Annotated in this window: 48 protein-coding genes and 2 riboswitches (2 of these 50 only partly in view); of the genes, 25 read left to right on the forward strand and 23 right to left on the reverse strand. The window is 60.5% G+C overall.

What is annotated here, in order from left to right; genetic code table 11:
• Positions 1-1,146, reverse strand: the 5' portion of a protein-coding gene (locus tag HU754_RS12945; RefSeq protein WP_099756469.1) for an APC family permease. It extends 480 nt beyond the left edge of the window; the window shows 1,146 of its 1,626 coding nt (coding positions 1-1,146); its start codon is at positions 1,144-1,146; its stop codon lies beyond the left edge, outside the window.
• 231 nt (positions 1,147-1,377) lie between these two features.
• Between HU754_RS12945 and HU754_RS12950 the strand changes: the two genes are divergently transcribed.
• The 12 genes from HU754_RS12950 to HU754_RS13005 all read left to right on the forward strand — a co-directional run bounded on the left by HU754_RS12950 (position 1,378) and on the right by HU754_RS13005 (position 16,209).
• The gene (locus HU754_RS12950; RefSeq protein WP_093430807.1) at positions 1,378-2,148 is read left to right on the forward strand and encodes an AraC family transcriptional regulator; all 771 of its coding nucleotides are present in this window, start codon (positions 1,378-1,380) and stop codon (positions 2,146-2,148) included.
• 108 nt (positions 2,149-2,256) lie between these two features.
• The gene (lexA, locus tag HU754_RS12955) at positions 2,257-2,874 is read left to right on the forward strand and encodes a transcriptional repressor LexA (protein ID WP_116254867.1); all 618 of its coding nucleotides are present in this window, start codon (positions 2,257-2,259) and stop codon (positions 2,872-2,874) included.
• Positions 2,874-3,491 carry a translesion DNA synthesis-associated protein ImuA gene (gene imuA / locus HU754_RS12960; RefSeq protein ID WP_093430813.1) on the forward strand — a complete coding sequence of 206 codons (618 nt, stop codon included), beginning with the start codon at positions 2,874-2,876 and terminating at the stop codon, positions 3,489-3,491. Before lexA ends, imuA begins: the two co-directional genes overlap by 1 nt.
• Before the next feature lie 7 nt (positions 3,492-3,498).
• Positions 3,499-4,914: a Y-family DNA polymerase gene (locus tag HU754_RS12965; RefSeq protein ID WP_186624526.1), complete on the forward strand. Its 1,416-nt coding sequence runs from the start codon at positions 3,499-3,501 to the stop codon at positions 4,912-4,914.
• A complete protein-coding gene (locus tag HU754_RS12970; RefSeq protein ID WP_217827619.1) occupies positions 4,890-7,988 on the forward strand; it encodes an error-prone DNA polymerase in 3,099 nt (1,032 codons plus the stop codon). Before HU754_RS12965 ends, HU754_RS12970 begins: the two co-directional genes overlap by 25 nt.
• Positions 7,989-8,244: 256 nt before the next feature.
• The gene (locus HU754_RS12975) at positions 8,245-8,931 is read left to right on the forward strand and encodes a CsgG/HfaB family protein (protein WP_161986630.1); all 687 of its coding nucleotides are present in this window, start codon (positions 8,245-8,247) and stop codon (positions 8,929-8,931) included.
• Positions 8,932-8,959: 28 nt separating this feature from the next.
• On the forward strand, positions 8,960-9,331 hold the full coding sequence (locus HU754_RS12980; RefSeq protein WP_093430820.1) for a DUF4810 domain-containing protein: 372 nt from the start codon (positions 8,960-8,962) through the stop codon (positions 9,329-9,331).
• Positions 9,328-9,987: a DUF799 domain-containing protein gene (locus tag HU754_RS12985; protein WP_186624527.1), complete on the forward strand. Its 660-nt coding sequence runs from the start codon at positions 9,328-9,330 to the stop codon at positions 9,985-9,987. Before HU754_RS12980 ends, HU754_RS12985 begins: the two co-directional genes overlap by 4 nt.
• A gap of 230 nt (positions 9,988-10,217) precedes the next feature.
• On the forward strand, positions 10,218-10,907 hold the full coding sequence (locus HU754_RS12990) for a GntR family transcriptional regulator (protein WP_095047854.1): 690 nt from the start codon (positions 10,218-10,220) through the stop codon (positions 10,905-10,907).
• 134 nt (positions 10,908-11,041) lie between these two features.
• Positions 11,042-13,153, forward strand: a complete 2,112-nt coding sequence (locus HU754_RS12995; RefSeq protein WP_186624528.1) for a hybrid sensor histidine kinase/response regulator — start codon at positions 11,042-11,044, stop codon at positions 13,151-13,153.
• A gap of 31 nt (positions 13,154-13,184) precedes the next feature.
• Entirely contained in the window at positions 13,185-15,818 is a 2,634-nt protein-coding gene (locus HU754_RS13000; RefSeq protein ID WP_186624529.1) for an excinuclease ABC subunit UvrA, read from the forward strand.
• Between the two features lie 124 nt (positions 15,819-15,942).
• A complete protein-coding gene (locus HU754_RS13005) occupies positions 15,943-16,209 on the forward strand; it encodes a hypothetical protein (protein ID WP_186624530.1) in 267 nt (88 codons plus the stop codon).
• Positions 16,210-16,593: 384 nt separating this feature from the next.
• Here the strand turns inward: HU754_RS13005 and HU754_RS13010 are convergent, their stop codons facing one another.
• Both HU754_RS13010 and HU754_RS13015 read right to left on the reverse strand, forming a co-directional pair.
• Entirely contained in the window at positions 16,594-17,115 is a 522-nt protein-coding gene (locus HU754_RS13010) for a DUF4142 domain-containing protein (protein WP_186624531.1), read from the reverse strand.
• Positions 17,116-17,145: 30 nt separating this feature from the next.
• Positions 17,146-17,322: a hypothetical protein gene (locus HU754_RS13015; protein ID WP_186624532.1), complete on the reverse strand. Its 177-nt coding sequence runs from the start codon at positions 17,320-17,322 to the stop codon at positions 17,146-17,148.
• Here HU754_RS13015 and HU754_RS13020 point away from each other — a divergent pair.
• Positions 17,321-17,563 (forward strand): DUF465 domain-containing protein, encoded by a 243-nt coding sequence (locus HU754_RS13020; protein ID WP_186624533.1) that lies wholly within the window; start codon positions 17,321-17,323, stop codon positions 17,561-17,563. The two genes, HU754_RS13015 and HU754_RS13020, sit on opposite strands and share 2 nt — an antisense overlap.
• A gap of 107 nt (positions 17,564-17,670) precedes the next feature.
• A complete protein-coding gene (locus tag HU754_RS13025) occupies positions 17,671-17,835 on the forward strand; it encodes a hypothetical protein (protein ID WP_007912545.1) in 165 nt (54 codons plus the stop codon).
• A 161-nt stretch (positions 17,836-17,996) separates the two neighbouring features.
• On the opposite strand, the gene HU754_RS13030 is transcribed toward HU754_RS13025, so the two are convergent.
• The 4 genes from HU754_RS13030 to HU754_RS13045 all read right to left on the reverse strand — a co-directional run bounded on the left by HU754_RS13030 (position 17,997) and on the right by HU754_RS13045 (position 23,161).
• On the reverse strand, positions 17,997-19,073 hold the full coding sequence (locus HU754_RS13030; protein ID WP_186624534.1) for an SMP-30/gluconolactonase/LRE family protein: 1,077 nt from the start codon (positions 19,071-19,073) through the stop codon (positions 17,997-17,999).
• Complete coding sequence (locus HU754_RS13035; protein ID WP_186624535.1) at positions 19,070-20,215, reverse strand: sterol desaturase/SRPBCC family protein; 1,146 nt, start codon at positions 20,213-20,215, stop codon at positions 19,070-19,072. The genes HU754_RS13030 and HU754_RS13035 overlap by 4 nt, the downstream gene beginning before the upstream one ends.
• Positions 20,216-20,325: 110 nt before the next feature.
• A complete protein-coding gene (locus tag HU754_RS13040) occupies positions 20,326-21,189 on the reverse strand; it encodes a LysR family transcriptional regulator (protein WP_007912548.1) in 864 nt (287 codons plus the stop codon).
• Between the two features lie 253 nt (positions 21,190-21,442).
• Entirely contained in the window at positions 21,443-23,161 is a 1,719-nt protein-coding gene (locus HU754_RS13045; RefSeq protein WP_186624536.1) for a hydrogenase maturation protein, read from the reverse strand.
• A gap of 556 nt (positions 23,162-23,717) precedes the next feature.
• Between HU754_RS13045 and HU754_RS13050 the strand changes: the two genes are divergently transcribed.
• From HU754_RS13050 to HU754_RS29620, 3 genes are read left to right on the forward strand one after another with little or no spacing between them, the layout of a single operon-like run.
• The gene (locus HU754_RS13050) at positions 23,718-24,194 is read left to right on the forward strand and encodes an MbcA/ParS/Xre antitoxin family protein (protein ID WP_186624537.1); all 477 of its coding nucleotides are present in this window, start codon (positions 23,718-23,720) and stop codon (positions 24,192-24,194) included.
• Positions 24,191-24,694, forward strand: coding sequence for an RES family NAD+ phosphorylase (locus HU754_RS13055; protein ID WP_093430855.1), 504 nt, complete (start codon positions 24,191-24,193; stop codon positions 24,692-24,694). The genes HU754_RS13050 and HU754_RS13055 overlap by 4 nt, the downstream gene beginning before the upstream one ends.
• A gap of 18 nt (positions 24,695-24,712) precedes the next feature.
• On the forward strand, positions 24,713-24,835 hold the full coding sequence (locus HU754_RS29620; protein WP_264082806.1) for a hypothetical protein: 123 nt from the start codon (positions 24,713-24,715) through the stop codon (positions 24,833-24,835).
• A 66-nt stretch (positions 24,836-24,901) separates the two neighbouring features.
• Here the strand turns inward: HU754_RS29620 and HU754_RS13060 are convergent, their stop codons facing one another.
• Together HU754_RS13060 and HU754_RS13065 are read right to left on the reverse strand one after the other, a co-directional pair.
• Positions 24,902-25,219: an SCP2 sterol-binding domain-containing protein gene (locus HU754_RS13060; protein WP_007912567.1), complete on the reverse strand. Its 318-nt coding sequence runs from the start codon at positions 25,217-25,219 to the stop codon at positions 24,902-24,904.
• A gap of 49 nt (positions 25,220-25,268) precedes the next feature.
• A complete protein-coding gene (locus HU754_RS13065) occupies positions 25,269-25,979 on the reverse strand; it encodes a histidine phosphatase family protein (protein WP_186624538.1) in 711 nt (236 codons plus the stop codon).
• 204 nt (positions 25,980-26,183) lie between these two features.
• Here HU754_RS13065 and sohB point away from each other — a divergent pair, with 204 nt between their 5' ends.
• Entirely contained in the window at positions 26,184-27,215 is a 1,032-nt protein-coding gene (gene sohB, locus HU754_RS13070) for a protease SohB (RefSeq protein ID WP_093430860.1), read from the forward strand.
• A 61-nt stretch (positions 27,216-27,276) separates the two neighbouring features.
• Here sohB and HU754_RS13075 read toward each other — a convergent pair whose 3' ends face one another.
• A complete protein-coding gene (locus HU754_RS13075; protein WP_186624539.1) occupies positions 27,277-27,771 on the reverse strand; it encodes a DUF934 domain-containing protein in 495 nt (164 codons plus the stop codon).
• Positions 27,755-29,413, reverse strand: a complete 1,659-nt coding sequence (locus HU754_RS13080) for a nitrite/sulfite reductase (protein WP_095126375.1) — start codon at positions 29,411-29,413, stop codon at positions 27,755-27,757. The genes HU754_RS13075 and HU754_RS13080 overlap by 17 nt, the downstream gene beginning before the upstream one ends.
• Before the next feature lie 525 nt (positions 29,414-29,938).
• On the opposite strand from HU754_RS13080, the gene HU754_RS13085 reads away from it, so the two are divergent.
• Positions 29,939-31,012: an ABC transporter substrate-binding protein gene (locus tag HU754_RS13085; protein WP_186624540.1), complete on the forward strand. Its 1,074-nt coding sequence runs from the start codon at positions 29,939-29,941 to the stop codon at positions 31,010-31,012.
• A gap of 5 nt (positions 31,013-31,017) precedes the next feature.
• Here HU754_RS13085 and HU754_RS13090 read toward each other — a convergent pair whose 3' ends face one another.
• The gene (locus HU754_RS13090) at positions 31,018-31,236 is read right to left on the reverse strand and encodes a DUF2970 domain-containing protein (protein WP_016983294.1); all 219 of its coding nucleotides are present in this window, start codon (positions 31,234-31,236) and stop codon (positions 31,018-31,020) included.
• 168 nt (positions 31,237-31,404) lie between these two features.
• Here HU754_RS13090 and HU754_RS13095 point away from each other — a divergent pair, with 168 nt between their 5' ends.
• On the forward strand, positions 31,405-38,625 hold the full coding sequence (locus tag HU754_RS13095; RefSeq protein WP_186624541.1) for a dermonecrotic toxin domain-containing protein: 7,221 nt from the start codon (positions 31,405-31,407) through the stop codon (positions 38,623-38,625).
• 46 nt (positions 38,626-38,671) lie between these two features.
• Here the strand turns inward: HU754_RS13095 and metH are convergent, their stop codons facing one another.
• Positions 38,672-42,382: a methionine synthase gene (gene metH, locus HU754_RS13100; protein WP_186624542.1), complete on the reverse strand. Its 3,711-nt coding sequence runs from the start codon at positions 42,380-42,382 to the stop codon at positions 38,672-38,674.
• A gap of 155 nt (positions 42,383-42,537) precedes the next feature.
• Between metH and HU754_RS13105 the strand changes: the two genes are divergently transcribed.
• From HU754_RS13105 to nfuA, 3 genes are all read left to right on the forward strand, one after another.
• Positions 42,538-44,820 carry a fatty acid cis/trans isomerase gene (locus HU754_RS13105; protein ID WP_186624543.1) on the forward strand — a complete coding sequence of 761 codons (2,283 nt, stop codon included), beginning with the start codon at positions 42,538-42,540 and terminating at the stop codon, positions 44,818-44,820.
• A 184-nt stretch (positions 44,821-45,004) separates the two neighbouring features.
• Positions 45,005-46,027: an acyltransferase family protein gene (locus tag HU754_RS13110; RefSeq protein ID WP_186624544.1), complete on the forward strand. Its 1,023-nt coding sequence runs from the start codon at positions 45,005-45,007 to the stop codon at positions 46,025-46,027.
• Between the two features lie 57 nt (positions 46,028-46,084).
• Positions 46,085-46,669: a Fe-S biogenesis protein NfuA gene (nfuA, locus tag HU754_RS13115; protein ID WP_007912592.1), complete on the forward strand. Its 585-nt coding sequence runs from the start codon at positions 46,085-46,087 to the stop codon at positions 46,667-46,669.
• Between the two features lie 144 nt (positions 46,670-46,813).
• On the opposite strand, the gene cobM is transcribed toward nfuA, so the two are convergent.
• From cobM to HU754_RS13165, 10 genes are all read right to left on the reverse strand, one after another.
• Positions 46,814-47,560 (reverse strand): precorrin-4 C(11)-methyltransferase, encoded by a 747-nt coding sequence (cobM, locus tag HU754_RS13120; protein ID WP_093430883.1) that lies wholly within the window; start codon positions 47,558-47,560, stop codon positions 46,814-46,816.
• 81 nt (positions 47,561-47,641) lie between these two features.
• Positions 47,642-48,055 carry a cobalamin biosynthesis protein gene (locus tag HU754_RS13125; protein ID WP_003225490.1) on the reverse strand — a complete coding sequence of 138 codons (414 nt, stop codon included), beginning with the start codon at positions 48,053-48,055 and terminating at the stop codon, positions 47,642-47,644.
• Positions 48,052-48,750: a CbtA family protein gene (locus tag HU754_RS13130; protein WP_186624545.1), complete on the reverse strand. Its 699-nt coding sequence runs from the start codon at positions 48,748-48,750 to the stop codon at positions 48,052-48,054. Before HU754_RS13130 ends, HU754_RS13125 begins: the two co-directional genes overlap by 4 nt.
• Positions 48,751-48,761: 11 nt before the next feature.
• Positions 48,762-48,959 (reverse strand): CbtB domain-containing protein, encoded by a 198-nt coding sequence (locus HU754_RS13135; RefSeq protein WP_093430890.1) that lies wholly within the window; start codon positions 48,957-48,959, stop codon positions 48,762-48,764.
• Positions 48,960-49,082: 123 nt separating this feature from the next.
• Positions 49,083-49,304, reverse strand: a riboswitch (cobalamin riboswitch).
• A gap of 34 nt (positions 49,305-49,338) precedes the next feature.
• Complete coding sequence (locus tag HU754_RS13140; RefSeq protein ID WP_093430893.1) at positions 49,339-49,665, reverse strand: hypothetical protein; 327 nt, start codon at positions 49,663-49,665, stop codon at positions 49,339-49,341.
• Positions 49,658-50,350: an AzlC family ABC transporter permease gene (locus HU754_RS13145; RefSeq protein WP_186624546.1), complete on the reverse strand. Its 693-nt coding sequence runs from the start codon at positions 50,348-50,350 to the stop codon at positions 49,658-49,660. Before HU754_RS13145 ends, HU754_RS13140 begins: the two co-directional genes overlap by 8 nt.
• Positions 50,340-51,257 (reverse strand): sugar phosphate isomerase/epimerase family protein, encoded by a 918-nt coding sequence (locus HU754_RS13150; RefSeq protein WP_186624547.1) that lies wholly within the window; start codon positions 51,255-51,257, stop codon positions 50,340-50,342. The genes HU754_RS13145 and HU754_RS13150 overlap by 11 nt, the downstream gene beginning before the upstream one ends.
• Complete coding sequence (locus HU754_RS13155) at positions 51,254-53,674, reverse strand: ATP-grasp domain-containing protein (RefSeq protein ID WP_186624548.1); 2,421 nt, start codon at positions 53,672-53,674, stop codon at positions 51,254-51,256. The genes HU754_RS13150 and HU754_RS13155 overlap by 4 nt, the downstream gene beginning before the upstream one ends.
• Positions 53,674-54,951 (reverse strand): hypothetical protein, encoded by a 1,278-nt coding sequence (locus tag HU754_RS13160; RefSeq protein ID WP_099756447.1) that lies wholly within the window; start codon positions 54,949-54,951, stop codon positions 53,674-53,676. Before HU754_RS13160 ends, HU754_RS13155 begins: the two co-directional genes overlap by 1 nt.
• The gene (locus HU754_RS13165; RefSeq protein WP_186624549.1) at positions 54,951-55,703 is read right to left on the reverse strand and encodes a 2OG-Fe dioxygenase family protein; all 753 of its coding nucleotides are present in this window, start codon (positions 55,701-55,703) and stop codon (positions 54,951-54,953) included. The genes HU754_RS13160 and HU754_RS13165 overlap by 1 nt, the downstream gene beginning before the upstream one ends.
• 350 nt (positions 55,704-56,053) lie before the next feature.
• Positions 56,054-56,265, forward strand: a riboswitch (cobalamin riboswitch).
• Positions 56,266-56,364: 99 nt separating this feature from the next.
• On the opposite strand from HU754_RS13165, the gene cobW reads away from it, so the two are divergent.
• A complete protein-coding gene (cobW, locus tag HU754_RS13170; protein WP_225919979.1) occupies positions 56,365-57,438 on the forward strand; it encodes a cobalamin biosynthesis protein CobW in 1,074 nt (357 codons plus the stop codon).
• Positions 57,439-57,441: 3 nt separating this feature from the next.
• A protein-coding gene (gene cobN, locus HU754_RS13175) for a cobaltochelatase subunit CobN (protein ID WP_186624551.1) crosses the window boundary here: on the forward strand, positions 57,442-57,671 show its start. 3,619 nt of this gene lie beyond the right edge of the window; 230 of the gene's 3,849 nt are visible here — the first part of the coding sequence; the start codon lies at positions 57,442-57,444; its stop codon lies off the right edge, out of view.

Genomic DNA, 57,671 nt, shown 5'->3' on the forward strand with positions numbered 1-57,671 from the left:
CGACACCGGCGCCACGGCGTAGCTCAACACCAGCGCAGCGGAGACCACGTTGATCAGCGCCTCCCACGACGGGAACGGCAACGTCCAGAACACCGACAGGGCGAAGGTCAGCCACAGCGCCGGGCGCGGGATGCCGGACTTTTCATCGATGTGGGTGAAGACCTTGAAGAAGGTCCCGGTCTGCGCCCAGCCATAGATCACTCGCGGGGTCGCGTTCATGTAGATGTTGCCGCAGCCGCTCGGCGAGATCACCGCATCGGCGACCACCAGATACGCCAGCCAGCCCACGCCCAGCGCCAGCGCAATGTCGCGGTACGGTAGGGCAAATTCCTTGCTGATTCCGGCCCAGCCGTTGGCGAGCATTTCCGTCGGGATGCTGCCGAGAAAGGCCATTTGCAGCAGCACGTAAATCAGTGTCGACAGCAGCACCGAGAGGATCAACGCAATGGGAATGGTGCGCTGCGGATTCTTCACTTCACTGGCCACCGAGATGATCGGCGTCAGGCCCAGATACGCGAAAATGATGCCACCCGCCGACACGGCCATCTCGACGCCGGACAGGCCAAACGGGGCAAAGCCTTGCACCTCGAAGTTGGCCGGTTTGAAGAAGGTGAACAGCACCCCGATCACCAGCAACGGCACGATGAATTTGAACACGCTGACCAGATTGTTGGCCTTGGCGAAGGTTTTCACGCTGCGGTAGTTGAGCAGGAAGAACACGCACAACAGCCCGAACTGCACCAGCCAGCCGAGAATCGTCGGATCGCCGGTGCCAGCTTTGGACAGGCCGGGAAACCACGCCGCTGCGTATTGGCGCGAAGCGACCACTTCGATGGCGACCAGACTGGAAAACGCAATCAGGGTGATGAAGCCCATCAAGTAGCCGAGCAGCGGCCCGTGGGAGTAAACCGGATAACGCACCACGCCGCCGGCACGCGGCAGTGCAGCGCCGAGTTCGCAATAGACGATGCCCAGCAACAACACGGCGAAGCCGCCCAGCAGCCAGGAAAAAATCCCCGCCGGGCCGGCAATGGCGGACACATGACTGGCCGCGAACAACCAGCCGGAACCGAAGATCGCCCCCAGCCCGATAAATGTGAGGTCGATCAGTGAAAGCTGTTTTTTGAACTTGCCTTGGCCTGACATGGCATCGCCTTCTTGTGAGTTATTGGATAGGCAGTTGTGTCACTGGGACGGCCAGACTTTGAACTCATCGACCTCGCGGCGATTGATGTTTTTTGCTGGCTTCGATGACGAAATCAGCACAATGACGCCGATAAAACATGGCCCTCGACACGCCGCGAACGATGCTGCAATCTGCGGGCGAACGGCGCATGGCGGGCATTTGGTCTGTCCACGTTACGAGGGGAATCTTTGATGCAGCAGGCGTTTTCGATCCTGGCTCAAGGCATGAATGGCCAGCGTCCGCAGACACTGGAGGAACTCTTGGCCGGCGCGGCGCTGTTGTTGCCGATGCTTGATGTGATCCCCAATGCGGCGATTTTCATCAAGGATGTGCAGGCCCGATACGTGCTTGCCAACCGCACGCTGGTGCAGCGCTGTGGCTTGAAGGATTTGCGTCCGTTACTGGGCAAGACCAGCGCGCAGGTGTTTCCGGCGCAACTCGGGCCGGGCTACACCGAGCAGGATCGCAAGGTGCTGGAGGAGGGTTTTGTGCTGGAGGATCAGCTCGAACTGCATCTGTACGGCAGCCGCGAACCGGGGTGGTGCCTGACGCACAAGCAGCCACTGTATAACCGTGACGGGGTGATTATCGGTCTGGCGGGGATTTCGGTGGACCTGCAATCGGCCAGTGAAACCCACCCGGCATTCGAGCGGCTGGCGGCTGTCGATGAGCATATTCGCGCGAATTTCAATCGCCGCGTGACCCTCGGTGAACTGACCCGCATCGCCGGTATTTCCGTGGCGCAACTGGAGCGTTACTGCAAACGGGTATTCCACCTGACGCCACGGCAGATGATCCAGAAAGTACGCCTGGAGCATGCGCATCGATTGCTGCACACCGACCTGCCGATAACGGACGTGGCGCTGCAATGCGGCTACACCGATCACAGCGCGTTCACGCGCCAGTTCAAGGCGTCGACCGGGTTTACGCCACGCGAGTATCGGCAGGCCACTTCACCCTGATCAAGTGACCATTGAAGATCAATGCAGGCGCTGCCGAACCTTCGGCAACTCCTGCGTCGGCCTGGGCCGACCTGCGGTGCTTGTCAGGAAAATCCTACAGGAGTACAAATGTACTCCATGACGAACCTGACTCCCCGCCGTACTGCCATTCTGACTTTTATCCGCGATCGAATCGCCGAACACGGTCAGCCCCCAAGCCTCGCTGAAATCAGCGAGGCTTTTGGTTTTGCCTCGCGCAGCGTGGCGCGTAAGCATGTACTCGCGCTCACCGAAGCCGGTTTTATCGAGGTCAATCCGCATCAGGCCCGGGGTATTCGCCTGCTCGGGCAGCCGGCGCGCCCGGAATTGCTCGACATTCCCGTGCTCGGCCGCGTCGCTGCCGGTGCGCCGATTGGCGCCGATGCCGACATCCATAGCCGCTTGCTGCTCGACCCGGTGCTGTTCTCCCGTACGCCCGATTACATGCTGCGGGTGCAGGGCGATTCGATGATCGAGGACGGCATTCTCGACGGCGATCTGGTCGGCGTGAAGCGCAATCCCGAGGCGCTCAACGGCCAGATCGTCGTAGCGCGCCTCGACGGTGAAGTCACCATCAAACGTTTCGAACGGCTGGGCGATGCCGTGCGGCTGTTGCCGCGCAACCCGGCGTATCAGCCGATTGTCGTGCGTGACGATCAGGATCTGGCCATCGAAGGGGTGTTTTGCGGTCTGGTGAGGCAAGGCTGATGGGCGCCGTCGTTGCGTTGGATACGCTGTTCAATGGCGGCCAGGTCTGGAAAGGCCGGCCTGCGCCACCGGCCGCCAGCCCGCAGCCGACCGGCCACGCCGCGCTGGACGCGGCACTGCCCAGCGGTGGCTGGCCGGAAGCGGCGTTGAGCGAAATCCTCCTGGCCGGTCCCGGTGTCGGCGAACTGCAGCTGGTCTGGCCGACGCTGGCGCGGTTGTCGGCGGCGGGCGAGCGCATCGTGCTGGTGGCGCCGCCGTTCGTGCCGTACCCGCAGGCGTGGGCAAGCGCCGGGGTCGATCTGCGCCAGTTGTCGGTGATCCAGGCCACCGAGCGCGATGCCTTGTGGGCGGCGGAACAATGTTTACGTTCGGGCAGTTGCGGCGCGGTGCTGTGCTGGCCGCACAAGGCTGATGATCGCGCGTTGCGCCGTTTGCAGGTGGCGGCGGAAACCGGTCAGACCCTGGCGTTTGCCTGGCGGCCGTTGAGCGAAGCGATCAATCCGTCACCGGCGGCGTTACGCATTGCCATCGACGCCAGACCTGCACAGTTGCGCGTGCTCAAGTGCCGTGGCGGGCTGGCGCGTACGGCACCGATTGCCTTTGCTGTGGGGCACTGAGGTCACCATGCGCTGGGTGTGTATCCTGTTTCCGCAATTGGCTCTGGACGCCGTGCTGCGTCAGCGTCCCGATCCCGATGAACCGTTGGTGCTGCTTAACGGCCCGGCCCAGCGCCGGGTGTTGCAAGCGGTCAACCCGGCGGCGCGCAAGCTTGGTTTGCGCGCAGGCCAGTCGATGACCGCTGCGCAGGCGATGAGCAAAGGCTTTGCCACGGCTGATTACGAGGCCGCCGAGGTCGAACACTGGCAGCAGTTTCTCGCCGCGTGGGCCTACCGTTTCAGCTCGCAGGTCAGCGTGCATTACCCGCGTACCGTGGTGTTCGAGATCGAATCCAGCCTGGGTCTGTTCGGTTCGTGGGCGCAGTTCGAAGCACGACTGCGCCGGGAACTGACCGACCTGGGCTTCCGCCATCGCATCGTCGCGGCACCGAATCCCGTGGCGGCGCGGGTGCTGGCCAACGCCTATGACGGCTTGGTGGTGCCGGACGGCGAGGCCTTGCAGCATCATCTCGGTCAGTTGCCGGTCGACCGTGTCGGTCTGGAGCCAGCGATGGCCACGGCGTTGTCGCGCATGGGCCTGCGCAATCTCAGTCAGGTGCAGAGCCTGCCGCGTCAGGCGCTGGCCCGGCGCTTCGAAGCGCAGATGCTCAAGCATCTCGACACGCTGTTCGGCGCGCGGCCATTGGCGCTGGCGTTTTACCTGCCGCCGGATCGTTTCGACGTACGCATCGAACTCAACTTTGACGTGCAGTCCCATCAGGCACTGTTGTTCCCGTTACGCCGTTTGACCGGCGATCTGTCGGCGTTCCTCTGCGGGCGTGACAGCGGCGTGCAGCGTTTCGATCTGCACCTGGAACACGCCGGGCTGCCGGACAGCATCATCAAGGTCGGCCTGCTCAGCGCCGAACGTGATCCGGCGATGCTCTTCGAACTGGCCCGTGGCCGGCTGGAACAAGTGCAAGTCGAGGCGCCCGTGCGCGGCTTTCGTCTGCGCGCCGAGGACCTGCCGAGTTTCGTGCCGCAGTTTCAGCAACTGTTCGACGACCGTCCGCAGCAGACCTTGCCGTGGGAGCAGTTGCGCGAACGCCTGCGTGCGCGCTTGGGCGATGACGCGGTGCAGGGGTTGCGTTTTCAGGCCGATCATCGTCCCGAGTGCGCGTGGCAGCACGGCGTTGATAAACAACGCTGCGCAGGCTTGCCGAACGTGCATCGTCCGGGCTGGTTGCTCGGCGAGCCACAAAGCGTGGCGGAAGGTTCGGCGCGGATTCTCATGGGCCCGGAGCGCATCGAGTCCGGCTGGTGGGACGGTGACGACGTGCGTCGCGATTATTACCTGATCCAGAACCGCGCCGGTCAGCAGGGCTGGGCTTATCGGGCGGTGGGTGAGGGCGGTCCGCTGTGGCTGCAGGGCTGGTTTGCATGAACGACGGTTATGCCGAACTGCACTGCCTGTCGAACTTCAGTTTTCAACGCGGTGCGTCCAGTGCGCTGGAACTGTTCCAACGCGCAAAAAAGCACGGCTATCAGGCACTGGCGATCACCGATGAATGCACGCTGGCCGGGATCGTTCGGGCCTGGCAAGCGGCGAAATCGGTGGAGCTGCCGCTGGTCATCGGCAGCGAAGTGCGTATCGAAAACGGCCCGAAACTGGTGCTGCTGGTGGAGAATCTGGCGGGCTATCAAGCGCTGTGCGGCCTGATCACCCGCGCCCGACGGCGCACGCAGAAAGGCCAGTATCAGGTGCTGCGCGAAGACTTCGCCGAGCCGTTGCCGGGGTTGCTGGTGTTGTGGGTGCCGGACTCGCTTGATGACGTGGAGGAGGGTCGTTGGCTGCAGCAGACCTTTGGCGAACGGTTGTGGCTGGCAGTGCAATTGCATCGTGGCCAGGACGATCAGCAGCGGTTGGCGGCATTGTCGGGGCTGGCCGCCGAGTTGCAGATTCCTGCCGTGGCCAGCGGCGATGTGCACATGCACGCCCGTGGCCGGCGTGCCTTGCAGGACACCATGACTGCGATCCGTCATCACGTGCCGGTGGCCGAGGCGGGGTTACGTTTGCACCCCAATGGCGAACGGCATTTACGCAGTGTCGAGGTCGTGCGCGAGTTGTATCCGCAGGCCTTGCTCGATGAGTCGGTGAGCCTGGCCCGGCGCTGCACCTTCGACCTGGGCGAGTTGCGTTATCAGTATCCGAAAGAACTGGTGCCGGAAGGGCACAGCGCCAGTTCCTGGCTACGGCATCTGACCGAAGAGGGCATCGCCTGGCGCTGGCCACAGGGGCCTCAAGCCAAAGTGCTCAAGCAGATCGACGATGAATTGAAGCTGATCGCCGAACTCGGTTACGAAAGCTACTTTCTCACCGTGCACGATGTGGTGCACTTCGCCCGCGAGCAGAAGATTCTGTGTCAGGGCCGTGGCTCTGCGGCCAACTCGGCGGTGTGTTTTGCCTTGGGCATCACCGAAATCGACCCGGATCGCACCACGCTGCTGTTCGAACGCTTCATGTCCAAGGAGCGCAACGAGCCGCCGGACATCGACGTCGACTTCGAGCACGAGCGCCGCGAAGAAGTCCTGCAATACGTGTTTCGCCGTTACGGCCGTGGTCGTGCGGCGCTGACGGCGGTGGTCAGCACCTACCACGCTGCCGGCGCGGTGCGCGACGTGGCCAAGGCCTTGGGCCTGCCGCCGGATCAGATCAACGCACTGGCTGATTGCTGCGGCCACTGGAGCGATGAAACACCGCCGGTCGCGCGTTTGCTCGAAGGCGGTTTCGACCCGGACAGCCCGGTGCTGCGCCGGGTGCTGAGCCTGACCGGGCAGTTGATCGGTTTCCCCCGGCATCTGTCGCAGCACCCCGGCGGCTTTGTGATTTCCGAGCAGCCGCTGGACACGCTGGTGCCGGTGGAGAACGCCGCCATGGCCGAGCGCACGATCATTCAGTGGGACAAGGATGACCTCGATGCAGTCGGCCTGCTCAAGGTGGATATTCTCGCCCTCGGCATGCTCAGCGCGATTCGCCGCTGCTTCGACCTGCTGCGCCACCATCGCAATCTGGATCTGAGCCTGGCGACGATTCCAGCCGAAGACAAACCGACCTACGACATGATCAGCCGCGCCGACACCATCGGCGTGTTCCAGATCGAGTCGCGGGCGCAGATGTCGATGCTGCCGCGCCTGAGACCGGCGAAGTTCTACGATCTGGTGATTGAGGTGGCCATCGTCCGCCCGGGACCGATTCAGGGCGGGATGGTGCATCCGTATCTGCGTCGCCGGAACAAGGAAGAAGAGGAAACCTACCCGTCACCAGAACTCAAGGTTGTTCTGGAAAGAACCCTCGGCGTGCCGCTGTTTCAGGAACAGGTGATGCAGATCGCCATCGTCGCCGCCGATTACAGCCCCGGCGAGGCTGATCAGTTGCGTCGCTCGATGGCTGCGTGGAAACGCCACGGCGGACTGGAACCGCACAAGGAACGCCTCGCCGCCGGCATGAAGAAGAACGGCTACACGCCGGAGTTCGCCGCGCAGATTTTCGAGCAGATCAAAGGCTTCGGCAGCTACGGTTTTCCTGAGTCCCACGCCGCCAGTTTTGCCTTGCTGACTTACGCCAGTTGCTGGCTCAAGTGCCACGAACCGGCGGCGTTCGCCTGCGCGTTGATCAATAGCTGGCCGATGGGCTTCTACAGCCCGGACCAGATTCTCCAGGATGCGCGCCGCCATCAGTTGCAGATCCGCCCGGTCGACGTGCGCGCCAGTGACTGGGATTGCAGCCTGGAAACCACCACGACGGCGCAACCGGCGATTCGCATGGGTCTGCGGATGATCAAGGGTTTTCGCGAGGACGATGCCCGGCGCATCGAAGCGGCGCGCGCGCGCGGGGCATTTGCCGATGTCGCCGACCTGGGCGAGCGGGCGGCGCTCGACAGTCGGGCGCAGGCGTTGCTCGCCGATTCCGGGGCGTTGCGTGGCCTGGCCGGACATCGGCATCGGGCGCGCTGGGAAGTCGCCGGGGTGCAGAAACAGCTGGGCCTGTTTGCCGGGTTGCCGAGTCAGGAGGAGCCGGAGGTGGTACTACCCAAACCCAGCGTTGGCGAGGATCTGCACGCCGATTACAGCACCGTCGGCACCACGTTGGGGCCGCATCCGCTGGCACTGTTGCGCGGCGAACTCAAAGCCCGGCGCTGCCGCAGTTCGCAGGAGTTGCTTGAAGTCGAACATGGCCGACCGGTGAGCATCGCCGGGCTGGTGACGGGACGGCAACGACCGGGCACCGCCAGTGGCGTGACCTTTGTGACGCTGGAAGATGAGTTCGGCAACGTCAACGTGGTGGTCTGGCGGGATCTGGCCGAGCGTCAACGGCAAGTGCTGGTGGGCTCGCAACTGCTGAAAGTCGACGGCCGCTGGGAGCGCGAAGGCGAAGTGCGCCACCTGATCGCCGGCCGCCTGAGCGACCTCAGCTCGCTGCTCAATGGCATCCGCGTGCAGAGCCGCGATTTCCATTGATCAACACAACCCTTGTAGGAGTGAGCCTGCTCGCGATAGCGGTGTGTCAGACAACATCAACGTGAATGACACACCGCTATCGCGAGCAGGCTCACTCCTACAGGGGTTTTGCTTATGTTCAAGACGGCCAATTCATTGGCGTCAAAAAAGCCTGTCGTGAATGATGGCACTTTGTCATAATGCCGCCCCTTTTCAGCTCCCGAGCGCCTTGCCGTGTCGGGGCATCCCCGTTTTTCAAAAGGAATACTCAGTGAGAATGATCTCCCGGATGCTGGTCTCAGGCGTTGCGATTGCCGTGCTCGGCACGATTGCCGGCACACTCGCCGGTTGCGCCACTGAAAGCTCCCGCGCGCTGCCGGTGGCCAAGGTTGAAAGCGCCACACAAGTCTGGACCGGCGTTCGCGTGCCAATGGCCGTGGGCAAGTTCGACAACCGCTCCAGCTATATGCGCGGGATTTTCTCCGACGGCGTCGACCGTCTCGGCGGTCAGGCCAAGACCATCCTGATCACCCATTTGCAGCAGACCAACCGCTTCAGCGTGCTGGATCGCGACAACATGGGCGAAATCCAGCAGGAAGCGGCGATCAAGGGCCAGGCTCAGCGTCTGAAAGGTGCTGATTACGTGGTAACCGGCGACGTCACCGAGTTCGGCCGCAAAGAGACCGGCGATCACCAACTGTTCGGCATCCTCGGCCGTGGCAAGACTCAGGTGGCCTACGCCAAGGTCAACCTGAATATCGTCAATATCAGTACCTCCGAAGTGGTCTATTCGACCCAGGGCGCCGGCGAATACGCCTTGTCCAACCGCGAAATCATCGGTTTCGGCGGCACCGCTGCCTACGACTCCACCCTCAACGGCAAAGTACTGGATCTGGCCATGCGCGAGGCGATCAATCGTCTGGTCGATGGCATGAACGCCGGTGCCTGGAAACCGGGCAACTGATCGACGCCCATTGCAAGGAGCAACACCCATGAATCTGACTTTGTCGCGCGCGCTGATGGCGCTGACGCTGGCCGCCAGCGCCTTGTTGGCCGGTTGTGCCTCCGGCCCGCAAACCCTGTACCAGTGGGAAGGTTACGAGCCCCAGGTCTACGAATACTTCAAAGGCGAAGAGCCGAAAGAAGCCCAGGCCGAAGCGCTGGAACGTGACTTGCAGAAAATCCGCTCCACCGGCAAGGCTGTACCGCCGGGTTACCACGCGCACCTTGGCCTGCTCTATCTGAGCATGGGCAAGGACGACCAGATGGTGCAGCAGTTCAAAACCGAGAAAACCCTGTTCCCTGAGTCTGGGACGTACATGGATTTCCTGCTCAAAAACGCCAAGACCGGAGACGCGAAATGATCGCGCGCACCTTGAAACTGCTGGTCGCCGGTCTGGCCCTGACCGTGCTGGGTGGCTGCGTTGCGCCCAAGACCGTGGATTACTCGGCCTACAAACAGGCGCGGCCGAAAACCATTCTGGTGCTGCCTCCGCTGAACACTTCGCCGGATATGAAGGCGTCCTACAGCCTGTTGTCGCAGGTGACCTTCCCACTGGCCGAAGCCGGTTACTACGTGCTGCCGATTGCGCTGGTTGACGAGACGTTCCGCCAGAACGGTCTGAGCACCCCGGACGACATCCACCAGGCACCGCCAGGCAAACTGAAGGAAATCTTCGGTGCGGACGCTGCGCTGTACATCACCGTGACCGAATACGGTACGCGCTACATGGTGATCAGCAGCGAAACAGCAGTGACCGCGACGGCGAAACTGGTCGACCTGAAAAGTGGCACGACGCTGTGGACCGGTTCGGCCCGGGCGTCGAGCGAAGAGGGCGGCAATAGCAATGCCGGCGGTATCGTCGGCATGCTGATCTCGGCGGCAGTGAAGCAGATCATCAACAGCTCCACCGATGCCGGCTACCCGATTGCCGGTGTGGCGAGCAATCGTCTGCTCTCGGCCGGACACCGGGCAGGCCTGCTATACGGCCCGCGCTCGCCGAAGTACGGCACTGACTGAGCCCGGTAAGATCTTTCCCACGCACTGCGTGGGAAAGATCAAATGTACGCGTGAGCCTGCTCACCGCCCCCCTCCCGGCGCATGTGTCCTGCTTGCAACGAGCAGACAAGTGGCGCGACGCCGCCTCGATGGCTGATCCGCACTCAACGTGCAATCAAGACCCTGCATCTCGAAGCCGAAGGCTATATCCTGCGTGGCACTCAGTTGCTCGACGTTAAAGGAGTGCCCAAATGACCGAAAAGAAACCGGAAACCACGGTCGACCGCGTCTACCAAGGGGTTTACGAGGCGATCAGCAAGCGTTCGTTGCGCCCGGGGATGAAACTGGGTGAGGCCTCGCTGGCCGAATTATTCAATGTCAGCCGCACGTCGGTGCGCGCGGCATTGAAGCAATTGGAGGCCGATGGACTGGTCACCACCGAGCCGAATAAAGGGGCATCGGTGTCGCTGCCGAGCAATGAAGAGCTCCGCTCGCTGTTTGAAACCCGCCGGCTGATCGAGATCGGCATCGTTACCGAACTGTGCCGGCGCAAGGACAGCGCGGCGATGCAGGATTTGCGCGAACACCTGCTGCTGGAAGATGAAGCCCACGCGGCGGGCGATCACGAACGGCTGATCCATCTGCTCGGTGAGTTCCACATCAAACTGGCGTGCAGCCTGAATAACCCGGTGCTGCTCGACTGGTTCCAGAAACTGATCTCCCGCGCTTCGCTGTACGCTGCAGCGCTGGACGACGACAGCCATGAAGTCTGCCGCGACAACGAACACCTGCGCCTGATCGAATACATCGAGGCCGGCAATCAGAGCGCCGCCATCGAGCTGACCTGCACGCATCTGAACGGCATCGAGAAGGCCATTCTCGACGCCGCCGCCAAAATGAAAACCGGCTACCACCCGCTCAAGCACCTGATCGGGGTTTAGGTTCCGGGCGCGGATGAAATCGGCTATATATCATATGAAACCAATGCGACTGGAGGCGCTCGAAACAGACGGGCGTCGCGTCGTTATGGCGTCGCGATTTATCGGGCAATCACCACAGGACACTGAGTCAGTCGATGCAGTTTTTATCCGATAGCCATGGTTGTGACGGCTGGAAAGGCGAAATGGCCGGGCGCATCAGTGCGTTCGACTGGAGCCATACTGAACTCGGTCCGCTGAACAGCTGGCCGGCCAGCCTGTGCAGCGCGGTGCAACTGATGCTGGCGTCGCCGCTGCCGATGGTCATGCTCTGGGGCTATGCCGGGTACATGATCTACAACGATGCCTATTCGAAATTTGCCGGTGGTCGGCACCCGTATCTACTCGGTGCGCCGGTGGAGCTGGGCTGGCCGGAAGTCGCCGATTTCAACCGGCATGTGGTCGATACCTGCCTGGCCGGCGGCACCTTGTCGTTTCGCAATAAAGAGTTGGTGCTGTTGCGCGATGGCGTCCCCGAAGACGTCTGGATGGACCTGTATTACAGCCCGGTGGCCAATGATGACGGCAAGCCGGCCGGGGTGATGGCGATGGTGGTGGAAACCACCGAGTTCATGCACTCCGAACGCCGGCGGCAGGAAGCTGAAAGTGCTTACCGCGCCGACAACGAGCGGGTGCGTCTGGCGTTGAATGCCGGGGCCTTGCTCGGCTCGTTTGTCTGGGACGTGAAAAACAACACGTTGTCGGCAGACGAGCGATTCGCCCGCACGTTCTCCTATCCGCCGGAGCATGACCTGAGCAATCTGGCCCAGGACATCGCCGAGTCGCGCATCCATCCCGATGACCACGCCTGGGTACAAGAGCGCGTCGCCCATTCCGTGCAGACCGGTGAGCCGTATAACGCCGAGTATCGCGTGCGGCGCAGTGACGGCAGTTATTCCTGGGTGTTGGCCAGTGGCGCCTGTGAGTTCGACGAACACGGTGCGCCGTTGCGCTTTCCCGGCGTGCTGATCGACATTCATGAACGCAAGATCGCCGAAGAATCCCTGCTCAAATTTACCCGCAACCTCGAACAGCGCGTGGGCGAAGAAGTCGAGGCGCGGCTGGCGGCTGAAGAGCAGTTGCGCCAGTCACAGAAGCTTGAAGCGATTGGTGGCCTGACCGGCGGCGTCGCCCACGATTTCAATAATCTGTTGCAAGTGATCGCCGGCAATCTGCATCTGCTCGCGCGCCATGAACCGAACAATGCCAACGTGCAGCGCCGCGTCAGCGCCTCGCTGGCAGCAGTCGAGCGCGGCGCCAAGCTGTCCTCGCAATTGCTTGCGTTCGCCCGGCGCCAGCCTCTGTCGCCGGCGGTGTGCAACCCGCAGCAGATTTTCGAAGGTGTCGGCGAATTACTGCAGCGTGCGCTGGGTGAGACTATTCAGATCGACGTGCAACTGCCGCAAAAGCCGTGGCACATCAACGTCGACCGCAACCAGTTGGAAAACGCCATTCTCAACCTGGCGATCAATGCTCGCGATGCGATGAAGGGCGAGGGCACCATTGCGCTCAGCGCTGCCAACGTGCGACTCGAACGCGAGTTCTGTGCCGGTAAAGGCATCGTTCCCGGTGAGTTTGTCCGCGTCGCGGTCAGTGACTCCGGCGCCGGCATCCCGCCAGAGATTCTCGAGCAAGTGTTTGAGCCGTTCTTCACCACCAAGGCTGACGGTCAGGGCACCGGGCTGGGCTTGAGCATGGTGTTTGGCTTCGTCAAACAGAGCGGCGGGCATGTCGAGATCACCAGCACCCTCGGCGAGGGCACGCGGGTGCAGTTGTACTTCCCGCGCAGTCTGCGGCCGATCCTTGATGAGGCGCCCGGTCTGCAAAGGCAGCAGAGCGGCGGCCACGAAACGATTCTGGTGGTCGAGGACAATGACGCCGTGCGCGCTTCGGCGGTCGAATTGTTGCTCGAGGAGGGTTATCGCGTGCTGACCGCCGGTCATGGCGATGCGGCCATGCAAATGCTCCTCGAAGGTGTCGAGGTGGACCTGATCTTCACTGACGTGGTCATGCCGGGGCTGATCAAAAGCTCCGACCTGTTCGCTTGGGCCAAGGTGCAGACGCCGCCGGTGGCGGTGCTGTTCACCTCCGGGCACACCCGCGACATCATTTCACGCAATCACCAGTTAAGCCCTGACACGCACTTGCTTGGCAAACCGTACAGCCCGGAAGCCATGTTGCAGATGATTCGGGTGGTGCTCGGTAGCTGAGCGTAGAACATTCCTTCACCAAGGCAGGTCGATGACTTCCAAACGCACCTCCAAAGCGCCCAACGGCATGGTCCGGGTACGTGGCGCCCGTGAACACAACCTGAAGAACGTTGATGTCGACATTCCCCGCGATGCGCTGGTGGTGTTCACCGGGGTGTCCGGGTCTGGCAAGTCGTCACTGGCGTTCTCGACCTTGTATGCCGAAGCCCAGCGCCGTTACTTTGAGTCGGTGGCGCCGTACGCTCGACGGCTGATCGATCAGGTCGGCGTGCCGGATGTCGACTCCATTGAAGGCCTGCCGCCGGCCGTGGCCCTGCAACAGCAACGCGGCACGCCGAGTACGCGCTCATCAGTGGGCAGCGTGACCACGCTGTCGAGTCTGATCCGCATGCTCTATTCGCGCGCCGGCAGTTATCCGCCGGGGCAACCGATGTTGTATGCCGAGGACTTTTCGCCGAACACCCCGCAAGGCGCGTGCCCCGAATGCCATGGCCTCGGCCGGGTGTATGAAGTCACCGAGGCGCTGATGGTGCCGGACCCGAACCTGACCATCCGCCAGCGCGCGGTGGCGTCCTGGCCGCTGGCGTGGCAGGGACAGAACTTGCGCGACATCCTCGTGACCATGGGCATCGACGTCGACATCCCGTGGAAAAAACTGCCGAAAAAGCAGCGCGACTGGATTCTCTTCACCGAAGAAACCCCGACCGTGCCGGTGTACGCCGGGCTGACCCCGGAAGAAACCCGCGTCGCCCTCAAACGCAAGATGGAGCCGAGTTACCAGGGCACCTTCACCGGCGCCCGGCGCTACATTCTGCACACGTTTACTCACTCGCAAAGTGCGCTGATGAAAAAGCGCGTTTCGCAGTTCATGCTCGGCAGTTCTTGTCCGTTATGCGATGGCAAACGCCTGAAACGTGAAGCGTTGTCGGTGACATTTGCCGGGTATGACATCGGTGAGCTGTCGCAGATGCCATTGCTGCAAGTGGCCGAGGTGCTGCGGCCGGTGGCGGCGGCCAGCTACCTCGAACACGCTGAAGAAACCGGCGAGACCTTAAGTCACGCGCAAACCCGCGAGGCCCGCCAGCAGCGCGTCGCTCATGGCGCCAGTGGCCACGCCAGCGCGCCGGATGTGCGGCACACGCCCAACCTGTCACTGGAAAAACGCCTGGCGGCGCAGCGCATCGCCGAGGATCTGCTGGAGCGGGTCAGCACCCTGACCGATCTGGGCCTCGGTTATCTGGCGCTGGAGCGCAGCACCCCGACGCTGTCGTCCGGTGAGTTGCAGCGCTTGCGACTGGCGACGCAACTGGGCTCGCAATTGTTCGGGGTAATCTACGTGCTCGACGAACCCTCCGCCGGTTTGCACCCGGCCGATGGCGAGGCGTTGTTCGAGGCGTTGCAGCGCTTGAAGGCTGACGGCAACACGCTGTTTGTGGTCGAGCACGATGTGGAAACCATGCGCCGCGCCGACTGGCTGATCGACGTCGGCCCGGCGGCGGGCGAGCAGGGTGGGCAGGTGCTGTACAGCGGCCCGCCGGCTGGTCTGGCCGAGATCGAGCAATCGCAGACGCGGGCTTATCTGTTTGCCGAGTCGCAGCGCCAGGCACGCACCGCGCGCAAACCGACGGCGTGGCTGAAACTTGATGGCATCACCCGCAACAACCTGAATAACCTCAGCGCCGAATTTCCACTGGGTTGCTTCACCTCGGTGACTGGCGTGTCCGGCTCGGGCAAGTCGAGTCTGGTCAGTCAGGCCCTGCTGGAGCTGGTCGGCGCGCAGTTGGGGCGGCCGACGGTGGACAGCGAGCCGGAAGAACTCAGCCTCGAGGACGACGCGCCGCAGATCAGCAGCGGCCAGGTGACGTCGGGGCTGGAGTCGATCAAGCGACTGGTGCAGGTCGACCAGAAACCCATCGGCCGCACGCCACGCTCCAATCTGGCCACTTACACAGGGTTGTTCGATAGCGTGCGCAAGCTCTACGCCGCGACCGACGCGGCACGGGCTGCCGGCTACGACGCCGGACAGTTTTCCTTCAACGTCGCCAAGGGCCGTTGCGCCACCTGCGAGGGTGAAGGCTTTGTCAGTGTCGAGTTGTTATTCATGCCCAGTGTTTATGCGCCGTGCCCGACTTGCCATGGCGCGCGCTACAACCCGCAGACCCTGGCGATTCTCTGGGAGGGTTTGAGCATTGCGCAGGTGCTGCAATTGACCGTCGAGGAAGCGGTGACGGTGTTTGCCGAGCAAGCGGGGATTCGCCGGTCACTGGAAGTGCTGCGCGATATTGGCCTGGGTTACCTGCGCCTGGGTCAGCCGGCCACGGAGTTGTCCGGTGGCGAAGCGCAGCGGATCAAACTGGCCACCGAGTTGCAGCGCAATCAGCGCGGCGCGACCTTGTATGTGTTGGACGAGCCGACCACCGGGCTGCATCCGCGTGATGTCGATCGGCTGCTGGAACAGCTGGATACACTGGTGACGGCGGGGCACACGGTGATTGTCGTTGAGCACGAAATGCGCGTGGTCGCGCAGAGTGACTGGGTGATCGACATCGGTCCGGGCGCGGGGGATCAGGGTGGTCGAATCGTGGTGGCGGGCACACCGCAGAAGGTTGCGGCGAGCAAGAAGAGCAAAACCGCGCCGTTTCTCGCTCGGGCCTTGAGCCGGTAATTGCGGCGTTCCAACTGGCACCATCAAGCGGGCGGCGAAGTTTTGAACGTTGGCGCGGGCCAGGCTTCGAATCTTTAACACCCGACGGATGTGTGTCGGGGGTGTTTTGACCAACGAGGTGGCCATGAACGAGCAAACCAGGCAACAGAGCCAATCTGGCGAACCGATTAACCGCAATGATCCAGCGATTGACCCGCAGGTGCCGGGGCAGCCGGCGCCGACGCAGCAGCAGGGCGATGACGGTCAGGCGCAGAGCGCAGACCCGGCAGTGGACCAGAAGAACAAGCACACGGACAACGACAATGAGTTCAGTCCGGGCTTCGAACCGCAACCGGATCGGGCGAAGCCGGGGGAGGAGACGGATGCCGATATTGATACCGATGGCGGTTGATTTCGGCGGATATGACAAGGCCGCATCTATCTGGATGCGGCCTTTTTTTGCTTTGGGTTTGTGGTGTTGCTGACATCGATCCCCCTCACCCCAGCCCTCTCCCCCAAGGGGGCGAGGGGAAAGGGAGCCGATCTCGGTGCCTTTCAAAAGCCAGGTTCAACTCTGGATTTCAGGTCGGTGTGACTCGAACATTCAACACGATCGGCTCCGTCTCGCTCTCCGGAAAGGCGAGGGGGAAAGGGAGCCGATCGGGGGCAGTTCAAAATCGGAGTTGCACTCCAGTACCTGAGTTCGAAGCCGAAGTTTCAGGTCGGCGTAACTCGAACATCCACCTCGATCGGCTCCCTCTCCCTCCGGGAGAGGGCTGGGGTGAGGGTAAAGCTTTTACTTACTAGGATGTTTGGCCTGCAGCTCTTTCGCCGCTGCCAGATGTTTCTCCAGCGCCGGCAACATTTTCTGTGCAAATGCCTTCAGTTCAGGGGCGCCTTTGACCTTGTCATCCGTCACGGTATTGGCTTGTTTCTTGAACAGCTCGATGGTCTCTTCATGAGCCTTCACCTGATTATTGGCGTAAGCGGCGTCGAAGGACTCGTCGCGCATATCGAGGATCTTTTCCTTGGCCTGTTTGACCAGCGTCGTTTCGTCCGGAACTTCGATGTCATTGGCCTTGGCAATAGTCGCCAGCTCATCGTTGGCCTTGCCGTGATCGGTGATCATCATGTTGGCGAACGCTTTGATGTCAGCCGATTGGCTTTTTTCCAAAGCGAGGCGGCTGGTTTCGATTTCGGCAATACCACCGGCCGCGGCGTTATCGACGAAGTCATTGTCAGTTGCAGCGAAAGCGCTGCCCATGCCGCTGCTCAACGCGACAGCCAGAACCAGATGACGCAGGTTGAATCCGTCCATTGGTGTATCTCCACGCAGTTTTTGTTGGTGTTAACCAATGGAGGGAATACGGCGAGCAAAGGTTTGATCGCATTTGCGACAGGGCGACGAACGGGCACCGCTGGTCTGACAGGTGGTCGACAGAACCGTGCAACCGAGGCCATTCTGATAACTGGCCAGCGCAATCGGTCGCGTTGGCCAGCCGATCAACTGACGGAGGTGTTCCATGCCGGTGACCCATGATCTGTTTCAGGACTTGAGTTTCACGAAGGAAGAGATCCAGCAAAAACGCACCCAGGATCCACGACTGGATTCATTGATCAACAAATACTCCGTAGCCGACGCAGAGGTGGTCAAAGCCGAAACGGCCACTTCAGATGCTCCCACCGACGACGCATTGAAAAAACTCAAAGAGAAGCGCCTGAAGGTCAAAGACGAAATCGTCAGACATTTGCAGGCGCCGTCCTGATTCGCCATTGACCCGCCGACCTGCGGTTGCGGATCGACGGGAACGACAGCCACGACCGGCACCTCGAATGTACAGAGTCTTCCATCCGACTCATTGCGAGGTGCCTTATGAACGATCCCAAATTCCCCAGTGAAGAGCAGGGCGCATTCGACCCGGTTCCCACGCATCCCGAACCGAACAGCCCGGCGCATACCACGGCCAATCCCGAAGAGCCGGATGAGGATCTGCCCGAAGACGAAGATCCGGACAAGTTCGACAAGTCCAGCAACTGACAGACCGTCTTCGTCGGAACGCCGCCCGGAGCACGCTCGCTCCCACAGTGGATTGCGTTGAGCCCAAATGCTGTGGTCAGCAAATAACCCTGTGGGAGCGAGCCTGCTCCGGGCGGCGTTCCGACGATGGCGTCAGCGCATTCACCACAAAGTTGCCAGATTCACTTCAGGGCCACATCCAATGGCATCCGCGCCATATGCGTCGCCTTCAACGAGCCAAAATATAACCACGGCCCATACTCACGCACCGTGGTAATCGGTGAGTAATTGCCACTGCTGGCATCCTGCAAATTGGCAATTACCTTGCCCTCCAGATCCAGCCCCAGGACAAACCCGCGCTTCTCCACCGGCTTAGGCAAAACCGCCAACGCTCGCACGATCATCTTGCGCACGAATGGATACCCTGCGGTGGTGTCTAGTAGCTTGTTGCGCGGCGCATACAACGCCACCCAAAACCGATTGCTGCCATTGAACGCCAGGTTGTCCGGCAGCCCCGGCAGGTTATCGATAAACAGGTCGTGAGTGCCGGCTTTCGGCCCGGTCAGCCAATAGCGGCTGATACGATAGGCGCCGGTTTCGTTGACCAGCACATAGGCGTCATCCGGGCCGAGGGTCACGCCGTTGGCGAACTCCAGCTTGTCCAGCAGGACACTGGTTTTGCCGCTCTGGAAGTCATAGCGCAGCAGGCGTCCATCGCCGCCGTGCTCGATGATTGCTTCGCCGTCATGGCCATAACCCCAGCGGCTGGAAGCATCGCTGAAATAGGCGTAATGCCCTGACTTGTCGATGGCGACGTCATCGGTGAACCCGAACGCCAGACCATTGGCCGCCGTGGTCAAAGGCACCAGCTGACCCTGCGCATCAAGGGACAGCAAACCCTTGACCGCGTCGGCAATCACCAGCATGCCGTTCGGATGCCGGGCCAGGCCCAGCGGGCGGCCACCGGTGTCGGCGAGTACTTTGCGTTGCTGGCCGTCGAGGCTGGTGCGGATCAGTCGGCCGTCGTGCAGCCCGGTGATCAGGAAGTCACTTTCCAGCAGCAAGGCTTCCGGCCCTTCGATGTCGCTCGGCCCGACCTGCGCTGCGCCTTTGAGTTTCTGGTTCTCGGCGTAGAGACCTTCTGTCAGCGATGGCGCTGGCGGCGGCGTCCAGGCCACGGGTTCGACCCTGGTGGGCATCAACAATAAAAAGCCGATGACGATGAGGACCAGCAACAACAGCAGATGTCTCAGCTTCACGCGCTGGCCCTCGCCGAGGCCAGGTAGCGGGCGGCCATGTCGCGCAGCGCCAGCATCGATGCGGCGGATTCGCGCTCGATGCGCCGTTTGAGCAGCAAGCGATTGGCGATGCGCATGCCCAGTCCGTCGAAGCGATAATCCAGCGTGCGCACAAAACGCGTGCCGCTGCCCTCGGGGCTGCATTCATAGGTCAGCAGCAGCGACAAACCATGATCGCCCTGCGCCCGCGCGCACCAGCGCCGGCCGGGCAGGTATTCGGTGACTTCCCAGTGCAAATGGCCCGCGCGCCCGCCGGCATGAATGTCCTCTTCGAAGCGCGCGCCTGCATGCAAAGGGCCTTGCGCACCGTCGATTTTCAGCGACGAGGGGTGCCACTCCGGCCAGCGACTGACACTGGCGGCATAGGCCAGCACGGCGATGGGTTCGCCAGCGATATCGATCGGGTGTTGCAGGCGGGTCATGGGCATTTTCGAATCGCTCAAAGGGGTGGTTTCCGGCTCCCGGTAAAGGGTGCCGAACAGGTAGTCCATCAGCGGCAAAACGATGTTGAAATTGCGCTCCTGCATGCGCTCGCGGCGGTGATGCAGCTCGTGCAAGTGGCGCATCTGGCGGATCCACGGCAGGCGGGTCAGCGGGTTGTGTGGCGGCAGGTGTTCGCAGGCGTGGAATATCTCGTAAGTCAGATAACCGAGGACCATGCAGCCGCCAGACAACCCGGCCACGTTGGCGTTTACCTGTGCGAGCAGCCACCACAACGGTAGGGTGATCAGCAGTGTGTGCAGCACGATCAGCCACGCTGGGAACAGAATCACTCGCCAGTCGCGGGCGCTGTCGTAGGTCATGTGGCCGGGGGTGAAGAAACTGTGATGATCGCCGGCATGCCGGGCGTAGAACATTTTCGCGAAGGTCTTTTTGTGGTGGCCGAGATGACGATGGACCATGTACACGGCGAAATTGAAAAACAGCAGGGTCAACGGCACCGTCAGCCATTCCAGCAGGCTGACCTGGTGCACGCTGCTCCAGAAACCACCAATGGCCAACACACCGAACAGCAGCACGAAGGCGCCGTGCAGCCACGGGTTGTACAGCGGATGAATGGCCGCACGATAGCGGCTGCGAAATGCCTCGGTGGTCTGCCTCACTGCATCACCTGCGGGATTGTTGTTATACCCGGCAGATTAGCCGATCCGGCCGTATGTGCAGGCCGGACCTCCATGGCACATGCGCCATGATCGGCTGTGAAGCCGCCGCGTCAGCTCAGCGGGTTCCAGCGTTGCGACCAGTCATCATCGGTGCGGATCACTTCGCGCAGCAGATGGAAGGCTTGCTGTAGCGTCGCCGAATCGCGATCGCGTGAGTACACGAGGTAAGTCGGATAGCCGAACTCCGGGGCTTTGGTCACCGCTTCCAGGGCGCCGCTTTCCAGATAAGTACGCACGACTCGGGTACGGAAATAGCCGCTGCCGCCGTGTTCGAGAATGTACTGCAGGGCCAGCGGGCCGAGGTTGAAACTCAGCGCGGCTTTGGCTTTTTCCGGCAGGGCCGCGTCATGCTGGCGGCGGAAGTCCGGGCCCCAGTCGATGTAGACGTAGGGATCGGGACGATCGGGGGCTCGCACCAGGATCAGTTTTTCTTCCAGCACTTGCTCGACCTGCAAGCCCGGCCAGTATTCCGGCTGGTAGACCAGCGCGGCGTCGAGCACACCGAGTTCGAGTTGGCGCAGGAGGTTTTCGCCGTCGCGGATTTCCATGCGCAGGGCATGCCCGGGAATCTTCTCGCGCAGTTCCGCCGCCCAACTGAGCATCAACGGGTTGCACAGGCTGACTTCGCCGCCGATGTGCAGCACGTTGTGATAGCCCTCGGGCAGCGGCAGGTCGCGGCGCGCGGCTTCCCAGGTTTGCACCAGTTGATTGGCGTAAACCACAAAAGCCTCGCCATTGGGCGTCAGTTTCGCCCCGGCGCGGTTACGCACGAACAGCGTGCTGCCCAGCTGACTTTCGAGTTTCTGCACGCGAGCGGTTATCGCCGTTTGCGTGACGAACAGCTTCTGCGCCGCCGCGGCGAGGCTGCCGTGGCGGACGATTTCCAGAAAGGTGCGAGCGAGATCGATGTCCATGGGCGGGCCGGTGTTTGAGGTGGCGGGCATTGTAAAGGCAAAAGCCCCTCATCGGATCGCCGCCCGCCTAACCCTCTCCCGGAGGGAGAGGGGACTGATTGGGGGATATTGAAAAAATGCACCGACTTGAACGATCAGCGTTGAATCCATAATCGGCCCGATTTTTCAGGTCGATGCAGCTTGCCAGACACCTCGGTCGGTTCCCTCTCCCTTGGGAGAGGGCTAGGGTGAGGGGAAAGCAGTCACCGCGAAATCAACTGGCCAACTCAACCGAACGCACCCGCGCCCACTCTTCAATCAACCGCGCCGGCGTGCCACACACCTTGCGCTTGAAGACAAAATTTCGGCACTTCTCGGCAAACTGATTACGGTTGTAGAGCATGTCTTCCTGCATCTCCTGCAGCTCGGTTTCGCGGCATTGCTGGATCAATACCTGATCAACCCGTGCCTTGCGCTCGCGTACCGCCGCGTAAGTCGGATCGCTCACCACGCTGTTGGCCCGTTGCAGCAACCACAGGGCAAACTCGTCCGGGCAGCGCGGGCCGATTTCCTGAACCATGCCCAGTTGCCACGCCTGTACCGCGCTTACCGGCAGGCAAGCCTGGGTCAATTGCTCGGCCATTGCCGGGCCGACGGCGCGGGGCAGGCTGTAGGTCCAGTATTCGGAGCCGTACAAGCCCATGCTCTTGTAATGCGGATTGAGCACGATATCGGCGCGGGCAAAGACAATGTCGGCCGCCAGCGCAAGCATCACACCACCGGCGCCCGCGTTGCCGGTGACGCCACTGACCACCAGTTGCCGGGCCGTCAGCAGTTCTGCGCAGACATCATCGATTGCCTGAATATTCGCCCAGGCTTCGGCGCCAGGATCCTGCGCGGCCTGAATCACGTTCAAATGCACGCCGTTGGAAAAACTGCCGCGCCCACCCTTGATCAACAACACCTGGGTATCACGGGATTTGGCCCAGCGCAGTGCGGCGACCATGCGCTGGCACTGCTCGGTGCTCATGGCGCCGTTGTAGAACTCGAAGGTCAGCTCACCGACGATGCCGGATTCCCGGTAGCGGATCGGTTGATAGGCTTCGTTACTGAACGGGTGCGTGGCGATCGACCAGTCCAGCACAGGCACCTCGGCCAGTTGCCCGGCCAGCACGTGCCGCGCCGGTTGCTTGAAGGTCTCTTCGCCAGGTTGCGGTTTGCGCCGTAGCGCGCCGATCCACAGGCTTTGATCACCGGCGGCGACCAGCACCGCATCGTCATGCACCGCGAGAATCTCGCCGGGCATGCCGCTACGCGAATCCAGGTGCGCGTCGTACACGTAATACTGACCGCCGGCGAGGCTCGCCAACACGCCGGGCTGGCCGTCGGCAGCATCGATGCAGCGTTTGATAAAGCGTGCGCAATCGTGCCAGCTGAAGCTGCGGTCGACCTGCTTCATGTTCGGCTGCAAGCGTCCGCGTACTTTCGTGTCGGCATAGTCGAGGGCAACCGGTTCAAACCTTTCCATGAATTTCTCCACCACTTCGCGAATACAACGAGTCGCCGCATCACTGACCCGGCCGTTGTACAGCTCGGATTTGCGCAGGCCCGCCGGCAGGTTGAATTCGCAGGTGGCCCACACCGGACCGGCGTCCATTTCCTCAACTGCCTGCAACGCGGTGACGCCCCAGCTTGGCAGTTCATTGGTAATCGCCCAGTCGAGGGCACTGGCGCCTCGATCGCCGACGATACCCGGATGGATGATCACCACCGGCCGTTCGGTGTTGCTCCACAGCGCCTGCGGCACGCGGTCCTTGAGGAACGGGCAGATCACCAGATCCGCGCCGCTGTGTTCGATCTGTTCGCACACGCTCTGTTCATCGGTAAACAGCACAACGCTGGGTGAGTGCCCGGCCTCGCGCAGTTCCAGCCAGGCGCGTTGAGTCAGGCCGTTGAACGCAGACGACAGCAGAATGATGTTGAGTGATCGCATGATTGCTCTTCCTTGAGTGGATTCGGCCGTGGGCTCTCGCTGAGCCGTCCCTGGCCTTCGATTGAGCCGCGAGATTAATCAGTGACCACCCACGCGCCAGTGATCGAGGTCAACGTTCTGTCAGCCAATGTTTCTGCGGCGACCAAGCGCCTTATGTTCAGTGGTTTGAATGTGGTGATTTTTTATTGCTTAAAGTGTCGCCGAGGCTGCTGCACAGTCGCGCCTGGCTTAGAGCCAGACGGGCGGCAGTGGTGGCTGGATGTGAGTGATCACTGCGGCGGCTGATGGCAGGATTTTTTGTGTTTACGTCCTACGGAAAATGCAGGGTTTTGCGGCAAGCAGGGGATATTTCCGACGACCTTTTCAGGTTGGTCGTCGGAAGCGCGATCTATAGCATCGGTCCTGACATTGAAGTCGCTGAGCGGCTTGAACGCTCAGGCTCCCGGATCAAGGATCAATTATGCGTACCCCACACATTGAGCATGAAACCTCTGTTTATTCCCTGCGCAATTTCTGGATCGACGATCGCGCCAGATGCCCCATGGAGGATATCGTGATGCCCACACCCAAAGCGCCCCGGCTGACGGGGCTGAAGAAGGTCGCGGGCAAGCCTGTCGATCTGCTCGTGAACGGCCAGAACATCGGTGACGATGCCCTGCTGATCATCCGCCTTACCGACGAGGGCTTTGAGCTGAACGATGTCGTCAACATGCTTTCAACTTGCGAGTTGTATCTGCGCGAAGACATGGTCAAACGTATCACCGGCAAGTCTGTAAGAACCGTGCGCCGGCACATGAAGGAAGGCAAACCGGTACGGCTTGACCCGCAACAGAGTGTCGTCGCCTACCAATATGCGCTGGTGCTGGAGATGGCCACTCGGGCATTCGCCGGGCAATCGCGGGCGGAGGTATGGATGCAGAAACCCAGCCCTTATCTGAGCGGCCGCGTGCCATTGGAATTTATCCGACATCCACTGGGTTTCCAGATGGTGGAGCAATATTTGTGGCAGATCATGTCCGGGGTTTACCCATGAATCCCTTGCCTTGGGACGAGCACTGGTATGCCTGGCGGCTGGATCCCGAGGTTTACGGGACTACGTGGGACAGCGGGATAGGTTCAGAGCTGAATGGAGGTCGATGGAATGTGCCTGGCCGGCGAGTCGTTTATGCATCAGTCGATCCGTCTTCGGCCATTCTGGAGGTGGCAGCTAATAACAGTTTTGATGCGCTCGACAGTGAGCCATACGTGCTGACGTGCTTTGAAGTCATCAGCGATGCCAAGGTCAGAATCGTGCAGCCGGAAGAGGTGCCGAATCCGTACTGGTTAAGCCCCGCCCGACCTTCACCCAATCAGCAGTTGTTTGCCGAGGCGCTGCTGGCCGAACATCCGTTTGTGCTGATCCCCTCGGCGGCGACTCGGTATTCCTGGAATCTGCTGGTGAGCTGCGAGCTGGCAGAGGGGCAGTTCAAAATGGTCTCTCAAGAAAGGTTTGGCCTGGATACCCGGTTGTTGAAGGACATGGCATTGGCCTGACAAGCAAAGATGCTGTTCATGACTCAGTTTTTACCCGTCAAATTACCTTTGAGCCTGGCCTTGCGGCTGGCCATCAACACGCTGCCGGCCATTGCCGCCGAAGGCAGGGCAACAGAATGTGGGAGCGGGAATGCGCAGTAAATTTGAGCGCGCGAATGAAAAAATCCCGCCATGAAGGCGGGATTCTTATGCCGCTGAACGTCGCTATTACGACGGGAACAGCTCGGACAGTTTCATCGACAGCATCATGTCGCCTTCAACGCGCAGCTTGCCGCCCATGAAAGCCTGCATGCCGTCGGTTTCGCCGCTGACGATACCTTTAAGGGTTTCGCTATCCAGTACCAGCGTGCAGTTGGCGTCCGGGTTCTCGCCTTCCTGGATATCGCAGGTGCCGTCTTTGACGATCAGCGAGTACTGCTTGTCTTCGTCAGTGATGTTGAAACCGAAAACCAGATCCAGACCGGCAGCAGCGGCTGGGTTGAACTTGGCTTGCATTGCTTTTACGGCATCGGCTACGGAGGTCATGGTTCGATCCTTATGGGTTGATTACAGCAAGGTTCACAGTTAACCGGACTCAGCGGAAAGTGATGAGTTCCGGTGCCTTCAACAGCTGCAGGTGTGCATGACTGTTGAAGGAGGCCAAAGCCACCTCGCGACCGCGGAACTTCAGCTGGTTGAGCGAGGTGTTGACGATTTGCCAGTTCAATTCAAAGGCCTGTCTGGCAGGCATTTGCGTAATGAGGTGGAGCAGGGCGGTGATGGTGCCGCCGGAGGTGAACACGGCGATTTTCTGTTTGTCGCCAGCCTGTTCAAGAATTCGCTGCAGTCCGGCCTGAACCCGTTCGACGAAACCCAGCCAGCTTTCCAGCCCCGGCGTGTCAAAAGTGCCGGCCAGCCAGCGCTCGATGATCAAGGCGAAAATCCGTTGGAATTCGCCACGGTTCTGTGCGGCGTTGCGCAGGATGTCGAGGGCTTCCGGCTCGTCCGCGAGCATGTCCGGGAGCAGCGCGCGAATGACCGCGTCGGCATCGAATTCGTTGAACGCAGAATCGGTTTCCAGGGTCGGCACCGGCAGGCCTTTGGCGGCGTATTGCGCCAGCGCGCTGGTGGCCGTGTGCTGTTGGCGACGCAGGTCACCGGCGAGGCAGCGATCGAAGCTGATGCCCAGTTCAGCGAGGTGCTGACCGAGGATTTCTGCCTGACGCACACCGGTCGGCGACAGGACGTCATAGTCGTCTGCACCAAAGGAGGCCTGGCCATGTCGTATCAAGTAGATGCTGCCCACGTCCGCGTCATCCCGGTACGTTGAAGGTTGTGGCGAGGTTATGAGGATGACGGGTAGCTGTCAATGAAAAAACATACGCTTGTTTGAAATGCCCGTTACAGGGGTGTTGCCAGAGGTTTCACGGCTGGCCGACAAGCCGACGCATGGGTATGCTGGAGCCATCCCGCGTGTGTCTCACATCCGCGCATTGTTTAAGGAGTCTTTGTGGAGTTTTTCACCGAATACGCCAGCTTCCTGGCCAAGACCGTCACCCTGGTAGTCGCCATTCTGGTGGTGCTTGCCAGTTTTGCCGCATTGCGCAGCAAGGGCCGGCGCAAATCGGCCGGTCAGTTGCAGGTCAGCAAACTCAATGATTTCTACAAGGGCCTGCGTGAGCGCCTGGAGCAGACGTTGCTCGACAAGGATCAGCTCAAGGCTTTGCGCAAAGGCGAAGCCAAGTCCGAAAAAAGCGCGAAAAAGCAGAAGAAACAACCTGACGCCAAATCCCGCGTATTCGTCCTCGATTTCGACGGCGACATCAAAGCTTCCGCCACCGAAAGCCTGCGCCACGAAATCACTGCGTTGCTGACGCTCGCCACGCCAAAGGACGAAGTGGTCCTGCGTCTGGAAAGCGGCGGCGGCATGGTTCACAGCTATGGTCTGGCATCATCGCAACTGGCGCGTATCCGCGAGGCCGGCGTACCGTTGACCGTGTGCATCGACAAGGTCGCGGCCAGCGGCGGCTACATGATGGCGTGCATCGGCGAGAAGATCATCAGCGCGCCGTTCGCGATTCTCGGCTCGATCGGCGTGGTTGCACAGCTGCCCAACGTCAACCGCTTGCTGAAGAAACACGACATCGACTTTGAAGTCCTCACCGCCGGTGAGTACAAGCGCACCCTGACCGTGTTTGGCGAAAACACCGAGAAGGGCCGGGAGAAGTTTCAGGAAGACCTGGACATCACCCATCAACTGTTCAAGAACTTCGTGGCCCGCTATCGCCCGCAACTGGCGATTGACGACGTGGCTACCGGTGAAGTCTGGCTCGGCGTCGCCGCGCTGGATAAGCAATTGGTCGATGAACTCAAGACCAGCGATGAATACCTGGCCGACCGGGCGAAAAAGGCTGAGGTCTACCACCTGCACTACGCCGAGCGCAAAAGCTTGCAGGAACGTATTGGCATGGCCGCCAGCGGCTCGGTCGACCGCGTACTGCTGAGCTGGTGGAGTCGTCTGACCCAGCAGCGCTTCTGGTAATTCGAGCAGGCATAAAAAAACGCCGGTCACATGACCGGCTTTTTTTGTCCGCAGCAAACCTTCAGCGGCGACGGAACAGCGGCAGCGGTTCGTCGGTGGCGGCCTGATAGGTCACCGAAAAGTCCTTGAGACCTTCCAAAGCTTCGTACGGGTCTTTGTCCGCACGCACGGCAAAGGCGTCGAAACCACAGCGGTGCATGTAGAACAGCTGATCGCGCAGCACGTCACCAATCGCCCGCAGTTCACCTTTGAAACCGTAACGGTCGCGCAGCAGGCGGGCGTTGGAGTAGTTGCGGCCGTCAGTGAAAGCCGGGAAGTTCAGGGCAATCACCTGGAACTCGGCGACGTCTTCACCGATTTCCTCGGCTTCTTCGTCGGCGTCCAGCCACACACCCAGACCACCGTCGCGAGCCTTGAGCATGCGACCGTGTTCACGCCACAGTTGCAGCGGCACGATCAGGTCGTCGCAGTTGCTGATCTCGTCGATGTTGAAATCCTTGGGCAGCAAGTGCCAGGTTTCGTCGACGACCGCGTTGTTCTTAATGATTCGCTGCATAGACGCGTTCCTTGAAGAGGTCGATGCCAATACGCTGGTAGGTGTCAATGAAGCGCTCGTCTTCAGTACGTTGTTCAACGTACACGTCGATCAGCTTCGAGATCACGTCCGGCATGGCTTCCTGGGCGAAGGACGGGCCGAGGATCTTGCCCAGGCTCGCATCACGGCTGGCGCTGCCGCCGAGGGAGACCTGATAGAACTCTTCGCCTTTCTTGTCCACCCCGAGGATGCCGATGTGGCCGACGTGGTGGTGACCACAAGCGTTCATGCAGCCGGAGATGTTCAGGTCCAGCTCACCGATGTCGAACAGGTAGTCGAGGTCGTCGAAGCGACGCTGGATAGACTCGGCAATCGGGATCGACTTGGCGTTGGCCAGCGAGCAGAAATCACCGCCAGGGCAGCAGATGATGTCGGTCAGCAAGCCGATGTTCGGCGTGGCGAAACCGCCTTCACGCAGCTCACCCCACAGGGCAAACAACTGGCTTTGCTCGACGTCGGCAAGAATGATGTTCTGCTCGTGCGAGGTGCGCAGTTGACCAAAGCTGTAGCGGTCGGCCAGATCGGCGACGGCGTCGAGCTGCTTGTCGGTGATGTCGCCCGGGGCAACGCCGGTCGGCTTCAGCGACAGGGTCACGGCCACGTAGCCCGGCTTTTTATGCGCCAGGGTGTTGCGGGTGCGCCAGCGAGCGAAGCCTGGATGCTCTTTGTCCAGCTCGGCCAGTTGCGCGGTCTGGTTGTCCAGCGCCTTGTAGTCCGGGTCGACGAAGTGCTTGGCGACGCGATGCAGTTCGGCTTCGGTCAGTGTGGTCTGGCCACCGCGCAGGTGTTCCATTTCCGCATCGACTTTCTGCGCGAACACCTCCGGCGTGAGCGCTTTGACGAGAATCTTGATCCGCGCCTTGTATTTGTTGTCGCGACGGCCGTAGCGGTTGTACACGCGCAGGATGGCGTCGAGGTAGCTCAACAGGTCCTGCCACGGCAGGAACTCGTTGATGAACGCGCCGACCACCGGAGTACGACCGAGGCCACCACCGACCAGCACGCGGAAGCCCAGTTCGCCAGCGGCGTTGTGCACCGGCTCAAGGCCGATGTCGTGAACTTCAATGGCCGCACGGTCAGCGGTCGAACCGTTGACGGCGATCTTGAACTTACGCGGCAGGTAGGCGAATTCCGGGTGGAACGTGGTCCACTGACGGACGATCTCGCACCATGGGCGCGGATCAATCACTTCGTCCGCAGCGACACCGGCGAACTGGTCGGTGGTGACGTTGCGCAGGCAGTTGCCGCTGGTCTGGATCGCGTGCATCTGCACGGTGGCCAGTTCAGCCAGAATGTCCGGGATGTCTTCCACCGCCGGCCAGTTGAACTGCACGTTCTGCCGCGTACTGATGTGGGCGTAGCCCTTGTCGTAGTCGCGGGCAATCTTGGCCATCATGCGCGTCTGACGCGAAGTCAGCTGGCCGTAAGGCACCGCCACACGCAACATCGGCGCGAAGCGCTGGATGTACAGGCCATTTTGCAGGCGCAGGGGGCGGAATTCTTCTTCGCTCAGCTCACCTGCCAGATAGCGTCGGGTCTGATCACGGAACTGCTTGACGCGGTCCTCGATGATCCGCTGATCGTACTCGTCGTATACGTACATATAAGTCCTGTTCTCAGGCTTGGGCCATTCGGAGTAGCACTGCGTTTTCGCTTGCTGGAGTCCGATTGTGCCTCTGCAATTCTGCGCGCACGGCCGCGCACTCCCTAACGGAGCCGGGGCAATATACCCGTTTGCAGTTATGCGCAAAAGTGATGTTTGAGTATATGTAAAGAACCAAATCGCCTAACGAGAATAGCTGTCAACTAACCCACATTTGTCGTGCGGACAATCATCGTCTTAACTGTGGTCGAGTCTTTCTGCAATCACCGATAAAACCGACAAGAGGCGATGCAATGAGCAATCCGACCAAGGCAAGAAAAAGCGACAGCAGTGTCGATGCGTGGGCCATTTTGTTCCTGATCATTCTCGTAGTAGGGACAGCGGTATTCTGGGTCAGTCATCAGTAAACGACCCATCCGGGCCCGCTTCCGACAGATTGTCGGACAAAAAACGGGATCAGGCATCAATAGCCGGTGGAACGAGGGCTATAATGCGCGGCCATTTTTCCTTGGGCCTGGATGCTTCATGTTCAAGTTTGTCCACATCAGTCTTCTGTTGTTCGGCGCGCTGTTTCAGACCAGCGCGCGGGCAGAGTCTGTGCTGTTTTTGAATCCGGGCTCGACGCAGGAAGCGTTCTGGGTCAGCTATTCGCAGTTCATGCAGGCGGCCGCCCATGATCTGGGCATCGATCTGCAGATTCTCTATTCCCAACGTCAGCCCGAACTGACCCTGGCTCAGGCGCGCATCGCGTTGCAGGGGCCGAATCGTCCCGAGTACCTGGTGTTCGTCAACGAACAATACGTCGCCCCGCAAATTCTGCGCCTGGCCGAGAACAGCGGCGTGAAGCTGTTTATGGTCAACGCGGCGCTGACACCTGACCAACAAGCGCTGGTCGGTGAGCGGAACGACCGCATCGGCAGCCTGGTGCCGAACGACGAGGAGGGCGGTTACCTGATGATGAAGGAACTGATCCGCTTGCACCCACCGACGCCCGCTGCTGAGCCGATTGAAGTGTTGGCGTTCTCCGGGTTGAAGGTCACCCCCTCGGCACAATTGCGCGAGCGCGGCATGCAGCGGGCGTTGGCCGAACACCCACAGATGCGTCTGCGGCAATTGGTCTACAGCGGCTGGACCCAAGAGCGCGCCTATGAGCAGGCCAAACAGCTGTTTGCCCGCTACCCGAAGGTGTCGCTGGTGTGGTCGACCAATGATGAAATGGCCTTCGGCGCGATGCGCGCTTACGCCGAGACCGGCAAAGTCCCCGGCAAAGATGCCTTGTTCAGTGCGGTCAATACCTCACCGGCGGCCTTGCAGGCGTTGGTTGACGGGCGTTTGAGCGCGCTGGTCGGCGGGCATTTCACCCTGGGCGGCTGGGCGTTGGTCGAGTTGCATGATGTTGAGCAAGGCGTCGATTTGAATCACTACGGCGGCCGTGACCGGCAGATTCCCTTGTTGCAATTGATCGACAAAGCGCACGCCCGGCAAATGCTGGCCATGGGCACGTCGCCTGACTACGGCGTGAATTTCCGCAAGCTCTCGGCCAAAGGGCAACCGGCGTCGTATCGCTACCCGTTCACCTTGCAGACCCTGATGCGCTGACCGCGTCAGACCCCGGCGAAATGCAGCACCAGTTTGACGATGGCAAACAGCGTCAGCGCAAACACCGCCGTGAACAGAATGCCCAGCATCACGAAATGGCTGGGTTTGCCATGGGTGAAGTCCCTTGCCCGGTTCTTGCCGCTCTGCACCCCGAACGCCGCCGCCATCACGCTGTGCAGCATCTGCCAGAAGGTCGGCGGTTTGTTGTCGACTGGATCGTCCATAAATCCCTCTTCGAAAGTCGTGCCTTACAAGCATAGTCAACATACGCGCATGCGCCTGAGGTGGCCGCCCAGACATATCGTTACAACTGCGTCATGGGGCGATAACTATGTACCGCAGAGGCGTTCGCCCGGGATGGTCTGCTGACGCTCCATTTACAGGAGCGATGTATGTCCCCCGATTCCAGCCCCCAGCAGGTCAACGACAAACCAGCCAAACCTGTGGTCACGGGCAGTCTCCACGCTGCGTATCTCGAAGGCGCGGTTCCGCAATGGCTGGTCGACGCTGCTGCGCAAAGGAAGGATGAGATCAGACAGGCCAGGCCAGTGATACCGGCCTGGTACAGACAAGCGTCGTCGCAGCAACGCCAGGTGCTGGACAGCAGTTTCAGGAACAGTGTCCTGGCCCAGTCTGCACTGGACAAAACAATGTCTCCGCTCAAGGACATCGACGCGTTTGCCCGCCCGCTACTGACGCAAGCGCTGCAAGAACGCTGCAAGGTCACTGTCGATGTCGACAAGACGTTCCTCAGCCTCCGGCGTTCTTTGACCATGGGTATTTTCAGTGTGGAAATCGGCTCGTTCGAAGTCTTGAACCTGACGATGCTTCAGGCTGCACTGCATAATTTCGAAATCCGCGAATGCCTGCCCGGTGCCTTTCACGACAGTTCGGGTTTTGAGGAAGAAACCACCACGGCCGGTACTTTTGCGCCCGTAACGGTCAACCTGACCGTCATGGAGTTTCTGCGTTTGTGCCGTCATCTGGATCTTGGCGCGAAGTACCAGGCGTATCTCAAGGCGTTTTTCCACACTGCCGACCCAGACCTGGCAAAGACATTGCGCACGCAGTTCATTGCCAGCCAGAAAGCCGCCATGCGGGCGGCGGCCGAGCAAGCGTTGCTGACCAAGGATATTCGGCCTGAGGAACACGCGATGATCGTCTCGGTCATCGACGGTGAAAAACATCCTGAGGTGAGCGGCAGGCAGGTCTGGTTTCATGATTTGAGTCTGATGCGGCACAGACTGACCGGCTGCGTCGCTTTTGCTATTGGCCAGAGGCGTCGCGCCCCTGAAGCAGTCATTGTCTACGTGCCCAATGATCCCGAGCATCCGCTGAAGCGCTACACCGGGACGCAAATGGAGGAGACGTTCAAGCGCCGATTGACCGCCCGGGATACACAAGCGGAGCAGAGTGCCGGGCCGACGCCGTACCAGCAATTCATCAGCCAGTTCCTGGATTATGACCAGCGCCCTTACTATTTCAGTCAGTTCGTGCGCGAGTCAGCCGATTCGCCGCCGAATATCATTTCGTCGCCCTGGCGCAGAGTTCCGGCGGCATTCGGTATGTTGTCGGCTTTTGTCGATTTCAAGGAGTTGCCACCTGAGTATCCGCCAATGGAACCAGAGCCTGACCCTTATATTGCCGTCTCGATCATGGCGCACAATGAGCGCGATCCATGGGCTGAAAACAGCGACCTCTGGGCCAGGCTCTATACGCAGCATTGCGAAAAAGTGCTGGCCGATGCCCGTAGTCATGCGGTGCCGTCGAGTGACATCGACGCCAAGGTGCGCGATGCAAAACTTGCGGCCCTGCTGCAAGTCGGGCTGCTGGTGCTCAACCTGGTGTCCATGTTCGTGCCGGTACTCGGCGAGGTCATGCTGGCGATCATGGCGGGGCAACTGCTGTACGAAACCTTCGAGGGCGCGCTCGAATGGAGTGAGGGCGACAAGCACGCAGCCAAGGCGCATTTGATCGATGTCGCGGAAAACCTCGCACTCCTCGGTGTAATGAGCGCCGCCGGGGCAGGTCTTCGCAAGCTCGGCGCGGTCAAGCCGGAACCGGTGATCGAGGACTTGCACCCGGTGACCTTGCCCAACGGCGAAACACGCCTGTGGAACCCAGACCTCAGCGGCTACCAGCAAGACATCAGCTTGAGTGACGCGACCGGGCCGGATCAGTCGGGCCGGTATCAACTCGACGGCAAGACTTACCTGCGTCAGGGCGAAAAGGTCTACGAGCTGATTGTCGATCCGAGCACAGCGCAGTGGCGGATCAAACATCCCGCTGAGCCCAACGCTTACCAGCCAGTGCTGCAACACAATGGCCAGGGTGCCTGGCGCCATACGCTGGAACAACCGATGAGCTGGAATCGCCTGACGCTGTTGCGGCGCATGGGGCATGTGACCGATGGGCTCTCTGATGAAATGTTGCTGACGCTGGCCGATGTCAGCGGCGTCAGCGAAAACAGCTTACGCAAGATGCACCTGGATCACGCGTCCGCGCCGCCCGAGTTGCGCGACGCCCTGCGCTTGTTCAAAGCTGATGCACAAGCCGTGCAAATGATCGAGCAATTGCGCGGCGCGACACCGATTGATGACCGTTATTTGCTGGCTTTGCCGCTGGTCACGCAAATGCCGCGCTGGCCCTACGATCGGGTATTGGAGGTCTTCGCCGGCCCCGAGCTGTCAGGGCCGTCGATTCGCTATGGCAGCGAAAAAGCCGTGCCCGGAGTCAGCATCAAGCCAGCGATCCAGCTCACGCGCACACAGGTGCTGAATGGGCAAATGCCCGAACGGATTCTTGCGGGACTGGAAGAGAACGAGATCAACTATTTGCTTGGCAGGGAAACCGCGCAATTTCGTGTAGCGCGGCCCGAGGCGTTCGGCCAGCAGCTGACGGAGCATGTTTATACGCGCCAGGCTTCAATTGTTGAGAGTCTGTACCGCAGCAGTGAGCCGGACAGTGTTCGCCTGCGTATCCTGCGGCGCGAAACGCCTGGTCTGAGCGAGGCCGCCGCGCAGGATGTGCTCGATCACGCCACACCGGCGGAACGGGTGCGTCTGGACACAACCAGGCGGGCACCGCTGAACATGCTTGAAGAAGCGCGCTGGCATGCCGGTCGCGGCCGCCAGACGCGCGCATTTGCCGGTTTGCACAGCGAAAACCTTGCGTCGGCGGATAGCCGCCGCCTCGCCTTACATGCGATGTCAAAGTTACCGGGCTGGCCGCAGTCGTTACGTCTGGAAATTCGCGCGGGCAGTCCGACTGGCGCGTTGCTCGACAGCCTCGGTGAAAACACCGCGGCCAACCGAAAGTATCTAATCAAAGACGGGCTGTTTTACCAGGCCTTCGACGATCGAGGGCAACCGCTCAACAGCACGCCCAGACCGGCTGACAGCTTTTACCGCGCAATCATGCGCGTGCTGCCCGATGACAATGCCGCCGCGATGGGATTGAGCGATGGCAGCCGAAGTCATGCGTTGCAGCGCAAGGTTATCGAGTCTGCGTTCAAGCACCGTGAGGGCGTTGCGCAATTACTGGCGCCACAGGCCAAGCGGTTCAAAGCACCGAGCCGAATCGGCGCCACGCTGAAGGGCTATTACGCGAGCGGGCGTGGCTCCGGCCTGCTTCCCTCGCTTTGGGTGCGGGTGATGGAGCTCTATCCGGGCCCGCAACAGGCGGAGGCATTCCTCCAGCAGCAACGTGGCCGGACCGACCAGCAAATCTTCTCGGTGTTGCAGATGCGCCAACGTGAGTGGGAAGGGCTCAACGCTGCGCTTGACCAGTGGCAGGCCGGTCCGTCCGGCAGCGAGGCTGCACAGGGCAGGGCGCGGTTTGCCCAGGCCGTGCGCGACGCATGGCGCAATGCGCCGCTCGCCGCGCAGGTTCCGGACGCGGCACGCTTGGCGCTGGTGTGTGATGCGCCGTTGCCAGAGCTGAACACTTCTTTTGCACACATACGTGAGCTGTCGGTGGCTGGCAGCGGCTTGACGGACGCCAATGCGGATGCCTTTCTGGCGCAATTCCCCGAGGTGACCCATCTGTCGATAGGCAACCTTGAGCGTGGTCTGGAATATCTATCGTCCAGAACCCGGCCGCTCACTTCAGTGCCGTCGGCGGTCGCCCGGTTGCCCCGGCTTGTCAGTCTGCGCTTTTCCACCCATGCGCCAGCACTGGCAGCGGACTTTCCGGCAACGCTGGGTACGCTTACGTCGCTGGAAACGCTGCATCTCGACTATGCCGGCTTCGACGCCAGAAGCCTGCATGCGCTGGATCTGAGCCCTTTGCGGCACTTGCGCTCCTTGCGCATCGACGCGCCCCATGCGTTATGGCAATGGCCGGCGTACGTCGAGCGGCTCGCGCAACTGGAACGTCTGGATCTGACGCACAGCGCAATACGCACGCTGCCCGAATCGCTGTATAGCGGACAAGAGCGGCTCTGGGCCGGACTGTCGCTGGACTGGGCGGCGCTGGCTCCGGCGCAGTTCATGCGTGCTTACGAATATGTCCGCAACTACTCCGGTGAGCTCGGCCATCTGGTCGATCTGAATCAGATGGTCAGCCAGTATTGCCGGGCGGAGCTGGACTTCATGGCGACCTTGCCCGATCTGCTCGATCCCTTACCGGCAAGCTTCGATGCCGCATGGACAACGCCCGAGGCGAGAATGACGGCGATTACCCGACTCAGGGCTGAACACGACGCAATCTTTGCCCAATTTCATATGCCGGCGCATCCGCAGGCGATGCGCTCTGCAGGGCTTCGCTGGCAATGGGCAACGGGGCGCAACGCGGGGATTTTACGCGCCCTCAAGCAAAGCTGGAATGCCGCCATCCGCCAACGTTATGGCGTGCCTGGTGACATTGCTACGTTCGAATTGCCTGTATCGAGAGTGGGGCTGATTGAACAGGCAGGCATGGAGCAGATCATCGAATTGCCAGCATTGCCCGCCGGCAGCTTTGCCCATGTCCGCACGCTGCGCCTGGGGCAACTGGACGTTCCCGTCGAACAGGCGCGCGCCTTTATCCGGGGGTTCAGTGCAACCGAAACGCTGGTCATGACGGGGAACAACTTCACCGAGTTGCCGTTCGCTGCCGCTGATCTGCCAGCGTTGAGACAACTCGATGTATCGGCCAACAGCATCGTGATCACCCCGGCGGTGCAGGCACAATTCAATGGCTTGCAACGACTCGGCAGCCTGAACCTGCAAGCAAACCCGCTGGGCCAACTGGATGTAAGCGCCTTCCGCCACCTTCAGGCGCTGAACCTCAGGGCGACGCGGTTGCAAGCCTGGCCTGCCGGTGCCGAGCGTCTCGAGCGGTTGTACTGGCTCGACTTGCGTGACAACGCGATCGCAGCGCTCCCGCCACAAGCCTTGGCCGATCCGCACGCGCTGATGAAAGTCAATCTGAGCGGCAATGCTTTCAGTCCTGCCGGTGAGGTTGCTCTGAACGCCGCGTTGCAGCGCATCGAACACAGCTTTGTGTTACCCGAAGGCACACTCGCACGTTTTGCCGAGGAGCCCGTCCCGGACAACATTTTGCCGAGCCAGTCGGGCTGGTCGTTGACGAGCCTGTTATTGGTGCTTCCCGAACAGCGTATCGCATCCCCGGGCGAAGCCGGGAGACTGACCAATCTGCAGCGCCTGCATCCGGGCATGACGCAGGAACGCGCCGTGCAGGTATTGCAGAACCTGCGTGAAACAGGTTTGAGCAGTGGGCAAATAGATGTGCAGATCGCTCAATGGCATCAGGCTTGCGAAGGGCTGACCCGGCAGTTGAATGGCTGGCTGTTTACGCGGGGTGTACCCACGGGCGAGCGCCGAGTATCTGCGCAAAGCCGTTCTCGCGCGGCGGTACGTATCCGCGAAGCATGGCGTGCGGGACTCGGACATAGCCCCGATGCAGAAGGGCTGACACTCGGCCTTGAGGGCTTGCAGATTGGCGACTTGCCAAGCCTGACGGTGCCGCTTGCGAGCGTCACCACGCTGGATCTGAGTGGTGTGGGTATGACCTCCGCCGGCGCATCCGGTTTTCTGGGAGCCTTTGCCAATCTCAGGACATTGAGACTGAGTGGCAATGGGCTGACGGCTGTTCCAGAGCCACTGCTGCGCATGAGTCAGCTGGAACGTCTGGAAATGCAATATTGCGACCTGTCCAGCGCCACCAGCGTCTATCCGTTGCTCGGTAGTATCCGGTTGCGCTGGCTCGACCTCAGTTATAACGAACTTCAGGTTTTCAACCCGCCTGGATCAGGTGCTGTCGAAACGCTTGATCTGCGCTTCAACCAGCTGATTGATTGGCCCGGTGGAGCACTCGAGGCGCCAAACCTGCGGACGTTGAACCTCAGTGGCAACGACATTACCGAGATTCCCGATGAACTCTTCGACGGTAGTCACGCGCAACTGATCGCGGGCACGGACTTGTCGGAGAACACTGAACTGTCACTTCACGCGTTACAGCGACTCAGATTCCAAAGCCGCGTCAACCACGCTCCAGAGATACTGGGCATTGCGCGTGAGGACATTGACGGCATGATTGACGCGCACGTCTTCGGCATCGACGAAAGTGGTTTTTCAGAGTCGGGCAGTGACAGCAACGGTTCTGCTGAGGGGGCTGTCGGCGTTGATATATATGCCGTGGTGGCGCCCGTCGAACCCGTCTCTAATCCGGCTCTGGCTATATCGCCTGAAGCATTGAATCCCTGGCTTGCGGGTGCTCCGCCGGCATTGGCCTCCACGCGAACAACCCTTTGGACGCGGTTGGCGGAAGAGCCGAATCACGAGCGCTTTTTTCAGCTGATCTACCTGTTGCGTTATGCCCAGGACTTCCGCGTTGCGCGCGCCGAACTGACCCATCGGTTGTGGCGTGTCATGGAGGCTGCCGGAGAAAACAGCGAACTGCGCGAATTGATGTTCCACAACGCCGAGACGCACGGTGCGTGTCCGGATGGCCGAATCCTGACGTTCAGCGAGCTGGAGGTTCGCGCTTATGAATACACCGCACTGCGCGATATTCCGCACGACCGCCCGGACCTTCGCGGGCGAGCCTTGCTCGATCTGACTCGGCGGCTGTTTCGACTGGAACGAGTCGACAGGCTGGCAGAAGTCGCCGGACGCCATCAAGACCGGGCGCAAATCCGCCTGCGTTACCGGCTTGGCATGACTCGCGGCTGGCCGGACGGGCTGGAATTGCCGGGTCAGCCAGAACACTCGCTATACGACACGCCGATCAGCGGGCAGCGCTTGATCAATGCTCGGGCTGCGGTATTGGCGGATGAGGCCTCCAGCCTGTTTCTGGACGATCTGATTTCGCGTGACTACTGGAGCCGTTATCTGAAAGATATTTACCCTGACGTTTTCGACGAACTGGAACGCAACGCCACACAACGCCTGGAAGAGGTCGAGGACGCCCATCCGGACAAACACGGCGATGAAGCGTCGCGCGAGCGCTATCTAGAGGCCATGAACCTGCTGGAGATCGAGTTGGCGCTGGCACGCGCCGACAGGCTGAAGGAACTGTCCCGAACGGAATTGCAAAAGCTGGCGACGGTGGTTATCGATGCACCGCCCGCGCCATCATCACCGCAACCGGGGCCCTCAAGACGCCAATGAATGCCTGAACGGACCTGGGACTGCGCTCCCAGGTCCGTGGCGGGTTTCAGTTGTCGTAGCCGAGGTTCGGCGCCAGCCAGCGCTCGGTCACGCTCAGCTCCTGGCCTTTGCGCGAGGTGTAGCTTTGCACCTGATCCTTGTCGACCTTGCCCACGGCGAAGTACTGCGCTTGCGGGTGGGCGAAGTACCAGCCGCTGACCGCAGCCGCCGGGAACATCGCGTAGTGTTCGGTGAGGAACACACCACTGCGACCGGCGCGCATCTCTTCGGCTTCCGGATCGAGCAAGGCGAACAGCGCCGCTTTCTCGGTGTGATCCGGGCACGCCGGGTAACCCGGAGCAGGGCGGATGCCGCTGTATTGCTCTTTGATCAGCGCGTCGTTATCGAGCACTTCGTCCTTGGCATAACCCCAGTGCTCTTTACGCACTTGCTGGTGCAGCCACTCGGCGCAGGCTTCGGCCAAACGGTCGGCCAGGGCTTTGACCATGATCGAGTTGTAGTCGTCGCCAGCGTCTTGATAAGCCTTGGCCACTTCTTCGGCGCCGATGCCGGCGGTGGTGATGAAACCACCGACGTAGTCGGTCACTTCGCTGTCCTTCGGCGCTACGAAGTCAGCCAGCGAGAAGTTTGGTTTGCCGTCGGTCTTGATGATCTGCTGGCGCAGGTGATGCAGCTTGGCCAATGGCTTGCCGTCATCGCCGTACAGTTCGATGTCGTCGTCATGTACTTGATTGGCCGGCCAGAAGCCGAACACCGCACGGGCGCTGATCAGCTTCTCGTCGATCAGCTTGGCGAGCATCTCCTGCGCGTCCTTGTACAGCGCGGTGGCGGCCTCACCGACCACTTCATCTTCGAGGATGCGCGGGAACTTGCCAGCCAGGTCCCAAGAGATAAAGAACGGCGTCCAGTCGATGTATTCGGCCAAGACCTTGAGGTCGATGTTGTCCAGTACCTTGCTGCCGGTGAAGGTCGGTTTGACCGGCTGATAATTGGCCCAGTCGAACTGTGGCTTCTTGGCGATGGCGGCGGCGTAGCTCAGGCGCTCGGTGCGGGCGCTGCGGTTCGAGGTACGTTCGCGCACATCGATGTATTCCAGACGCGTCTTTTCGACAAAACCAGCCTTCAATTCTTTCGACAGCAACTGCGTCGCCACGCCCACTGCACGGGAGGCGTCGGTCACGTAGACCACGGCATCGTTGCTGTACTTCGGCTCGATCTTCACCGCCGTGTGCGCTTTGGAAGTGGTCGCGCCACCGATCATCAGCGGCAGGTGGAAGTCCTGGCGCTGCATTTCACGGGCAACGTGAACCATTTCGTCCAGCGACGGCGTGATCAGGCCGGAGAGGCCGATGATGTCGCATTTCTGTTCTTTGGCGACCTGCAGAATCTTCTCTGCCGGGACCATCACGCCAAGGTCGACGATGTCATAGCCGTTGCAACCGAGCACCACGCCGACAATGTTTTTGCCGATGTCGTGCACGTCGCCTTTCACTGTTGCCATGAGGATCTTGCCTTTGGCTTCCGGCTTGTCGCCTTTTTCCAGTTCGATGAACGGGATCAAGTGCGCCACCGCCTGCTTCATCACTCGCGCGGATTTCACCACTTGCGGGAGGAACATTTTGCCGGCGCCGAACAGGTCGCCGACGATGTTCATGCCGGACATCAGCGGGCCTTCGATCACTTCGATCGGGCGCGCGAACGACTGACGCGATTCTTCGGTGTCTTCAACGATGTGCGTGGTGATGCCTTTGACCAGCGCATGCTCCAGACGCTTGTTGACCTCCCAGCTACGCCACTCTTCGGTCTCGGCTTCCTTGACGCTGCCGTCGCCCTTGTACTTGTCGGCGATGGCGAGGAGGGCGTCGGTGCCTTCCGGCGTGCGGTTGAGAATCACGTCTTCAACGGCGTCGCGCAGTTCCTGCGGGATCTGGTCGTAGATCTCCAGCTGCCCGGCGTTGACAATGCCCATGGTCAGGCCGGCGCGGATTGCGTACAGCAGGAACACCGAGTGGATCGCCTCACGCACCGGGTTGTTGCCACGGAACGAGAACGACACGTTGGACACGCCGCCCGAGGTCAGCGCATACGGCAGTTCGTCGCGGATGTAGGCGCAGGCGTTGATGAAGTCCACTGCGTAGTTGTTGTGTTCTTCAATACCGGTAGCGACGGCGAAGATGTTCGGGTCGAAGATGATGTCTTCCGGCGGGAAGCCGACTTCGTTGACCAGAATGTCGTAGGAGCGTTTGCAGATTTCTTTCTTGCGCGCTTCGGTGTCGGCCTGGCCGGCTTCGTCGAACGCCATCACCACCACGGCCGCGCCATAGCGCTTGCACAGCTTGGCGTGATGGATGAACTGCTCGACGCCTTCTTTCATGCTGATCGAGTTGACGATGCCCTTGCCCTGAATGCACTTCAGGCCCGCTTCGATCACTTCCCATTTCGACGAGTCGATCATGATCGGCACGCGGGAGATGTCCGGTTCACCGGCAATCAGATTGAGGAAGGTCACCATGGCCTTCTTCGAATCGAGCATGCCTTCGTCCATGTTGATGTCGATCACCTGCGCGCCGGCCTCGACCTGTTGCAGGGCGACTTCGAGGGCTTCGGTGTAGTTGTCTTCACGGATCAGCCGGGCGAACTTGGCCGAGCCGGTGATGTTGGTACGCTCGCCAACGTTCACGAACAGCGAGTTGCGATCGATGGTGAACGGCTCCAGACCCGAGAGGCGGCAGGCCTTCGGAATGTCCGGAATCTGACGCGGCGCGTAACCGGCGACGGCTTTGGCGATGGCTTCGATGTGCCCCGGGGTGGTGCCGCAGCAACCGCCGACGATGTTGAGGAAGCCGCTCTGGGCGAATTCTTCGATGACTTTGGCGGTTTCCGACGGCAGTTCGTCGTACTCGCCAAACTCGTTCGGCAGGCCGGCATTCGGGTGCGCGGAAACGTGGGTGCTGGCCTTGTTCGACAGCTCTTCCAGGTACGGACGCAGCTCACTGGCGCCGAGCGCACAGTTGAGACCGACGGAGATTGGCTTGGCGTGCGCCACGGAGTTCCAGAACGCTTCGGTGGTTTGCCCCGACAGGGTCCGGCCGGAGGCGTCAGTGATCGTGCCGGAAATCATGATCGGCAGTTCGATGTGCAGCTCTTCGAACACGCCTTGCACGGCGAAGATCGCCGCTTTGGCGTTGAGGGTGTCGAAAATGGTTTCGATCAGGATCAGATCCGCGCCGCCTTCGATCAGGCCTTTGGTGGCTTCGGTGTAGTTTTCCACCAGTTCATCAAAGGTGACGTTGCGGTAGCCGGGGTTGTTGACGTCGGGCGACAGCGAGCAGGTGCGGCTGGTCGGGCCGAGCACGCCGGCGACGAAGCGCGGCTTGGCCGGGTTCTCGGCGGTCTTGGCGTCGGCAACCTTGCGCGCCAGACGTGCGCCTTCTACGTTTAGCTCGTACGCCAGTTCTTCCATGCCGTAGTCGGCCATGGAAATGCGCGTGGCGTTGAACGTGTTGGTTTCGAGGATGTCGGCGCCGGCATCCAGATAGGCTTTCTCGATGCCGCCGATCACGTCCGGACGGGTGATGACCAGCAGGTCGTTGTTGCCCTTGACGTCACTCGGCCAGTCGGCGAAGCGTTTGCCGCGATAGTCCTGCTCTTCGAGCTTGTAGCTCTGGATCATCGTGCCCATACCGCCATCGAGTATCAGGATGCGCTCTTTGAGAGCTTGCTTGAGAGCTTGAAGGCGGACGCTGCGATCGGACATTTGGACTACTCGGAAAGACCATTACGAAGGAGCGGGATCATAGCAAACCTGTGCGCTTTTAGAGCATGTTGGACTTTTGCATGAATATCGCTCATGTTGGTACGAGCGTCATACTGTAGAATCGCGGCGTTTTTTTCAGGATCGGGATCAAGGGCATGTCGTACCGCGTCATCAGCATTTTTTTGCTGTTTTTAAGCTGGGGCGCCGTTGCGCAGGAACCCACGATCTCATATAGCCGTGATATCCAACCGATCTTCACCGAGAAGTGCGTGGCCTGCCATGCGTGTTACGACTCGGCCTGCCAGTTGAATCTGGGCAGCGGTGAGGGCGCGGCCCGTGGTGCGAGCAAAATGCCGGTCTACGATGGCGAGCGCACACAAGCGGCACCCACCACCCGACTGTTTTACGATGCCTTTGGTAAACGTGCCTGGCAGCAAAAAGACTTCTATTCGGTGCTTGATGCCCAAGGCAGCCAGGCTGCGCTGATGGCGCGCATGCTCGAACTTGGACACAAGACGCCACTGACGCCGAATGCCAAGCTCCCGGAAGACATCGTGCTGGGTCTGAACCGCGAAAACCTGTGCGCGATGCCCGCCGAGTTCGAAGGCTATGCCGGCGCGCATCCGAAAGAAGGCATGCCGCTGGCAGTCACCGGGCTGACCGATCAGCAATATCAGACGCTGCAACGCTGGCTGGCCTCGGGTGCGCCGATTGACGAACAAGGCCTGGCGCCAAGCACCAAAGAGGCGCTGCAGATCGTCCAGTGGGAAAACCTGCTCAACACTCCCGGCGCACGGCAAAGTCTGGTCGGTCGCTGGTTGTACGAGCATTGGTACCTTGCGCATATCTATTTCAAGGACGGCGAGCCGGGCCATTATTTCCAGTGGGTACGTTCGCGCACGCCGACCGGGCAGCCGATCGACCTGATCGCCACCCGTCGCCCCAACGATGATCCGGGCACTCAGGTGTATTACCGCTTGTGGCCGGTGCAAGGGGTGATCGTGCACAAGACCCACATCACCTATCCGTTGAGCGCGGCGAAAATGGCGCGGGTCAAAAGTCTGTTCTATAGCGGTAACTGGCAGGTTAATGCCTTGCCGGGCTACGGCCCGCAGAGCCGCGCCAACCCGTTCGCCACATTTGAAGCGATTCCGGCGCAGGCGCGTTATCAGTTCATGCTCGACAACGCCGAATACTTCGTCCGCACGTTTATTCGCGGCCCGGTGTGCCGTGGGCAGATCGCCACCGACGTGATCCGTGACAACTTCTGGGCGCTGTTCCAGGCGCCGGAACATGACCTCTATATCACTGACCCGAACTATCGCGGCCAGGCCACGCCGTTGCTGGCCATGCCCGGACAGAACGATGACGTCGGCAGCGTACTTAGCCTGTGGCGCAACTACCGTGACAAACGAAACGAATACGAAGCCTTGCGCCGTGACAGCTACGCTGATTTGCCGGCGCCCAGCTGGTCGACCCTGTGGGCCGGCAACGATAACGCGCTGTTGAGCATTTTCCGCCACTTCGACAGCGCCTCGGTGACCAAAGGCCTGATCGGCGAGGTGCCGCAGACAATGTGGCTGTTCGACTATCCGCTGCTCGAACGCACCTATTACCAATTGGCCGTCAACTTCGATGTGTTCGGCAACGTCTCCCATCAGGCGCAAACCCGTCTGTATTTCGATTTGATCCGCAATGGCGCCGAGCAAAACTTCCTGCGCCTGATGCCGGCCGACTCCCGAGAGGATTACCTCGACGATTGGTATCAGAACAGCGGCCAGTTCAAGATGTGGCTCGATTACGAAGCGATCGACGACGACAAGCCGACGGCACTCAAACTTGATGACAAAGACCCGAAATACGACTTCGCCATGCAGTTGCTGGCGCGTTACGGTGATCTCAATGCGCACCCGGATCCAATCAACCGCTGCGATGGGGCTTACTGCTCGCGGCCGAATATTGACCCGGCCCTGCAAAATGCCGAGCAGGCGCTGAGCCGCCTGACCTCGCGTCCGGCGGCCGGTTTGAAGGTCATCGACCAACTGCCGGAAGCCACCATGCTGCGCATTGCAACCGCCAACGGCAAACGCGAGGTCTACAGCCTGTTGCGCAACCGCGCGCACAGCAACGTGGCGTTCCTGCTTGGTGAGTCGCTGCGCTATCAGCCCGGGCTGGACACGATCACCATTTACCCGGGCGTGCTCAGCAGCTATCCGAACTTCATCTTTAATGTCCCGGCCGATCAGGTGCCCGAGTTTGTTGATGCAATGGAAAATGCCAAGGACGCCAATCGTTTCGAGAAAATCGTCGAACGCTGGGGTATTCGGCGCAGTCACCCGCAATTCTGGTTCTATTTCCACGATCTGAGCCAATACCTGCACGAAACCGACCCGGTGGAAGAGGGCGTGCTGGACATGAACCGCTACGAGAATCTTTGATCGTTTCAGATTGGCCTGCTGTCCCAACTTGAAGCACCACAACCAAACCCTTGTAGGAGTGAGCCTGCTCGCGATGGCGGCGGTACATTCAACATCTCTAGTGTCTGATTTTCCGCTATCGCGAGCAGGCTCACTCCTACAAGGGATCTGAGGTGGATTCAGGAATTGTGATCGGGAGCAGGTGATGTTGATTTCAGTGCAAGCCCTGCGTGCGCTGGCCGCGTGGACGGTGGTGTGCCACCACTTCATGCAGATTTTTTTCGACTTCAAGGCGCGCGGGCCGGTCGGCCAGTTCTTTATCGACAAAGGCGCGGTGGGCGTCGATATTTTCTTCGTCATCAGCGGGTTGGTGATTTTCCTCTCGACCGAAAACAAACCGCTGCCGCCCGCGCGTTTCCTGCTGTACCGGCTGTTTCGCATCGTCCCGGCGTACTGGCTGTACACGCTGCTGATGGCGCTGCTGGTGGTGTTCGCCCAACCTTTGCTGCCGGATCAGACGGTGGACTGGGGCCATCTGCTGCTGTCGTTGCTGTTCATTCCTACCGAGAATCCTGGGGGCTACGGTATCTATCCGACGTTGAATGTCGGCTGGACACTGAATTACGAAATGCTTTTCTACGTGCTGTTTGCCTGGGCGCTGCTGTTTCGTTTGCAGGTGCGCCTGCTGGTGGTTGCCGCGCTGCTCTTTGCCGTGTGTCAGGCCTGGACCGGGTTTGGCTGGGTCAGCGCGTTTTATCGGTCGGACATCGTCTATGAGTTTCTGCTGGGGATCGGCATTGGCATGCTCTATCGGCGGGGCTGGATCGACGCCGGCCTGGGGCTGCCGCTACTGGCGATCGGCGCGGCACTGCTGGCGATTTATCATTTGGCACCGGCGCCAAGGCTGCCGAACTGGGGCGTGCCGAGTGCAGTGCTGGTCATGGCGTGTATCTCACTTGAGCGTTATGTCGAGCGCAGCCGAATGCTCAAACTGCTTGGCGATTGCTCGTATTCGGTTTACCTGATGCACGTGCTGGTGCTGTCGGCGGGGGGATTTATCGCGCAACGCTACGCAATCAACCCGTATTTGATGTTTGCCCTGTGCGCGCTGGCGATTGGCGTTGGCTCGTGGTTGAGCTACGAATGGGTGGAAAAGCGCAGCTACCATTGGCTCAAGGCGCGGGTTGACATGGAGCCGGACGAGAATCTTTCCCGACAAAAATACTAGGACTTTGTCCGGCGCAATGATTGGCGTAAACTGCGCCCAAGCCTGCGAGGAGTTTCCATGACCGCTATTACCATTACCGACGCCGCCCACGATTACCTGGCTGATCTGCTCTCCAAGCAGAACACCCCGGGCATCGGCATCCGCGTCTTCATCACCCAGCCTGGCACCCAGTACGCTGAAACCTGCATTGCCTACTGCAAGCCGGGCGAAGAAAAACCTGAAGACACCGCGCTGGGGCTGAAAAGCTTCACCGCGTATATCGATCACTTCAGCGAAGCGTTTCTCGATGACGCCGTTGTCGACTACGCCACCGACCGCATGGGCGGCCAGCTGACCATCAAGGCGCCGAACGCCAAAGTACCGATGGTCAACGCCGACAGCCCGGTCAACGAGCGCATCAACTATTACCTGCAAACCGAAATCAACCCGGGGCTGGCCAGCCACGGCGGTCAGGTCAGCCTGATCGATGTGGTTGAAGACGGCATCGCCGTTTTGCAGTTCGGTGGCGGTTGCCAGGGCTGCGGCCAGGCGGACGTGACCTTGAAGGAAGGCATCGAGCGCACCTTGCTCGAGCGTATTCCTGAGCTGAAGGGCGTTCGCGACGTGACCGACCACACGCAGAAAGAAAACGCCTACTACTAAGGTGTTCGCTGCGGACATGAAAAACGGCGCCCCGTGAGCGCCGTTTTTTTATGCGTGACATGTACCGACGCCTTCGCGAGCAAGCTCGCTCCCACATTTGATCGCATTCCAAATGTGGGAGCGAGCTTGCTCGCGAAGGCGGCTTCATGGGCGATAGAGATGCGCATGCCCAGCGCGATACAACGATGACTCGCTGAACACCTCGCTGCCCAACACCCGGCCGACCAGGATCAACGCCGTACGCCGAAACCCTTTGGCCTCAACCTTTTCGGCAATATCCGCCAGCGTCCCCACCACCCAATCCTGATCAGGCCACGTCGCCCGGTGAATCACCGCAATCGGGCAATCCGCGCCGTAATGCGGCAGCAGTTCCACCAGAATCTTCGGCAAATGGTTAACGCCCAGATGAATCGCCATGGTCGCGCCATGCTGCGCCAGACTGCCAAGCTCTTCGCCTGCCGGCATCGCGGTTTTGTCGGCGTAGCGGGTCAGAATCACGCTTTGCGACACGTCCGGCAGCGTTAATTCCGCGCCAAGCAACGCCGCACAGGCTGCGGTGGCCGTCACGCCGGGAATGATCTCGAACGGAATATCCAGCTCACGCAGATAACGGATCTGCTCGCCAATCGCGCCATACAGACTCGGATCGCCGGAATGCACCCGCGCCACATCCTGACCCTTGGCATGCGCGGTCTTGATCAATTCGATGATCTGTTCCAGATGCAGTTCGGCGCTGTTCACCACCGTTTCGGCTTGATGGCCGTCGAGTACCGCCGCCGGCACTAGCGAACCTGCGTAGATAATCACCGGGCAACTGCGAATCAGCCGCTGGCCTTTGACAGTGATCAATTCCGGGTCGCCGGGGCCGGCGCCGATGAAGTAGACGGTCATCGTTGAATCCTGAGTAAAAGAGGGCACGACTGCGTTGCAGATGAACAACGCTCATGATCAATGGCGGGGATTATCGGGATTTTACGCCGCGCCGGCCAATGCCAGCGTGGCCTGAGCGTATTTTTGCCGGGAGATCAGCAGTTTTGCCGGCGCTTGAATCAGCTGTTCAGCGAGCGCAAGCGCGGCACTTTCGGCGACGCCGTAGCAACCGGTGCGTTCGTAAGCAATCTGTGAATGGTGACTGAGCCGCTGTTGGTAGCTGGCCAGTTCGTCACTGCTGAAGTACAGCAGGGGCAGAGCCAGTTGTGCAGCAAGTTCTTGCAGGCCCGGCTCGTCGCGCTTCAAGTCGATACTGGCCAACGCTTTCACCGCCTCAAGCTCAATGCGATGCGCCTGTAACGCTTGATCGAGTAACGCGCGCAGCGTGCTGGCCGGGCAGCCGCGCTGGCAGCCCAGGCCGACCACGAAGGTCGGCGCTGCGCGGTCATCGGTCATGCGTGGTATTGACCAGCGCTTTTGCGGCGGAACAACCAGGCGCTGATCAGGCCCAGGGCCAGCCAGAACGCCACGTTGGTCAACTGCGAAGCGATTTTGAACTGAGCTTCGAGTGCTTCGGGGGCGAGCATCGAATGCACTTCCGGTTGCGGTGCGCCGATCACGTGGGGCACAGCGAGGATGGCCACACCGAGGACCTTCATCAGCCAGTGACGGCTGAACGCGATCAGCGACAGACCTACAGCCGTCGAAGCGGCCGTGCCGATCCACCACGTCTGCCGCGAAGCCAGATCGGCCGCAGCGGTGCCCGGCAGTTCTGGTGGCAGGCCCAAGGTCGGAGCAAGCACGAACGTCGCGTAACCGGCCAAGCCCCAGAGCAGACCCTGCGAAGTTTTGGTCGGCGCGCGCAGGGTGTAGAGGCCGGCGAGCATCAGAGCGAATCCGACGGCTACGACCAGATTACCGCCAGTGGTCGAGACTACGCGCTGCCAGCCGTCTTCCGGCTCCCAGGCCTCGGCATCATGGGTGTGCGCAGCCGCGCCAGCGGCATGTTCGTGAACCGCCACCGGCTCGGACTTCTCGAAGGTTTCCGCCTGCAGAATCAGCGGCGAAACCCAGAAGCTTTGCAGCAGAGTGAGGAGCAGGGCGGCCAGCAGACCAGAGAAACCTGCAGTTTGCGCGATACGCTTGATCATGTCGGCAGGTCTCAATGGCACGGGAACGCGGCGCTGTGGCGGGTATCGTGGGCGGCGTTGTGTACCGCTTCGATGTGCGAGAAACCGGCAAAGTAAACCAGACTGGCGCCGAGGATCGACGCAAAGATTGCGGCGGTCAGGCGTTGGCTCAGGGTGGTGGTGCTGGCGATTTTGTCCGTGTTGCTGCCGGTGCTGCTGATGATCGACATGGCGCTTCCCTCTGGAGTGTCAGCGGGTGAATAGAGCGCATGAAAACCCCTGCGGGTCGGGCTCGCAGAGGTTCGAACAGCGCCCGCCCACCGCGGGTTTGTTATGTGCAGCACCGCACAAATGCGGGCTGTGTGTTGCGGGCCGGTCTCCGGGCTCACGAGGGGCTGGCGTCAGGCCGACCTGCAAGCGTCACCTTCCCATACCGTATTGGCACAGTGGTTTTGACGCTTCGCTCGCTTACCGTTGCGGGGGCAGCACCGGACTGACATGGGCTTGAGTAAAGCACATGATTCACCGGTTTCCCGTTTCACCCTGTGAAGGGCACCCGTAACAAGTTGTGTAGGAGAGCATGGGCGGGGGATTTGAGTCAATCGACGCCTAGCGCATGATCAGCAGGACGTACACCCCCAGCGCCATCAGGAACGCATAATAGGATTTGATTCGCGTCAGGCTCAGCAGCCACGCCAACGCCACCGGCAGGATCCATGGCATGGCCGCCAGGTGCTGGCTGGCCAAAGGATAGAGTGAGACCGCCAGCAGGCTGACGAGCATCGCCACCGATGTGTATTTTCCCAGACGATCGATGAAAGCGCGGGCAGTTGCCGAAAGCCGTTCGACATCGACAGCCAGCGGCAGCAAGCGGCAGACGATCGAAACCAGCGCGCAAATCAGTACGTACAGCCAGAAAGTACCAGGTTCAATCATAGACATAGCTCGTCAGAACGGTGATGGCGAGCACCAGCAGCAAGCTGACCTCGCCCAGCCACAGCAAGCTCGCGGCGGTGGCCAGGCCGGCAATCCATTGCGCATGGAAGTTGTGACGGTCGCGGGCCATCTTGCCAAGCGAAGCGCTGATGAAAATCGCGATTACTACACTGACGTGATCCATCACTGCGTTGTCGGCCACGCTGGCGAAGCAATACCCGACCACGGTGCCAAGCAGGGCGGCGGCGTACAGCAGAAAGCACACGGTGTTGGCATACGGGCGGCTGATCGGTTGCTGATCCTTGCGGATCGACATCAACGTGAAAGCCGCATTTGCCATCACCGCCAGGGCGGGGACGAACGCTTTGACCGGGCCCTGGAGGCTGGATTTCAGGCTCAGTGTGAAGACCAGAAAACGCAAGTTGATACTCAGCGCCGAGACCAGCACGCCAAAGGCGTTAAGCAGGTGCGCGGGGGTTTCCAGCAGCGTCAGTTGCAACGGCGAGGCCATTACCGTACCGCTGAAAACCACCATGGCCGGAAGATCCAGACCATGGCGGCGCCCGAGCATGCCGATCAGGGTGAAGGTCAGCAGCAGCGAGAAGACGAACGGTAGCGCATCGCGGATACCGGTCGCGATCTCGCTGCGCGACGCCGGTTTTGCCAGGTTCGACTCAACCAGCATGAGTGCTGTGCCGCGAGCCGGCCAGCAATTGCTCTACGCCGTTCTTGTAGGCCAGGGCTTTTTCCAGGTAGTACTCGGTGGAGAAGCGCGGAATGAACTCCTCCACCACGGCCACACCCCGATAGCCGTTGACCGCGAAGCGATTGAGCACATCGCTCAGGCGCAAGTTGCCTTCGCCAATCGGCAGATGTTGATGGTGGGTGTTGTTGAGGTCGGCAATGTGCAGATGCCGGGTAACCGGCGCCAGATCGGCAATGGCTTTGAACAGGCTTTCACCATACGGCAGCAGTGAGCACAGATGCGTCACGTCGATGGTCACGAAGCACCCGGTCTCCTTGTGAAAGCGCAGGTGTTCCTCGACGGTGAAGACCGGGAATTTCGGCCGCTGACCGCCCATGTTCTCCAAGCACAGGGCGATGCCATCGGTGTTGCAGCGCTTGGTCACCTCGTTGATCGCTACTATCAGGTTGTCCAGCAGTTCGCCGTTTTCCAGTTGATCTTTGTAGCCGGGATGAAAAGTGACGCTGGTGGCGCCGGCCTCGTGGGAAAACTCCACGGCGGCACTCAGGCAGTCCACCGCTTGGGCACGTTCGGTCAAATCCGGGGAGCACAGGTTGTACTGGCGACCCCACCATCCGGCGTGGACGGTCAGCGTGATGCCATTGTGTTCGGCGAAGCTGTGGATTTTCCCGGCAAGCTCAGAGCGGTCTTCGGCGCTCAGCGACCAGAAGGTTTTTTCGGCGTCTTCGCCGATCTCGAACTCGACCGCTTGGAAATGTCTGGCCAGATCGGTGATCGAACCCAGGATGTCTGCAGGGTTGTCGTAGACATTGGTGGAAAAGGAGATCATCGGGAAGTGAGCGCTGATCGGGCCTTCGATGTGATATAGCGGGTCTTTACGGGTCATTGCGCTGGTCCTTGCGTAGTGAACTCTGGGTGGGTGATCGCGGCGTTGAAGTCCGCCGGGTCGTCGGCGTCGCTGCAGCCCAGCAGCGTGTAGCCGTGGCGGTCTGCGGAACGGCTGATGCTCTGGCCGAACTTGTCGGGGTTGAGGTTCACGCGTAATGCAAACGGGTGTTGCAGCAGGCGTGCCTGGAGCTGTTGCGGATCGGCGGTCGGGGCCGCCTCGATGTAGCGGATCGCCATTTTGGCGTAGGTTTTCTCGGGCGTCGGCAGTGACGTGCCGGCCATCGCGGCGATGGTGCTGGCTGCCAAATGCACCCCCGTGGTTTTCCAGACCATCTCCCAGATCTGGTCACCGCCGAAGCGGGTCTGGGTTTCGATGAATTGCAGGCGTGAACCGTCCAGCTTGATTTCCGTGTGGGCCGGGCCCCAGCGGTTGCCCATTCGCCCGAGCAGCCACAGCACCGCTTCTTCGATCTGCGCGGCGGTTTTCTCGTCGAGCCCGGCAGGAAAGTCATGCCCGGTTTCGACATAACCGGGGGCACCGCTGGTGTATTTGCGCGTGATGCCGAGAATCCGGTGCTGGCCATCCAGGCTGAGGGATTCAACGCTGTATTCGTCGCCGCTGGCGAAGGCCTCGATCAGATTGTTTCCCTCCAGCGAGAGGTGTTCGACATCCTCGGGCCTGTCTATGGCATAGACGCCCTGACTGCCCGAACCGTTGACGGGTTTGACGATGGCCGGGCCATGGCGCAGCACGAAAGCGCGAGCCTCGGCACCATGGTTGATAGCGGCAGTGGGCAACTCGTAGCGACTGCCTTTGAGCAATTGGCGAAACAGCAGCTTGTCGCGACTGACTTCCACACTGCGCAGGTTGTTGTGGACGATGCCCAGACGTTCGCCCAAGCGTGACGCGGGCAGCAGGCCCAGTTCCGAAAACGAAACCACGGCATCGAATGGCGATTGCCGGTGCAGCCGTTCTACCATCGTGCTGTAGGCCGGCAGATCGGCGATGTCAGGCGTCAGCACTAGCGTTGCGCGCTCGCGCTGATAGTCAGATAACTCGCCGGGTTGCTGGACGAGAGTAAATCGAAACTGCCGCGCAGTATCCCAATCCAGTCCCGAATCACGCCCGCCGATGAGCAGAATGTGTTTGGTGTTCGCCGCCGTGGGCTGCTCGCCGTAGACATCAATGTCGCTGACGGCGAGCAAGGATTGTCGCAGGCGGGCGGTGTCGGGTTGCCTGAACTCGATGTACAGGTAGTTCTGAAAACCGTTGCTGACCGGTCCGATGGCTTCGCCCGGAGTGACGTAGGCGTACCAACGCTGGAAACCTGGCAAGCGGCAGATCCGGTCGGCGCCGTGCAGTCCGTCATAGAGCCGGTCTGTGCGGGCAAAAGGGGTGGCGATGCCGAACGCATCCGGCGCTTCGCTGGCGCTGGGCAGAGGCTCGGCGGACAGCGCGCGGTGGTAGCAGACATCCAGCGCCAGCCCCCAGGCTTGACGAATCACATGAATCCGGCTGCCGCCGGGGCGTGCGCCTACTTCGAGGACTCTTGGCCCGCGGGGGGTGAGAATGAACTCGACATGGGCAAACGTGCCTTTGAGCGCTAACGCTTTCACGGCGTCATGGGCCAGACGATGGCAACGCTCCTTCAGCGCTGCGTCGGGCTCCAGCAGCGACGGCGTGTAGCGGGCGAAATGGTGAAAGTCACCGCGATCGATATCGACGCCGGCAATCACATCGACGATCGGAAAACTGCTGATCGTGCCATCGGCGGCAATCGTGCAATCGATGGAGTGGTTGGAACCCTGGAGAAATTCCTCCAGCAGCAGTTGATCGGTTTCGCGGCTTTTGCCCGCCACATAGCGCTGCAGCGCCGGCCATTCATGACGGGCGTAGTCGAGCAGATCCTGCTGATCGTCGATGCAGCGTACGAACAGGCTGCTGTAAAGGTTCGCTGGCTTCAGGATGAACGGGTAGGGCAACTCGCCCGGGCGCGCCAGCAGGTCGTCGATACGAACCTGGCGAGAGACCACGTGCAGATCCAGGTTGCGCGACTGTTGGAAGCATTGGCGTTGCAGCACCTTGTCCAGCGTGTTTTCCACGTTACGGTGCAAGTGGGCCAGCGCCGGCAGCGCCGCACACAGCCGCCCCGTGATCGCGACATAGCCTTCACGGAAATTCAGGACACTGGTGAAGCCATGCTCGTCCAGCAACTGCTGCGTCAGCTGGATCAGATCCGCGGTCAGCCCTCTGGAAAAGTCATACAGCGCCACCGGCGAGATCTGTTTCGCATCGGCGATCTTGCTGGTTTTGCGACTATCGGCAATCAGCAAAGGGGTGATGCCCTCGGCAATCAGGCCCTCGTATTCTCCGTCACGAATATTGCCGATGATCAGGCAGGCCGCTGCACTCATTAGTCAACCTCCTGATCGAAGCTGTAGTGGACCCGGTTCAGGCGCTGGCAAATGTGAGCCAGACGAATCCGGTCCACGCCGTTGGCGCCACCGCTCAAGACATTGCGAATGATGTGCGCCAAGGCATCCAGGTCTTCGCTGCTGATGCCCAGACGAGTGATTTCCTGAAGGCCGAAGCGCAGGCAGTCGCGGCCATTGATCTGTTTATTGTTGATCCGGATCCCCAGTTCATTGAGCTGCTGCGCCGCTTGCCGGGCCCGTTCGCCTTCGAGCAACAGCAGGTGCGTGTCGGAGGGGTGCAGCGTCCAGCCCGGCAGGTCGGCGAGTGCGTCGTGCAACTGGCGAGTATTGGCGCACATGCGTTGGGCGTAGGCCTGGCCGTAGCGCTGGGTTTCCAGCAGGCTGACGAACAGTTGCAGCAGACCGGGCAGATTGGGCGAGGACACCAGCGCACCACTGAGCGTTTGCTCGATCCGCTGGGCCAGATCGGCACGCCGGCAGACGATCAGTGCCCGGTGCGGACCTGCCAGGGATTTGTGGGTGTTGCCTTGAAGAATATCCGCCCCCTCGTCAAGCGGGTTGGGAAAGACCTTCCCGGCGATGAGGCCCAGAGTGTGCGACGCATCGTAGATGATCAGTGTCCGCTCAAAGCCCCGGTGGTTCAGCAGCGCGCGCAGTGGTTTAAGGGCGATTGCCCGTGTGGTCAGACCATGGTCGAGCAGTACGGCTGCCGGTTGTACACCACACGCCTGGAGTTGCCGATCAACGTCCCCGAGATCAATTTGTCCGTCAGCCGTCAGTTTCAAAAAGACGCTGTGCCGGCCCATCTTCTGCACCAGAGGCCCGGTTGCGAAATGCCCGCCGCTTTCGGGCGCCAGTGATAATACGCAGTCGCCCGGCTCGGTCAGGGCGGCCAGCACGCTCAGCGTGCAGTGCACGCCGGAGAGCACGCGGTATTCGACGAACGGCGCGTTGAACATCGCCTGCACGGCTTGGGTCGCCAAAGCCTTTAATGTTTCGACTTCGGGGAAGTGTTCGACCTGCATGCCATTGAATTCGGCGGCATAGCATTGACCGTCAATGGCCTGTGCATTGAACAAGTAACGCTCGTAATGGCGATTCTGTCCTAGCGTGCGTGCAGTCTCGGACAATATGTTTTCATTGGCGGTCAGCGATAGTGTGGAAGTTCTTCGTGCGCACGCCTGTTGAAACTGTTCAATGATGAAGTTATGCGCGAGTGGGGTACTGACTGAAAGTGCATGAGTCGAATGATTCATTAGTAGTCCGCCAGGTCGAAGTCGATAATCAACATATCGCGACTGCCGCGATCCGAATTAATGCTCGATGTTTGCAGTGGGGAAACTTCATGCAGAAGTATTCGGTCATTCAAGACGACGGTTTCCAGATAGTCAGTCAAAGTTGCACTGAATACTTGGCCACCTTCTTCATCAAATATCCGGCTTTCACCACCGATGACATGCTGACGTTGAATCAGGTGTTGAAAGACAAAATCGTGCCCGTCGCGATGTCTGCCCTCAGGAGTGGCCTGGCCAGCATTGCCTTGATCGCAGAGGATACGGAACTGATGGCAGGTCACGAGCCAGTCGCGCGGCCCCAGCGCCATGTCCAGCAGTGCCAGGTCGGCGGCCAGCAGTGTCTGCAGAATCGGGGAGTCAATAAACGTCGCCTCGCAGCGGGTGTAGGTGCGCTGCACCCCGCCCAACAGCGGGTTGTCGGTCTCGGCTTGAAAAAAGTGGCAGTCTTGCAGCGCCGTCCACTGGCGTTCCCGTTGGCGATACTGGAACTTGCAGATGCGTCGTTCGCGAAGACCGTTCTCTGCGCTGAGATACGCATCGGTATGCAAATGCTCCCAGGTCGCATTGAATGCCCGGCATGCTTCGCGTCCCAGCAGCGCAACATCCAATGCTGGATAGTGGGCACTGTGCGCATAGTGGCAATTGCGCAGTAGTTCGGAAAGTTCCTTTAGTCCGGCATCACTTGAAAGCCGTAACGCGTTACCGGCACTCATGTTTTGGATACCCATGGGTGCAGGAAAGAAACAGGCAGGATCAAATACTGATAATAATCAGCCATGCAAGAAATCCTTTCTTGAGAGACTCATAGTCCTTGTGCGAACTCATCGTTCATATCTTGTATTGATTTATCAATTTGGTTTTTGTAAAGATATGTAATCGAATGCGCGCAGCCGCTCTATTTCAGGGTTTAACCCGGTGGTAATTTTTTAATTTAACGGATAGGGCATGTAAGACATAACTTACAACTACTTCTTAAGTGAGAAGTGTTCGCGATCATTAGATGAAAAAGTCGCTGTCCTTATAACCACAATGATCCAGACGTTGACCCGCCTGCCATGCATGCGTAGCCTTGCGCATTCGAGGTTCTCCGGCGTGTGCCGGAGCTAAGAAGGGAACGCGGTCAATGCCGCGGCTGCCCCCGCAACTGTGAACGGTGATGTTCGCTGCCACGCCACTGCCAGCTCAACTTATGAGCCCGCGGGAAGGCGCAGCCAACGCCAGGCCCAGCGCCTGAACACCGTCAGCCAGGAGACCTGCCTCGTCACAGATTCTCACTACAACCGGGCGGGGTGATCCGGTGGCGAACTCTCCAGGCACGCGCGCGCGTTGCCGGTTCTCGTCCCGTATGCCCGCCGCTTGCCAAAGGGCATACCGATGAAAACACTGGCCAAACTCCCCGTCACCATCGTCACCGGCTTCCTCGGCTCGGGCAAGACCACGCTGCTGCGCCACATGCTCGACAACGCGCAGGGCCGTCGTATCGCGGTGATCGTCAACGAGTTTGGCGAGTTGGGCATTGACGGTGAAATCCTCAAGCAGTGCACCATCGGTTGCACGGAAGAAGAAGCCACCGGCCGCGTTTATGAGCTGGCCAACGGCTGCCTGTGCTGCACCGTTCAGGAAGAGTTCTTCCCGGTGATGCGTGAACTGGTTGCCCGTCGCGGCGATCTCGACCATATCCTTATCGAAACCTCGGGCCTGGCCCTGCCAAAACCGCTGGTACAAGCCTTCCAGTGGCCGGAAATCCGCAGCGCCTGCACCGTTGATGCGGTGATCACCGTGGTCGACAGCCCGGCCGTCGCTGCTGGCACTTTCGCCGCGTTCCCGGATCAGGTTGATGCCCAGCGCAAACTCGATCCGAACCTCGACCACGAATCGCCACTGCACGAACTGTTCGCCGATCAACTGGCCAGCGCCGACCTGGTGATCCTCAACAAGGCCGACCAGACCAGCGCGGAAGATCTCGCTCGTGTCCGCGCTGAAGTCGCCGAAGAACTGCCGCCAGCGGTGAAAATCATCGAAGCCAGCAACGGCCGTCTGCCGCTGGACGTGCTGATCGGCCTCGGCGCCGGTTCCGAGGAGCACATCGATAGCCGCCACAGCCATCATGATCACCACCACGGTGAAGGCGATGACGACCACGATGACCACGATCACGACGCCTTCGATTCGATCTCCATCGAACTGCCACAAGCCGACGAAAGCCTGCTGCTCGACGCCCTGACGCAACTGGTGGTCAAGCACGGCATCCTGCGCATCAAAGGTTTCGCCGCTATCCCGAACAAGCCAATGCGTCTGCTGATCCAGGGCGTGGGTACGCGTTTCGACAAGCATTTCGACCGTCAGTGGGGCGCTGATGAAGCGCGCGTCACGCGGCTGGTGTTGATCGGTCAGGAACTCGACGCCGCGCAACTCGAAGCGCAACTGCGCGCTGCGCTCAGCGTTTAAGCCATGCACCTGCTCAGGACTCAGCCCGGCGGTTTCGTCTCGGATGACAACATTGCCGACCTTGGCCAAACCCCCGCCGAGCTGGTGATCCTGTGCAGCGGCGACTCCAGTCTCGCGCTGCTCGCCGAAGCCGCGCAGCAGTTGCCGGAAGATTACCCGAGCCTGCGTCTGGCCAACCCGATGCAGGTGCAGAACCATGCTTCGGTCGATCTGTACGTCGACGAAGTGCTGCG

It is taken from the genome of Pseudomonas zeae, assembly GCF_014268485.2.
In the GTDB taxonomy this organism is placed as follows: domain Bacteria; phylum Pseudomonadota; class Gammaproteobacteria; order Pseudomonadales; family Pseudomonadaceae; genus Aquipseudomonas; species Aquipseudomonas neuropathica.

Bases quoted from the DNA above. Each gene is read 5' to 3' on its own strand.
- HU754_RS12990 (WP_095047854.1), top strand. From the start codon at position 10,218: ATGACCGAAAAGAAACCGGAAACCACGGTCGACCGCGTCTACCAAGGG.
- HU754_RS29620 (WP_264082806.1), top strand. From the start codon at position 24,713: ATGACTCAGTTTTTACCCGTCAAATTACCTTTGAGCCTGGCCTTGCGG.
- HU754_RS13010 (WP_186624531.1), bottom strand. From the start codon at position 17,115: ATGGACGGATTCAACCTGCGTCATCTGGTTCTGGCTGTCGCGTTGAGC.
- HU754_RS13075 (WP_186624539.1), bottom strand. From the start codon at position 27,771: ATGCAGCGAATCATTAAGAACAACGCGGTCGTCGACGAAACCTGGCAC.
- HU754_RS13055 (WP_093430855.1), top strand. From the start codon at position 24,191: ATGAATCCCTTGCCTTGGGACGAGCACTGGTATGCCTGGCGGCTGGAT.
- nfuA (WP_007912592.1), top strand. From the start codon at position 46,085: ATGACCGCTATTACCATTACCGACGCCGCCCACGATTACCTGGCTGAT.
- HU754_RS13145 (WP_186624546.1), bottom strand. From the start codon at position 50,350: ATGCTGGTTGAGTCGAACCTGGCAAAACCGGCGTCGCGCAGCGAGATC.
- HU754_RS13040 (WP_007912548.1), bottom strand. From the start codon at position 21,189: ATGGACATCGATCTCGCTCGCACCTTTCTGGAAATCGTCCGCCACGGC.
- HU754_RS13130 (WP_186624545.1), bottom strand. From the start codon at position 48,750: ATGATCAAGCGTATCGCGCAAACTGCAGGTTTCTCTGGTCTGCTGGCC.
- HU754_RS13090 (WP_016983294.1), bottom strand. From the start codon at position 31,236: ATGGACGATCCAGTCGACAACAAACCGCCGACCTTCTGGCAGATGCTG.
- cobM (WP_093430883.1), bottom strand. From the start codon at position 47,560: ATGACCGTCTACTTCATCGGCGCCGGCCCCGGCGACCCGGAATTGATC.
- HU754_RS12950 (WP_093430807.1), top strand. From the start codon at position 1,378: ATGCAGCAGGCGTTTTCGATCCTGGCTCAAGGCATGAATGGCCAGCGT.
- HU754_RS13020 (WP_186624533.1), top strand. From the start codon at position 17,321: ATGCCGGTGACCCATGATCTGTTTCAGGACTTGAGTTTCACGAAGGAA.
- HU754_RS13110 (WP_186624544.1), top strand. From the start codon at position 45,005: ATGTTGATTTCAGTGCAAGCCCTGCGTGCGCTGGCCGCGTGGACGGTG.
- HU754_RS13155 (WP_186624548.1), bottom strand. From the start codon at position 53,674: ATGAGTGCAGCGGCCTGCCTGATCATCGGCAATATTCGTGACGGAGAA.
- HU754_RS13080 (WP_095126375.1), bottom strand. From the start codon at position 29,413: ATGTACGTATACGACGAGTACGATCAGCGGATCATCGAGGACCGCGTC.
- HU754_RS12965 (WP_186624526.1), top strand. From the start codon at position 3,499: ATGCGCTGGGTGTGTATCCTGTTTCCGCAATTGGCTCTGGACGCCGTG.
- HU754_RS13105 (WP_186624543.1), top strand. From the start codon at position 42,538: ATGTCGTACCGCGTCATCAGCATTTTTTTGCTGTTTTTAAGCTGGGGC.
- HU754_RS13095 (WP_186624541.1), top strand. From the start codon at position 31,405: ATGTCCCCCGATTCCAGCCCCCAGCAGGTCAACGACAAACCAGCCAAA.
- HU754_RS12985 (WP_186624527.1), top strand. From the start codon at position 9,328: ATGATCGCGCGCACCTTGAAACTGCTGGTCGCCGGTCTGGCCCTGACC.
- HU754_RS13045 (WP_186624536.1), bottom strand. From the start codon at position 23,161: ATGCGATCACTCAACATCATTCTGCTGTCGTCTGCGTTCAACGGCCTG.
- HU754_RS13000 (WP_186624529.1), top strand. From the start codon at position 13,185: ATGACTTCCAAACGCACCTCCAAAGCGCCCAACGGCATGGTCCGGGTA.
- HU754_RS13005 (WP_186624530.1), top strand. From the start codon at position 15,943: ATGAACGAGCAAACCAGGCAACAGAGCCAATCTGGCGAACCGATTAAC.
- HU754_RS13165 (WP_186624549.1), bottom strand. From the start codon at position 55,703: ATGAGTGCCGGTAACGCGTTACGGCTTTCAAGTGATGCCGGACTAAAG.
- HU754_RS12975 (WP_161986630.1), top strand. From the start codon at position 8,245: ATGATCTCCCGGATGCTGGTCTCAGGCGTTGCGATTGCCGTGCTCGGC.
- HU754_RS13085 (WP_186624540.1), top strand. From the start codon at position 29,939: ATGTTCAAGTTTGTCCACATCAGTCTTCTGTTGTTCGGCGCGCTGTTT.
- HU754_RS13150 (WP_186624547.1), bottom strand. From the start codon at position 51,257: ATGACCCGTAAAGACCCGCTATATCACATCGAAGGCCCGATCAGCGCT.
- HU754_RS13060 (WP_007912567.1), bottom strand. From the start codon at position 25,219: ATGACCTCCGTAGCCGATGCCGTAAAAGCAATGCAAGCCAAGTTCAAC.
- lexA (WP_116254867.1), top strand. From the start codon at position 2,257: ATGTACTCCATGACGAACCTGACTCCCCGCCGTACTGCCATTCTGACT.
- HU754_RS13015 (WP_186624532.1), bottom strand. From the start codon at position 17,322: ATGGAACACCTCCGTCAGTTGATCGGCTGGCCAACGCGACCGATTGCG.
- HU754_RS13160 (WP_099756447.1), bottom strand. From the start codon at position 54,951: ATGAATCATTCGACTCATGCACTTTCAGTCAGTACCCCACTCGCGCAT.
- cobW (WP_225919979.1), top strand. From the start codon at position 56,365: ATGAAAACACTGGCCAAACTCCCCGTCACCATCGTCACCGGCTTCCTC.
- HU754_RS13050 (WP_186624537.1), top strand. From the start codon at position 23,718: ATGCCCACACCCAAAGCGCCCCGGCTGACGGGGCTGAAGAAGGTCGCG.
- HU754_RS12980 (WP_093430820.1), top strand. From the start codon at position 8,960: ATGAATCTGACTTTGTCGCGCGCGCTGATGGCGCTGACGCTGGCCGCC.
- imuA (WP_093430813.1), top strand. From the start codon at position 2,874: ATGGGCGCCGTCGTTGCGTTGGATACGCTGTTCAATGGCGGCCAGGTC.
- HU754_RS12995 (WP_186624528.1), top strand. From the start codon at position 11,042: ATGCAGTTTTTATCCGATAGCCATGGTTGTGACGGCTGGAAAGGCGAA.
- HU754_RS13135 (WP_093430890.1), bottom strand. From the start codon at position 48,959: ATGTCGATCATCAGCAGCACCGGCAGCAACACGGACAAAATCGCCAGC.
- HU754_RS13025 (WP_007912545.1), top strand. From the start codon at position 17,671: ATGAACGATCCCAAATTCCCCAGTGAAGAGCAGGGCGCATTCGACCCG.
- HU754_RS13140 (WP_093430893.1), bottom strand. From the start codon at position 49,665: ATGATTGAACCTGGTACTTTCTGGCTGTACGTACTGATTTGCGCGCTG.
- HU754_RS13125 (WP_003225490.1), bottom strand. From the start codon at position 48,055: ATGACCGATGACCGCGCAGCGCCGACCTTCGTGGTCGGCCTGGGCTGC.
- metH (WP_186624542.1), bottom strand. From the start codon at position 42,382: ATGTCCGATCGCAGCGTCCGCCTTCAAGCTCTCAAGCAAGCTCTCAAA.